The organism is Pseudomonas sp. ATCC PTA-122608 (assembly GCF_001952855.1).
In the GTDB taxonomy this organism is placed as follows: domain Bacteria; phylum Pseudomonadota; class Gammaproteobacteria; order Pseudomonadales; family Pseudomonadaceae; genus Aquipseudomonas.
In genome coordinates this window covers 229,395-287,065 of sequence record NZ_LPNO01000006.1, presented here as the reverse complement: position 1 = coordinate 287,065, position 57,671 = coordinate 229,395, and the positions used below count along the sequence as shown (strand labels likewise).

Annotated in this window: 36 protein-coding genes (2 of these 36 cut by a window edge); 15 read left to right on the top strand and 21 right to left on the bottom strand. The window is 62.2% G+C overall.

What is annotated here, in order from left to right:
* The 12 genes from AU074_RS08350 to AU074_RS08295 form a co-directional block, all read right to left on the bottom strand.
* Positions 1 to 350: the start of an O-antigen ligase gene (locus AU074_RS08350; protein ID WP_076014349.1), read on the bottom strand. It extends 1,078 nt beyond the left edge of the window; the window shows 350 of its 1,428 coding nt (coding positions 1-350); it begins with the start codon at positions 348 to 350; its stop codon lies beyond the left edge, outside the window.
* 2 nt (positions 351 to 352) lie between these two features.
* Positions 353 to 1,456, bottom strand: a complete 1,104-nt coding sequence (locus tag AU074_RS08345; protein WP_076014320.1) for a glycosyltransferase family 1 protein — start codon at positions 1,454 to 1,456, stop codon at positions 353 to 355.
* Positions 1,447 to 2,664, bottom strand: coding sequence for a glycosyltransferase family 4 protein (locus AU074_RS08340; RefSeq protein WP_076014319.1), 1,218 nt, complete (start codon positions 2,662 to 2,664; stop codon positions 1,447 to 1,449). The genes AU074_RS08345 and AU074_RS08340 overlap by 10 nt, the downstream gene beginning before the upstream one ends.
* Before the next feature lie 8 nt (positions 2,665 to 2,672).
* Positions 2,673 to 4,001 (bottom strand): cellulase family glycosylhydrolase, encoded by a 1,329-nt coding sequence (locus tag AU074_RS08335; protein WP_076014318.1) that lies wholly within the window; start codon positions 3,999 to 4,001, stop codon positions 2,673 to 2,675.
* On the bottom strand, positions 3,991 to 5,181 hold the full coding sequence (locus AU074_RS08330) for a glycosyltransferase (RefSeq protein ID WP_076014317.1): 1,191 nt from the start codon (positions 5,179 to 5,181) through the stop codon (positions 3,991 to 3,993). Before AU074_RS08330 ends, AU074_RS08335 begins: the two co-directional genes overlap by 11 nt.
* The gene (locus AU074_RS08325) at positions 5,181 to 7,172 is read right to left on the bottom strand and encodes an exopolysaccharide transport family protein (protein WP_076014316.1); all 1,992 of its coding nucleotides are present in this window, start codon (positions 7,170 to 7,172) and stop codon (positions 5,181 to 5,183) included. The genes AU074_RS08330 and AU074_RS08325 overlap by 1 nt, the downstream gene beginning before the upstream one ends.
* Positions 7,173 to 7,186: 14 nt before the next feature.
* Positions 7,187 to 7,951, bottom strand: a complete 765-nt coding sequence (locus tag AU074_RS08320; protein ID WP_076014315.1) for a polysaccharide biosynthesis/export family protein — start codon at positions 7,949 to 7,951, stop codon at positions 7,187 to 7,189.
* A gap of 29 nt (positions 7,952 to 7,980) precedes the next feature.
* Positions 7,981 to 8,892 carry a glycosyltransferase family 2 protein gene (locus tag AU074_RS08315; protein ID WP_076014314.1) on the bottom strand — a complete coding sequence of 304 codons (912 nt, stop codon included), beginning with the start codon at positions 8,890 to 8,892 and terminating at the stop codon, positions 7,981 to 7,983.
* On the bottom strand, positions 8,892 to 10,352 hold the full coding sequence (locus AU074_RS08310; protein WP_076014313.1) for a mannose-1-phosphate guanylyltransferase/mannose-6-phosphate isomerase: 1,461 nt from the start codon (positions 10,350 to 10,352) through the stop codon (positions 8,892 to 8,894). Before AU074_RS08310 ends, AU074_RS08315 begins: the two co-directional genes overlap by 1 nt.
* On the bottom strand, positions 10,352 to 11,791 hold the full coding sequence (locus AU074_RS08305; protein ID WP_076014312.1) for an undecaprenyl-phosphate glucose phosphotransferase: 1,440 nt from the start codon (positions 11,789 to 11,791) through the stop codon (positions 10,352 to 10,354). Before AU074_RS08305 ends, AU074_RS08310 begins: the two co-directional genes overlap by 1 nt.
* 487 nt (positions 11,792 to 12,278) lie before the next feature.
* The gene (locus AU074_RS08300) at positions 12,279 to 12,581 is read right to left on the bottom strand and encodes a DUF6124 family protein (protein ID WP_076014311.1); all 303 of its coding nucleotides are present in this window, start codon (positions 12,579 to 12,581) and stop codon (positions 12,279 to 12,281) included.
* Between the two features lie 303 nt (positions 12,582 to 12,884).
* On the bottom strand, positions 12,885 to 14,210 hold the full coding sequence (locus tag AU074_RS08295; RefSeq protein ID WP_076014310.1) for a PLP-dependent aminotransferase family protein: 1,326 nt from the start codon (positions 14,208 to 14,210) through the stop codon (positions 12,885 to 12,887).
* A gap of 94 nt (positions 14,211 to 14,304) precedes the next feature.
* On the opposite strand from AU074_RS08295, the gene AU074_RS08290 reads away from it, so the two are divergent.
* On the top strand, positions 14,305 to 14,934 hold the full coding sequence (locus tag AU074_RS08290) for a LysE family translocator (RefSeq protein ID WP_076014309.1): 630 nt from the start codon (positions 14,305 to 14,307) through the stop codon (positions 14,932 to 14,934).
* A gap of 27 nt (positions 14,935 to 14,961) precedes the next feature.
* Positions 14,962 to 15,303 carry an antibiotic biosynthesis monooxygenase gene (locus AU074_RS08285; RefSeq protein ID WP_076014308.1) on the top strand — a complete coding sequence of 114 codons (342 nt, stop codon included), beginning with the start codon at positions 14,962 to 14,964 and terminating at the stop codon, positions 15,301 to 15,303.
* On the opposite strand, the gene inhA is transcribed toward AU074_RS08285, so the two are convergent.
* Positions 15,300 to 15,980 carry an isonitrile hydratase gene (gene inhA, locus AU074_RS08280; protein ID WP_076014307.1) on the bottom strand — a complete coding sequence of 227 codons (681 nt, stop codon included), beginning with the start codon at positions 15,978 to 15,980 and terminating at the stop codon, positions 15,300 to 15,302. The genes AU074_RS08285 and inhA overlap by 4 nt on opposite strands.
* Before the next feature lie 90 nt (positions 15,981 to 16,070).
* Between inhA and AU074_RS08275 the strand changes: the two genes are divergently transcribed.
* The 3 genes from AU074_RS08275 to AU074_RS08265 all read left to right on the top strand — a co-directional run bounded on the left by AU074_RS08275 (position 16,071) and on the right by AU074_RS08265 (position 19,948).
* Entirely contained in the window at positions 16,071 to 17,039 is a 969-nt protein-coding gene (locus tag AU074_RS08275; protein WP_076014306.1) for a GlxA family transcriptional regulator, read from the top strand.
* A 129-nt stretch (positions 17,040 to 17,168) separates the two neighbouring features.
* The gene (locus tag AU074_RS08270; protein ID WP_076014305.1) at positions 17,169 to 17,756 is read left to right on the top strand and encodes a biliverdin-producing heme oxygenase; all 588 of its coding nucleotides are present in this window, start codon (positions 17,169 to 17,171) and stop codon (positions 17,754 to 17,756) included.
* Positions 17,753 to 19,948 carry an ATP-binding protein gene (locus AU074_RS08265; protein ID WP_076014304.1) on the top strand — a complete coding sequence of 732 codons (2,196 nt, stop codon included), beginning with the start codon at positions 17,753 to 17,755 and terminating at the stop codon, positions 19,946 to 19,948. Before AU074_RS08270 ends, AU074_RS08265 begins: the two co-directional genes overlap by 4 nt.
* Here AU074_RS08265 and AU074_RS08260 read toward each other — a convergent pair.
* From AU074_RS08260 to AU074_RS08240, 5 genes are all read right to left on the bottom strand, one after another.
* On the bottom strand, positions 19,926 to 20,834 hold the full coding sequence (locus AU074_RS08260; RefSeq protein WP_076014303.1) for an alpha/beta fold hydrolase: 909 nt from the start codon (positions 20,832 to 20,834) through the stop codon (positions 19,926 to 19,928). The two genes, AU074_RS08265 and AU074_RS08260, sit on opposite strands and share 23 nt — an antisense overlap.
* 82 nt (positions 20,835 to 20,916) lie before the next feature.
* Positions 20,917 to 21,105 carry a VOC family protein gene (locus AU074_RS34430; RefSeq protein ID WP_256576857.1) on the bottom strand — a complete coding sequence of 63 codons (189 nt, stop codon included), beginning with the start codon at positions 21,103 to 21,105 and terminating at the stop codon, positions 20,917 to 20,919.
* A 185-nt stretch (positions 21,106 to 21,290) separates the two neighbouring features.
* Positions 21,291 to 21,752: a cysteine hydrolase family protein gene (locus tag AU074_RS08250; protein ID WP_076014302.1), complete on the bottom strand. Its 462-nt coding sequence runs from the start codon at positions 21,750 to 21,752 to the stop codon at positions 21,291 to 21,293.
* 198 nt (positions 21,753 to 21,950) lie between these two features.
* Entirely contained in the window at positions 21,951 to 23,777 is a 1,827-nt protein-coding gene (locus tag AU074_RS08245) for a glycoside hydrolase family 15 protein (protein ID WP_076014301.1), read from the bottom strand.
* A complete protein-coding gene (locus AU074_RS08240) occupies positions 23,770 to 24,570 on the bottom strand; it encodes a glucose 1-dehydrogenase (RefSeq protein WP_010166680.1) in 801 nt (266 codons plus the stop codon). Before AU074_RS08240 ends, AU074_RS08245 begins: the two co-directional genes overlap by 8 nt.
* Positions 24,571 to 24,732: 162 nt before the next feature.
* Between AU074_RS08240 and AU074_RS08235 the strand changes: the two genes are divergently transcribed.
* From AU074_RS08235 to AU074_RS08210, 5 genes are all read left to right on the top strand, one after another.
* Positions 24,733 to 25,473 carry a helix-turn-helix domain-containing protein gene (locus tag AU074_RS08235; RefSeq protein WP_076014300.1) on the top strand — a complete coding sequence of 247 codons (741 nt, stop codon included), beginning with the start codon at positions 24,733 to 24,735 and terminating at the stop codon, positions 25,471 to 25,473.
* A gap of 246 nt (positions 25,474 to 25,719) precedes the next feature.
* Positions 25,720 to 26,961, top strand: a complete 1,242-nt coding sequence (locus AU074_RS08230) for a hypothetical protein (protein WP_076014299.1) — start codon at positions 25,720 to 25,722, stop codon at positions 26,959 to 26,961.
* 463 nt (positions 26,962 to 27,424) lie between these two features.
* Positions 27,425 to 28,873, top strand: a complete 1,449-nt coding sequence (locus AU074_RS08220) for an efflux transporter outer membrane subunit (RefSeq protein WP_083676646.1) — start codon at positions 27,425 to 27,427, stop codon at positions 28,871 to 28,873.
* Positions 28,870 to 30,000, top strand: a complete 1,131-nt coding sequence (locus tag AU074_RS08215; protein ID WP_076014297.1) for an HlyD family secretion protein — start codon at positions 28,870 to 28,872, stop codon at positions 29,998 to 30,000. Before AU074_RS08220 ends, AU074_RS08215 begins: the two co-directional genes overlap by 4 nt.
* On the top strand, positions 29,990 to 31,501 hold the full coding sequence (locus AU074_RS08210) for an MDR family MFS transporter (RefSeq protein ID WP_076014296.1): 1,512 nt from the start codon (positions 29,990 to 29,992) through the stop codon (positions 31,499 to 31,501). The genes AU074_RS08215 and AU074_RS08210 overlap by 11 nt, the downstream gene beginning before the upstream one ends.
* Positions 31,502 to 32,449: 948 nt before the next feature.
* Here the strand turns inward: AU074_RS08210 and AU074_RS08200 are convergent.
* Positions 32,450 to 33,034 (bottom strand): TetR/AcrR family transcriptional regulator, encoded by a 585-nt coding sequence (locus tag AU074_RS08200; protein ID WP_076014295.1) that lies wholly within the window; start codon positions 33,032 to 33,034, stop codon positions 32,450 to 32,452.
* Positions 33,035 to 33,167: 133 nt separating this feature from the next.
* Here AU074_RS08200 and AU074_RS08195 point away from each other — a divergent pair, with 133 nt between their 5' ends.
* The gene (locus tag AU074_RS08195; RefSeq protein WP_076014347.1) at positions 33,168 to 34,340 is read left to right on the top strand and encodes an MFS transporter; all 1,173 of its coding nucleotides are present in this window, start codon (positions 33,168 to 33,170) and stop codon (positions 34,338 to 34,340) included.
* Here the strand turns inward: AU074_RS08195 and AU074_RS08190 are convergent, their stop codons facing one another.
* Together AU074_RS08190 and AU074_RS08185 are read right to left on the bottom strand one after the other, a co-directional pair.
* On the bottom strand, positions 34,341 to 34,697 hold the full coding sequence (locus AU074_RS08190; RefSeq protein ID WP_076014294.1) for a type II toxin-antitoxin system HicB family antitoxin: 357 nt from the start codon (positions 34,695 to 34,697) through the stop codon (positions 34,341 to 34,343).
* Entirely contained in the window at positions 34,694 to 34,945 is a 252-nt protein-coding gene (locus AU074_RS08185) for a type II toxin-antitoxin system HicA family toxin (RefSeq protein WP_076014293.1), read from the bottom strand. The genes AU074_RS08190 and AU074_RS08185 overlap by 4 nt, the downstream gene beginning before the upstream one ends.
* A gap of 189 nt (positions 34,946 to 35,134) precedes the next feature.
* Between AU074_RS08185 and AU074_RS08180 the strand changes: the two genes are divergently transcribed.
* From AU074_RS08180 to AU074_RS08165, 4 genes are all read left to right on the top strand, one after another.
* Positions 35,135 to 36,118: a TauD/TfdA family dioxygenase gene (locus AU074_RS08180; RefSeq protein WP_076014292.1), complete on the top strand. Its 984-nt coding sequence runs from the start codon at positions 35,135 to 35,137 to the stop codon at positions 36,116 to 36,118.
* Between the two features lie 155 nt (positions 36,119 to 36,273).
* Positions 36,274 to 42,819 (top strand): non-ribosomal peptide synthetase, encoded by a 6,546-nt coding sequence (locus AU074_RS08175; protein WP_076014291.1) that lies wholly within the window; start codon positions 36,274 to 36,276, stop codon positions 42,817 to 42,819.
* A 2-nt stretch (positions 42,820 to 42,821) separates the two neighbouring features.
* Complete coding sequence (locus AU074_RS08170; RefSeq protein WP_076014290.1) at positions 42,822 to 50,738, top strand: non-ribosomal peptide synthetase; 7,917 nt, start codon at positions 42,822 to 42,824, stop codon at positions 50,736 to 50,738.
* A 129-nt stretch (positions 50,739 to 50,867) separates the two neighbouring features.
* On the top strand, positions 50,868 to 57,671 hold the 5' portion of the coding sequence (locus tag AU074_RS08165; protein WP_076014289.1) for a non-ribosomal peptide synthetase. 3,588 nt of this gene lie beyond the right edge of the window; 6,804 of the gene's 10,392 nt are visible here — the first part of the coding sequence; it begins with the start codon at positions 50,868 to 50,870; its stop codon lies beyond the right edge, outside the window.

Here is a 57,671-nt window from a genome sequence, read left to right as displayed (position 1 = left end):
GGCACCACTGTGAAGATCATCAGCCACATCAACATGCGGTCGGTAGGGCGCCGGGACAGCGGTGGCGCAGCCGGCAGGCGCGAGAGGAAGCCGTGCCAGATCACCGCGGCCCACGTCAGCGCAATCAACGCCTCACTGACCGTACTGCGAATCCCCAGGTTAAGCGTGGAGTAGGGCATGAACGTTGCCACCAGGGCGAACAGCAGCAGCCCCCAGAACGGGAACCGCAAAATCGTCACGGCAGCGGCCAGGCCGATCACTGCCAGCACGGCCTTGGCCGGGGAAAGGAACAGGATCAACCCACCAAACAGCAGGCCGAAGACGATGGCGACGAGGCTACCCAGTGAGATTCTCAATTCAATTCCTCGGTCAGTTCGGCCAGGCGCCGACGGTAGGCCTGGTGGTTGAAACGTTCGGCCCAGCTGCGTAACTGTTCAGGTGGTTGTTCGACGGGTTGGTCGGCCAGGTGCAGCATCAATTGCACCAGCGCCGCACCGTCGGTGGGTGAAAACCGTGGCGCCAAGGGCGGGGTTATTTCGTCCAGCGAGGTACCGCTGGCTACCGCGACCGGGGTGCCGACGCTCAGGGCTTCAATCACCGGCAAACCAAAGCCTTCGGCATAAGAAGGCTGCCACAGGCGCGACGCGTTGCGATAGAGCCCGTGCAGCTCGGCATCGGAGACGCCGCTCAACGCGCGTATCCCGGGGTAGTTGCGCTGTGCTTCGGGCAAATGCTCCAGGCTGCCCACCAGCACCAGTTCCGGCACGCTCGGCGATTGGCTGCGCGCCTGCTGCCAGGCGTCCACCAGGAATGGCACGTTCTTGCGCAATTCCCGGGTGCCCACCAGCAGCCAATAGCGCTCGGGCAGTTGCCGGGCCGAGAGGTCTGCCGGCAAGCCGACAAAACCGACCACCTGATTGGGCAACACACGAATCTTGCCGGCCGCCTTGGGAAACAGCCGCGCCGTTTCATCGGCACTGTACTGCGAAGGCGTCCACACCCGGTCTGCCGTGTGCACCGCATAGGTGATCGACAGGCGATCGCTGGCCTTGTAGATCATCGCCTTCAGGCGATTCGCGTGGTAGTTGTCCAGGGTGATCTGAAACAGGTCATGCAACAGCACCACGGTACGCAGGCCTTTGGGTTTGGGCGGCAGCGGCAGGCCCATATTGAAGGTGCTGATGTACACATCAATGCGCTCATCGCGCAGGGCCTTGGGCAAGAATCCCGCCTCGAAACGCAGGCGCTGATGGGGTTGATGCATGGCGGTCTTGGCGCAGCCCCAGTCCGGGCAATGCGCATTCAGGCGCAGTTCATCGCCCAGCGGCGCGACGGTAAAGCGTTCCAGCTCGATACCGGGCATGGCGCGCAGGGCATCTTCCAGGGCGTATACCTGGCGACTGATGCCTGATTGCGGCGAGGTGCCGACGGTACGGTAATCGAGACCTACGCGCATGCCGGCTCCTTTTGGTTCAGGGGCGACAGTTGGGCGTACACCTGCTCCAACTGGCTGGCAGCGACGCTCCAGTCATGGGCGCGGCGCACATAGGCGCGCCCGGCTTCGCCCATCGGCGCTGCGGTTTCAGGCTGTTGCAGCAGGCGCACCACGGCGTCGGCCAGGCTGTCGGCGGTCTGGCCGCCGAGGTAGTCCAGGCCTTCCACCACATCCAGCCCGGACACGCCCTGGTCGGTACTCACCAGCGGCAGGCCGGCGGCGAGGGCTTCGAGGACCTTTAGCTTGGAGCCTCCACCATGGCGCAACGGCGCCAAAAATACCGAGCAGCTCGATTGCAGGGCCAGCAGGTTGGGCACAAAACCTTGCCACTCGATGCGCCCGTCCTTCCAGCGTTCGCGCCAGCTTTCCGGCATGCCGAAGCCGCAGACACTCATGCGTGCGTCGGGGCAGCGGGCCCAGACCTTCGGCAGGATTTCATCCAGTGCCCACTCGATGGCATCCACGTTGGGTGCGTATTCGTAGTTGCCGAGAAACAGCACGCGGCGGGTCGCCGGGTCAGGGCGGGCGGCGGCGAAGTGCGCGCAATCCACACCGTTGACCACCACCGGCACCGGTTTGCCGGCAATCTGCGCCAGGGTTTGGGCATCGGCCTCAGTCACCGCGACCACTTGCGCGGCCTGGCGCATCACCCGACGTTCCCAGCGGCCGTAGCGCCATTGATCGTAGCGAATAAACGGCAGCGCCCAGCCGGGCAGGCGGTCGTAAGTCGCGGCGCCGAGGGACGATTCCACATTGTGTTCGGTCAGCACAAACGGCTGGGAGCGACGGGCCAACGCAGCTTCGTAAGGCTGGAAGGTGTAGGTGTGTTCGATCTGCACCACGTCCCAATGCTCGGTCAGCAATCGCTCGAAGGTGTCCTGCAGTTCACCCGACAAACCATTCACACTGGCCAGCAGCGGGTAGGGCGCAAACAGCCCGGCCAGCAAGGTCTTCAGGCTGCGCAGCGGGCGGCGCGGCAGGATGATCAGTTGTTCCAGAAAGGCTTCCAGCACCTGGCGATCCGTCAGCGATACCGCCTGTTTGTCATGCAACAGCAAGGTGATCCGGTGCCCGCGCGCAGCCAGGCTGCGCAGCAAATGAAACTGGCGCGTCTTGCCACCGCTGGTAGCGGGCCAAGGCGAGTAGGGCAGGATCCAGAGGATGCGCATGGGTGGCTTCAATCCCATAACAGAATTTGCAGGTTGGGCTTGACCGGTACATCCAGTCCATTGGTGCCACTCAACGGTGTTTCGGTGCTGCGCAATGGGTCGTACAAGGTGGCGGTGGTCATGCCCGGCAAGTGCGCGTTGCCGCCACGGGCCGACCAGAAGAACCAGACCTTGCGCCCATCGGCACGGGTCCAGCCGATGCTGAACAGACCGTCGGGCAATTGGTCGGCGGTGGGCGGATCGCCCGGGGTCAATTTGGGCCCGCTCACCTGCAGGAAATTCTTCAAGGCGGTATACGACGGCTTGGGATTGGTGTCGATGTCGAGCAAGCCATAACTCTGGTCGCGCACGCTGGCGCGCTGGTCCAGGTCACTCAGGGTGAACAGGAAAATCTTGTCAAAATCCAGCGCGCTCATCAGTGCGATGCGGCGCACGATGTAGTCGGCCTGGCCTTGAGGCGTGATGAAGTCCTGCAGCTCTTTCGGGCCTTTATAGGTCGACCAGCCCCACTCGGTGCTCCACAGGGTTTTGACCCCGGCGGCCCGCAGTTTCTGGTTGAACGCGCTGGTTTTGGCGACAAAGTCCAGGTTCGAGGGGTCGTTGCCTTCGGGCAATTGGGTGTAGGGGTGATAAGACACCACGGTGTTCAGGCTTGGCAGGCCCAGTTGCAGCAGCCCGTCGAGCATATTCTGGCCGTTGGGCATTTCGCTGAAGAACGCCATGCCGGCGGTCACCACCGGTTTGTTCGGGTTCACCACCCGCAGCGCGGCTGCGGTGACTTGCAAGAGGTTCGCATAGCCGGCCGGGTCGGCGACGGGGCGCCAGAAACCCAACAGGTTCGGCTCGTTCCACACCTGCCATGCGTCCACGCTGGGGTAACGCTGGGCCAGCAATGCCATGCGGTTGGCGAAGATGCCCGGGTCCTTGGGCGGGAACTGGTCCTGGTAGGGCGAAGAGGCCGGCGCGGTGGTGGCGAACTTCGCCGAGCCCACCAGGTAGAACACCGACTTGATCTGGTTCTGCTGCAGCTTGTTCACCAGCTCATCGAGGGTCGCGACGTTGTACTGGTTCTCGGCGGTTTCCAGCTGGTCCCAGTGCAGGTCCAGGCGCACCCATTCCAGGCCCAGGGCCTTGAGGCGGTCGATCTGCTTCTGATAACGCTCGGGGCTGAACCACAGGAACTGCGCGTTCACCCCCAGAAAATCTTTCCATACGATCTCTTTGCTGCCCTTGAGCACATGACTCTCGGCATCCGCCGGGCGGCCCCAGAGAAAGGCGGTCAGGCCCAGTGCGGCGACGATCGCGAGGGTCGCCAGGTAAGTCCGTTTACGTGCCATGGTTGCCTCCTGCAATGGCTTCACTAAACAGCTTCGCGAACTTCTGCGCGGTCAACGGCCACAGGCGTTCACGACCAATCGCGGCGGCGCGCTCGGCCCAGTCCCTGGCCATTTGCGGATTGCGTGCGAGCAGCAGCAGTTGCTCGCTCAAGGCGGCTACATCGCCTTGCGGATAGATGGCGCCATTGCCGCTGGCGACTTCTTCGGCAAACGCCCGGGCATCGGAGGTGATCGCGCCGCGCCCGCAGGCGGCAGCCCACGACAAGGCACCGCTGGTGCCGCGCTGGCGGCCCAACAGGCCGAGCTTTTTCGATTCGCGATACGGCAGCACCATCACATGGTGCGCCTGGATCGTCTGCGGGATGTCGCTGGCCGGCAAATTCAGCCGCCAGTCGATGGAGCCGGCCAGGCCGAGTTCGGCGATCTGGCTGTTCAACTGCTCCAGGTAATTGCCGCCCGCGCCAAACGCCATTTCGGCGGCAGTGCCACCGGCCAGGGTCAGGCGCACACGGTCACGCAATTCGGGGGCTTTTTCAAAGACGGCGGCCAGGGCCTGCAACAGGTCTTCGATGCCTTTGCCACGGTAGATAAAACCAAAATACAGCAGGTGCAGCGTGTCCAGTGGCGGCAAGGCCACGGGCGGGATATCCAGGTTGGCGTGGTTGATCACCGCCACCTTGCAGGCGGGCAATTGCATGCGCGCCGTCAGGCAGTCGGCGCCCAGGCGGGTGAGGGTCACCAGCCGGGTCAGGCCCTTGGCGACGTGGCGTTCTTCGCGCAGGGTCAAGGGATCGGCCAGCACCACCGCCGCTTGCGGCAATGGGCTGGGCAAGGATTCCAGCAGGTTCAGCGGAAAGGGCAATTGCTCGCGCCGCCAGACCATGCGTTCCGGGTCATGCACCGTGGCAGTCAGTGGCAGCGCAGGGTAGGCCTTGCGCAATTCGCGCAGGGCCAAAAACTCCCCCAGGCGCCCACCGCCCAGCTCGGCGTGGACCAGGTCAACACTCTGCCAATCGAAACCGGCAATCGCCTGTTTGATCGACGCCGTGCTGCTGACCACGCCCGTCAAGGGCGTAGCCACCTCGACGCCCAGTTGCTCCAGTGCCGTCTTGAAATGGTTCGCGTAGTCGGCGATCCCATTCTTTTCCGGCGGCAGGGGAGCGAGCAGGGCGATGCGCATCAGAACGAACCCCGGTATTTGGCGATGGTTTTCAGCACCTTGACCGGCACCTCGAACTTGCGGCGGTTGATGATGATGCCATCGACCTTGCCGAACGCCGTGGTGAGGATCGACAGTGCATGTTCCACCACCGGTACCGTGCTTTTTTGCGCTTCTACGACCAGCGCAATCAGGTCGGCACGGCGCAGGTTGATGAACGCGTCACGGTTGTCCAGCAGCGCCGAGGCATCCAGCAACACCACTTGGCCCGGAACCGCCGGCTCAATCCCGCCGACCCGTACCCGCACGTCATTCTCTTCCAGCAACTGGCGCAACTGCTCGACGATAAAACTCACCCCTTCACCGTGTCGCGCGGAGGTCAGCCCCAGGGTCAGGCCCTGCTCGGCAATACGCTCCAGCGGCAGCAAGCCATACAGGCGATAAATGCTCGCGTTGAAGGCGTTGGTGCTTTGCGCGGTGCTGGTGTCCAGCTCCGGCAGCGTGGTCCACAGCGGCAGGCCGAATTTGCCTTCCACCAGGCCGCCGTCGTGGATCCGTTGATCCAGCAGGTAGCACAGGTAGATCACCAGCAGCCCGACCACGATGGAGAACGGGATCGCCAGCAACAGCATCAACAGGGTTTTCGGGAAGACGCGCCCAGGGTTAAGGGTGGCTTCTTCGATCACCGCGATGTTACTGATTTGGCTCTTGTCCAGTTCACGGTCGATCCGCGATTTCTCCAGGCTGTCGACATACAGCGCGTAGTTTTTCTCGGTGCCGTTCAGCTCACGGGCCAGGCGCGCCAGTTCCGGCTCAATGGCCAGGGCGTCCTTGCGTTGGGCTTCCAGCTCTGTCAGTTGCTTTTGCTGTTGCGTCAGTTGTGTGCGCAGCGCCAGGTTGTTGCTGGTTTCATCCAGCAGCACCCGTTGCAAGTGGATTTCCAGGGTGTTTGGCGCACGGTTTTCCGAGCTTTGCACGGTGTCGCTTTCACCGGCGACCTGGGCCTGCATGGCACGGATCGAGGCATCCAGGGCTTTGACCGGTGGCGCGTTATCCGTGTAGGTACGCATCATGTCGGCTTTTTCCAGGAGCTTCTGGTTCAGCAGGCGACGCAAGTCTTGTTGCTGCGGGTTCAACGCGATCTGGCGAACCGTGGTCACCTCTTTGGGCTGGCCTTTGAGTTGATTACGGGTGCTTTCGATGGCGCTGTCAGACGAGGCAATCAGGCGGGTGGAGTTGAACACTTCGCCACGCAGCACGTTGATCCGCTCGGACAAGTCTTCCAGACGGTCAGTGATGCTCGATGCGCCGATCTCGTTCAAGTGCGTGAGGATCTGGTCCTTGTAGCTCTTGATCTGGGCAGCGCTTGAAGACACCTGGCCTTCATAGAACGCGTACAGGCTCTTGCGGCCCAACGCTTGGGTGCGCTCGTCGATGTACGTCTCGACCCAATCCTTGACCACCGCCTGGGCGATCTGCGGATCATCCCAACGGAAGCTGATGTCCATCACCGTAGAGCCGACGGCGTGGGTCACTTCGAAGTTTTTCTCCAGGCTTTTCGCCAGGCGTTCCACCGGGGTGGTTTCTTCGACGATGCCAACGGTTTCCAGCACCACTCGCACACCGTCAAACACGGCGCTGATGCCTTTTTTGACGTACCACTTGGTGCGTTTCCACACGCCTTCCGGCGGCTGCATCTTGTCCATCACCTCCAGGTAATGCTCGGCCACGGCACGTACGATGGGGCGCCCGGTCAGCAAGCGCTCTTCGTCGACAATCGGGTCGCGCTGAGTGCTCGGCATGACGATCGGCTGACGGTTGTTGACCTCGATCGGCATCGTCGAGTCACGGCCCGGTTTTACCAGCAACCGCGCGGTGGATTCATACTTGGCCGGCAGCAGGAACGCCCCCAGCAAAATGATCACCAGCGCGGCAATCGCCGCCAGTTTGAACTCGTGCTTGAAGATGAAGAACAGGCGCAGAAGATCACGAAAAGAACGGATCTCGATCATGGGATGTCGCTCCTTTAGTGGTTCGTGGTGTAGCTGTAGCCCACACCAATGGATTTGGTGAAGGGAATCAGCTGGTTCAGGTAAGTGTCCACGCCTTGGATCCGTTCGCCGACGTTGGACTTGGGTACAAACACCACGTCACCGCGTTGCAGCGCCACGGGCTTGCGGCCCAGTGCGCCGTTCTTCAGGTACTGGCTGAAATCCAGGAAGTAAGCGTGATAGATACCTTGGCCATCTTCACGCAGCAGGGCGACCATGCTCGCGTTGCCCACCGGGCTGACGCCGCCGGCACCGAGAATCGCCTGCTCCATGGTCGGGGCCGTGGCGATGGAGATCGCCGACGGGTTGAACACCGCGCCGCCGACGATCACCGTGTTACCCGGCGCCTGGTTGATATTCACCGTGACCCGAGGCTCGCGATACACCGGTGCGAGTTTCTGGCTCAGCTCGGCGGCGACTTCCGCCGGCGTGCGCCGCGCCACCTGGATCGGGCCCAGGAAGGGGTAGTTGATCTTGCCGTCGTTCTGCACGGTGTACAGCGTCAGCTCATAAATCGTGCTGACGTTGAACGCCGAGAGGGTCGGCATTTCCCCGGCATCGCGGACGATCCGCAGCTGGTCGCCGATGCGGATCCGCTCCACCGCCGGCGGCAACTGGGCCATGCGATCGAGGGCCTGCTTGCCCTCGTTCACGGTCTTGCCATCGGGCGCGACGATCCGCGCGGGCGTATTGCAGGCGGCCAATGCCATCATGGCCAGGACGAGCAAGGTTCGTTTCATCAAAAGGGTCTTCCTGTAGGTCATGATGCTCACCTCCAATAACCGGGGAACATGCTGATGCGCCGCTTGAGGGCGAGGGGGAGCTGGCGCTCCAGATGGCCCAGCCGGTAGCCGAGCAATTTGAACGCGCTGCGCACCAGTACTTCGGGTACGCGGTGCAATGCACCGGCTTCGCGTAATGCTCGAAGCTCAGCCAGTACATAGCGTTTACCTTCACCGCCGGCATCGCCAAAAGCCTGGCGGATCCACGGCTCACGGCCGTAGAAAACGCCAATGTCGAAGTAGCGGTGAAACTCATCCATGAGACGGTAATCGTGGGAGTGATAGACCAGCGCGGTGGCGGCGTAGCGCACCTTGTAGCCTTCCAGCAGCATGCGGGCGGCGACGTAGGCGTCCTCGCTGCCGATCACATCCGCGGGGAAGCCACCGACGGCTTGCAGGGCGCTGCGCCGGTACACCGAAAAAGAATCCGAACTGAAGCAGGTCTTGATCCCCAACTCCGGCGCATCTGCCAGGCTTTTGCTGCGGCTTTGCGGCGGGTAGTTGAAGTGACGTGACTGGGCGCCCAGCACACCGGCATCCGGGTGCGGCAGTTGGCGGCCATACGCAACGCCGTTGAGCGGGTCCAGTTGCAGCTCGCCCACCAGGTTGGCGAAGGTCTCGGGTTCGGCAGGGATCGCATCCTGAGTCATCACGATCAGCGCGTCGCCGTCGACTTGCTCGCTGGCCCAGCGGCGCGTGCCGCCATGGTTGAAATCCTTGGCATCGATCACTTCGACCCGTACGCCGAACTCGCGAAAACGCGCCACGGTGTCATCGCTGGAGGCGCTGTCCACCACCAGGGTTTCGTCCGGTTGCAGGGTTTGCATGCGCAGCGCCGGCAGCAGCCTGTCGAGGTGGCTGGCCGCGTTGCGGGTCGGGATGATCAGGGCGGTTCGCATCAGCTTTTCACTTCGGCCGGAGCCCGGCCGTAAATGTCGTCAAAGCGCACGATGTCGTCTTCCCCCAGGTACTCGCCGCTCTGCACTTCGATCATCACCAGGTCGATGATGCCGGGGTTGGTCAAACGGTGTTTGTGCCCGGCCGGAATGTAGGTGGACTCGTTGGCGTTGATCAGGAATTCACGGTCGCCGTTGGTAATCATCGCCGCGCCGCTGACCACTACCCAGTGTTCGCTGCGGTGATGGTGCATCTGCAACGACAGCGAGGCGCGTGGCTTGACCACGATGCGCTTGATCTTGAAGCGGCTGCTTTCTTCCAGCACGGTGTAGGTGCCCCACGGCCGGGTAACGGTGCGGTGCAGGCTGAAGGCCGGATGGTTCTGGCGCTTGAGCTCGGCGACGATGTAGCGCACGTCCTGGCTGCGGTTGGCGTCGGCAATCAGGATCGCGTCCGGGGTGTCGACGATGATCAGGTCACTCACGCCCACGGCGCCCAATACGCGCTTGGGCGAGTCGATGTAGCAGTTGTGCACGTCGTGCAGGATCGCTTCACCGTTGATTTGGTTGCCATTGGCGTCGCTCGGGGTGAGCTGGCGCACTGCGTCCCAGGAACCGATATCACTCCAGCCGATGTCGCAGGGCACCACGGCCACTTGCGCGGATTTTTCCATCAGCGCCACGTCGATCGAGATATCCGGCGCCGACCCGAAGCCTTCAGCGTTCAATTCGCGCTGGCGGCAGTTGTTGTTATTCAGGCTGTGGCTGTGGTCGAGGGCGGCTTTCGCGGCGTCCAGTACGGCAGGGGCGTGCAGCGCAAGCTCGTCGAGCAAGGTGCCCGCCTTGAAGCAGAACATCCCGGCATTCCACAGGTGCTTGCCGCCGTCCAGATAACCCTGGGCGGTGGCCAGGTCGGGCTTCTCGACGAAACGCTTGACCCGGAAACCCTGGCCCAGTGCATCGCCTTGTTCGATATAGCCGAAGCCGGTTTCAGGGTGGTCGGGCTGGATGCCGAAAGTCACCAGGTAGCCGGCCTCTGCCAGTTCGCGGGCCTGGGTGACGGCATCGGCGAAGGCGCTTTCATCAATAATCAGGTGGTCGGCGGGCATCACCAGCAACTGCGCCTCGCCGCCGAAATTCTCCTGCACGTGCAGGGCGGCCACGGCGATCGCAGCGGCGGTGTTGCGCCCGAATGGCTCCAGCAGCAGGTCGAGGGCCAGGTGGGTCTTGTTGACCACACGGTAGTCATCGAGGGTGCGAAACAGCATCTCGCGGTTGGTCACCGTCAGCACGCTTTCCACGCCCGGCAAGTGACTGGCCCGCAGGAAGGTCTTCTGCAACAGGCTCTGGTCGTCACGCATGCGCATGAAGGGCTTGGGCATGTTCTGTCGCGACACCGGCCACAGCCGGGTGCCCGAGCCACCGGAAATAATGCAGGGAATCAAGCCGTTGAGGGTGTTCATCAATAGACTTCCTTGGTCGAAAGGACGGCTGGGACCGTCATGAAAACGATGTACAAGTCGAACCACACCGACCACTTCGAGATGTATTCCAGGTCGTACTCAACGCGTTTCTGAATCTTGAACAGGGTGTCGGTTTCACCACGATAGCCGTTGATTTGCGCCCAGCCCGTGATGCCCGGTTTCACCCGGTGCCGCGAGCTGTACTCGCTGACGGCGACTTCGTAGGGCACGCCGGCGGCCTTGGTCGCGGTGGCGTGGGGGCGCGGGCCGACCATCGACATGTTGCCCAGCAGCACGTTGAACAACTGCGGCAGCTCATCGATGCTGGTCTTGCGAATGATCCGGCCCACGCGGGTGATGCGCGGGTCGCCGCGGGTGGTCTGGCGGTCGGCGTTGAAGTCGCTCATCTCGGCGTACATCGAGCGGAACTTGAACACCCGAATCACGTTGTCGTTGTAGCCAAAACGGTTCTGGCGAAACAGCACCGGGCCCTTGGAGTCGAGCTTGATGGCAATCGCCGTGATCAGCATGAGCGGCGACAACGCCACCAGGCCAAGGGTCGCCAGAATCAGGTCTTCGCAGCGTTTGATAAACGGCGACCAACCCCGCAGCGGCACATGGGAGGTGTTGAACATCAGGATGCCGCCGACATCGGTGATGCGGCTGTGGCCATAACGCAGGGCGGCCATGTCGGGCACCAGCATCACGTTGACCGACATCTGCCGCAGGCGCTTCACCAACCCGTTAATCCGCTGCTCGGCGGCCCAGGGCAGGGTGATCATCACTTGGTTGACCTGCTCGGAGCGGATCAGTTTTTCCAGGTCGCGGGTATTGCCCAGCAGCGGCAGGTTGCTCAATTCCTTGGGGATGCGCTCGGTGCGATCGTCGATAAAACCGATCAGGCCGGAGCGGATATCACCGTTGCGTTGCAAGTGGTCGGCCACGTGCACGGCGGTGTCGGTGAAGCCAAGGATCACCGTACGCTGCAAGTATTTGCCGTTGGCCATCAGGTTGCGGAACAGACGCAGCATCACGATCCGCTCCAGCCCGAACAACGCGAGGCTGGCGACAAACCAGAACGCCAGGTTGCGCGGGCTCAACTGCGGGAACATCAGCAGAATCTGGTACATGAACAGCAGGATGCAAAACGCCGAAGACCAGGCCACCAGCATGGTGCGAAACCGCAGGCGGTTGCTGAACAACTCCTCGGAGTAAACCCCCATGGCCTGGAACAGAATAATCGTCAGGATCGCGAAGAACAGCAGCAAGCCGAGAAAGTGCGCGCGCAACTCGGAGGCCATCGGTTCTGGATAAAACACGAGGATCAGCGCTGGCAAAACGGCGGTGAGACCGTGCATCAACTTTACGAAAACAACGAAAAACTCAATAAAACCGGCCCGGGTCAAAAACAGGCTGTCGACTGACGACTTCTCGCGCATAAAAACATCCCTCATTGCACACCAGGGCTTCCTTGTTTGGCTGCTCATCCATAAAGGCAGGGCTTGCTTTATAAGTGGCGCCAGACGAACGGCTTGCTTCGCTGGGTAATACGCAATTACCTATCTATTTGCAGGGAATTTGCGAGGTAATGGCTAAATGATGGTTCTCTTTTCCCTATTCGTCAAGGTTTTGACTTTTTTATAAGGGTATCGGTCTAGACACATTATCTACTCGTCGACGTGACAGATTGTTGACTGTCTTGGTCGAGCTCTCGGGTTTTTCGAGAACAAAATGCTGGCGTTTTGGAGTGTAGGAACAAATTTGGGAAATTTCCTGCCGGGGAGGAAAACCTTTTTTTGACGGAGGTAGGACGCGGGGTTTTTCGGGGACAAGCGACGAGTGGTGAGGACGTGAGTCCGTCACCACATGGGTGCGGTACTAAGCTTGAAGATCGCTTTTCAAAAATGTCGGTCAGTTCGGATGTTGCTAAGCCTTGCGCAAGTGCAAGCACTCAATCGACCGGTCGACGGTGGTCTTGGCTATTTCCAGCAAATGCCACACCGCCAATAACTTCGCCCGCTCGGGGCTTTGCAGCAGTTCGCCGCAGTCGAGGGCGGTGGCCGAGGCGCTGCTGAGCAGGCTGGCGGTGTAGAGCAGGGAGTCTTCGAAGCTCAGGTCTTCGTTCACCGTGTGGAAGCCCTGGGAGGGCAGGTAGTGTTCGAGTGCGCGATTGAACGCGGCGCGGTTTTTCAGCAGGTCGCTGGGTGGGTCGGGGACGGCTTTATTCATGGTGTAGCTCCTTTTCGGTTAAGGAGCCGGCCCTTCGCGACTAAACGTAGGGTGGCGGCTGTACGCAGGTTAGTCGACCGGCCGAAAAGGAAAAACCCGGCGCACCCGAAGGTGCCCTGCGCACAGCCACCATAAAACCTCATGATGGGACCATGCGCCTTTTCAGAACCGGGCGACTAAACCCGTTCACTGATGAGCAGTGAAGGGGCGAAGACTAGCCACCGGTTCCAACAGGCACAAGGCCGAAAGATTGTCTCGGAAACGTCCCGCAAATCAAAGGGATTTACCCTGCTGGCCCTTTATTCATATCCGAATTGCCTCGCGAATTTTCCCCAAGGCTAATCTCAACGTTGCCAAATCAATCGACCCCAACGCCACCCGCAACGCATGCGGCACATGGGCCGTACAGGCAAACGGCTCTGCGCTGGTGACGCGCACACCCTGGCCCTCCAGCGCAGCCACCACTGCATCCGCCCGCAGACCTTCCGGCAACACCAGCCACAGGTAATACGACGCCGGATGCGCAATCACCTCAAACCCTCGCAATACCTCCCGGGCCAGCGCCTGGCGCTGGCGCGCATCCTGACGCTTCTGTTCCTCCAGCGTATCCACCGCGCCGGACTCGATCCAACGGCAGGCCAGGTTCACCGTGAGCGTCGGTGTGCTCCAGGTCGAGACGCGAATCGCTTGCTCCAGCGCCGGTACCCACGCTTTGGGCGCCACGATAAACCCCACCCGCAACCCCGACGCTACGCTCTTCGACAGGCCGGACACGTACACCGTGCGCAACGGCGCATAGGTGAACAACGGCTTGGGCGCCGGCTCTGCGAGAAAGGCGTAGGCGCCGTCTTCGACCAGTAGAAAATCGTAGCGCTCAGCCAACACTGCAAGGCGTTGGCGGTCGGTTTCGCTCATTACCGTGCCCAGCGGATTGTGCAGGGTGGGCATGCAATAAAACGCCCGCACCGGGCGCCGTTTGCACAAGGCCTCCAGCGCATCCAGATCAGTATGGCCAGCGGGTTGCGGCAGAGGCTCCAGGTCTATGCGCTGGGATTGGGCCAGGGTTTTCAACCCGGGATACGTCAGCGCATCAACCGCCAACACATCCCCCGGTTGCAGCAACGCCATCAGGCTGATAGAGAGACCTTGCTGCGCCCCGTTGACGATCAGCACCTGCTCGCCACCCACGCGAATCTGCCGATTGCGCAGGTGCCGCGCCGCCGTCTGCCGCTCATGGGCGCGGCCACCCTGAGGGGCAGAATGCAGCAGGGCATCGAGGTCGCCCGAGGCGGCGATGGCGCGCAAACCGTCTCGCAGCATTTCGGCCTGGCCGGGCAGCGAAGGGTAGTTCAGGCTCAGGTCCACGGTGCCCGGTTGCAGCGGTTGTTGCACCAGGCCCATGCCTCGCAGCAGGGTGGTGTCGCGCACAAACGTGCCGCGCCCTGGCTCACCCACTACCAGACCACTGGCCTCCAGCTCGCTGTACACCCGCAACGCCGTCGCCAGAGCAATGCGATGGCTGTTCATCAGGCTGCGCACGGTCGGCAACTGGGTGCCCGGCGGCAATTTTCCGGCGCGAATCCGCGTGGCCAGTTCATCGACGATCAGTTTGTAGCGGACCTGAGCCATGGCGTGTTCCCGTGTAAAGCGTATCTAGATCAATTTTTTGTTTGTATCAGGTGAGCTGATTAATCTACAGGCTTTCCCGGTGGATGGCTTGAGCATGATCGACCTCGCAACGCTGGCTGTTTTCTCTGGTGCAGTTCTGCTGCTGTTGTTATCCCCGGGGCCGAACATGGCTTTCGTCATCAGCCACGGTGTGACCTATGGCTGGCGTGGCGGCGTGGCGTCCGGGTTGGGCATCAGTGTGGCGGACCTGCTGCTCACGGCACTGACCGCGACCGGCGTGACCGCACTGGTCGCCAGTTGGCCGCCGGCCTTTGACCTGATTCGCTACGCCGGGGTGTTGTACCTGCTGTGGCTGGTGTTCAAGACCCTGCAAAAAACGCCCGCCCTGGATACGTCCCACGTCACCCGCGTGCCGCTGGGCCGGGTGTTTGTGCGGGCGATGCTCAACAGTTTGCTCAACCCCAAGGCGTTGCTGTTTTTCATGGTGTTCCTGCCGCAATTCGTCAGCCCCGAGGCGGGGCCCATCGCGCTGCAACTGGTGGTGCTGGGGATCATCCTGACATTGATCAGCGGTGTCTTTCATGCCGTGCTGGGAATCTTCGGCGGGGCGCTCAGCCGGTTTTTTGCCGGCAAATCGGGCAGCGCAGGCTTACAGAAATGGGGCCTGGCGAGCGTGCTGATGGTGCTGGCCATACGGTTGGCATTGATGTCTCGCCCGACGTGAAATCCCACTTATAAAAGGACGTTACCCATGTACATCGCAGCCTTTATCTACAAGCCTGGTGAACGGGATGACGAGTTCCAGCGCCTCACGGATTTGATCGACGCACTGGCGGCAAGGCTGCCGGGATACGTGGGGGCCGAGTCGTGGCACTCGGCGGATGGGCGTTTGATCAACGCCAGTTATTACTGGCGTGATGAAGCGTCAATCCGCGCCTTTGCCAGCCACCCGACCCACCTGGAAGCCAAGCGTCTGTACCGCCGGTGGTACGGCGGTTATCACGTGGTGATTTCCAAAGTGGAGCGGGCCTACGGGGACGGAACGATCGGGCATCTGGTGCCCGCCGACCGCCACGGGCATGCGAATGCTTAACCCAGCCGTGCAGCCGCGCGTGCCACGATTTCACCCCTTGTCTTGCGCGACTCGGCGGTGCGTTTGCGGGCTTCCTCCAGCACATGCGGCGGCGCGGTTTCTGGCCGGCCTGCATTGAGTGGTGGTGCCGGGGCATATTCAATCTGCAACTGCACCAGTTGCGCCGCCGCTTCGTTGTACAGCTCGGCCGCCAGGGTCAGGGCAAAGTCGATCCCGGCGGTAATCCCGCCACCGGTCAACAGGTTGCCGTCACGCACCACGCGCTCCTGCACCGGGATCGCGCCCAGCGGGGCGAGCATATCGTGGTAGGCCCAGTGAGTGGTTGCCCGACGCCCGCGCAACAAGCCCGCTGCGCCCAGTACCAGGGAGCCGGTGCACACCGAGGTCACGTAACGTGCGGTCTGGGACTGCACCTTGAGAAACGCCAGGGTTTGCTCATCCTCCATCAACGCGCCGACCCCTGAGCCGCCGGGCACGCAGATCACATCCAGCGTTGGGCACTCCTCGTAGGTGGTGCTCGGGGTAAAGACCAATCCGGTGCTGGAGGTGACCGGCGCCAGGTCCTTCCACACCAGGTGCAGTTTCACGTCCGGCAGCGATCCCAGCACGTCGTAGGGGCCGGTGAGGTCCAGTTGCTGGATGCCAGGGAACAACAAAAAGCCGATCTGCAAGGTCATGGGAATACGCCTGATAAAGGGATGGACGGCTTCACTTTAGTCACCTAGGCTTTGGCGCATACGCCATTGAGCCCACGAATCACGCCAATCATGCCCAGAATCATCAACGTGCTCGCGTTCCCCAATGTGCAGGTGCTCGACGTCACCGGGCCCTTGCAAGTGTTTGCCTCGGCCAATGACCTGGCGCGCCAGCAAGGCTTGCCGTTGCCCTATGCGGTCAGTGTGATCGCCGCGCAAGCCGAGCCGGTGATGACCTCGGCGGGCCTGGCGCTGGTGGCCGAGCCGCTGCCGGCCGCCGACGCGCCGTGCGACACCCTGGTGATCGCCGGTGGCTGGGGCGTATACGGCGCCGCCGAAGACCCGGCGTTGGTGGACTGGGTTCGCCAAAAAGCCACCCAGTCAAGGCGCATGACCTCAGTGTGCACCGGCGCCTTTCTGCTGGCCGCCAGTGGTTTGCTCGACGGCCGCCGCGTGGTGACCCACTGGACCCGCTGCGAAGAACTCGCGCTCAAACACCCGGAACTGACCGTGGAGGCCAACCCGATTTTTATCCAGCAGGGCAACCTGTGGACCTCCGCCGGCGTGACTGCTGGCATCGATTTGTGCCTGGCGCTGGTGGAAGAGGACCTGGGCCGCGCCGTGGCCCTGGAAGTGGCGCGGCACCTGGTGGTATTTCTCAAGCGCCCCGGTGGGCAATCGCAGTTCAGCGTGACCTTGTCCCTGCAAAAGGGCGGCAGCCGTTTTGCAGAGTTGCACGCCTGGATCGCCGAACACCTGACCCTCGATTTGAACATCGCCACACTGGCCGCCCAGGCGGGCATGAGCGAGCGCAGTTTCGTGCGCCACTACCGCGCCGAAACCGGCCAGACGCCCGCGCGGGCGGTCGAGTTGATCCGCGTGGAGACCGCCCGCCGGCAACTGGCCGACAGCAGCGCGTCGATCAAACGTATTGCCGTGCACTGCGGCTTTGGCTGCGAAGAAACCATGCGCCGCAGCTTCCTGCGGGCGGTGTCGATCACGCCCCAGGCGTATCGCGAACGTTTTTCCTCACCCGGTTGAAGTTGAGCCTGTTTGAACGAATGGGTACGGTTTTGTACCAAGGTGCTATGTTACTCATAGTCCATTGCGCAGTGTCTTGATCCTAGGCCTCTACGTCGCGGTTTCGACCCTTCCGGCGTACGCACACCCATGAATTCACTACCTCCTGTCCTTGTCGAATTACGCGCGGCGACCGCTGCGCTGCATCGACGCCTCGATACCCGGCTGCCGTTTTCCCGCATGGACCTGGCGCTTTATCGCGAGCTGATGGGCGCCTACTATGGTTTCTATCAACCGCTGGAGCGAGCCCTGGCGCCGTGGGGTGAAATCATCCCTGACCTGGAATGGGGGCGGCGCAGCAAAACCCCGTACTTGCAGGCTGATTTGCGGGCGCTGGGCCTGGAAAACCCGCAGATCGACGCCTTGCCGATATGCCCTGAACTGCCCGCCATCACCAACGTGGCCCAGGCCTTGGGCGCCCTCTACGTGCTGGAAGGCGCAACCCTCGGCGGCCAAGTGTTGCGGGACCTGATCGAGATCAAGATTGGCGTGGGCTCCACCAATGGCGGCGCGTTCATGAATGTGTACGGAGCGCAAACCAGCGCTCTGTGGCAGCGCTTCCTTGATTGTCTTTACCCGTTGCAAACCCCGGTCGACCGTTTGGAGGCGGTGAAGGTCGCCGAGTCGACCTTCCTGTGTTTCGAGCAGTGGCTTGCCCACTGTGGGGTATTGCGATGAGCACGGTCGATACGCTGATCGACGATTGCGCCAGCGAACCCATCCATATTCCGGGCTCGATCCAGCCTCACGGGTTGTTGTTGACGCTGAGCGAGCCGGCGCTTGAGGTACTGCAAGCCAGCAGCAACCTCGCCGTCGCCTTGGGCCTGGGTGCGGAAAGCGCGTCGGGCCAGGCGCTGGCCAATGTGCTTGGCAGCGAGGCGGCGGCGCAGGTGAGCCGTGCCCTGGCGGACCTGGACGCCGATGAAGATGAGATGCACCAACTGACGCTTGATGGCTATGCCTACGACATCCTTCTGCATCGTCATCAGGGCCTGCTGTTCCTCGAGCTGGAGCGGGCGATGACCCTTGAGCACCGCGCCGTCGGACAACTCGCCCGCACGCTGCGTCGCTTGCAGTCGACCAAGACGCTCGAGGGTTTGTACCAGACCTGCGTCACCGAGATTCGCAGCCTCACCGGCTATGACCGGGTCACCTTGTACCGCTTCGAGCAGGAAGGCCACGGCAAGGTCATCGGCGAGGCGCTAAGCGAAGGCATGCAGCCGTACCTGGGCCTGTGTTTTCCCGCCTCGGACATCCCGCCCCAGGCTCGCGAGTTGTACCGGCTGAACTGGATCCGCGCGATTCCCGACGCCGAGTACCAGCCGGTGCCTATCCTGCCGGCCCTGCGCCCCGACAACGGCCAGCCCCTGGACCTCAGCTTCGCCGTATTGCGCAGCGTGTCGCCGGTGCACTGCCACTATCTGAAGAACATGGGTGTGCGTTCCTCCATGAGCATTTCGCTGCTCAAGGACGACCAGCTCTGGGGCCTGATCACCTGTGGTCATCGTGAGCCGTTGCGCGTGCCCCATGAACTGCGCACGGCCTGTACCAGCATCGGCCAGCTGTTGTCGATGCAGATCACCTTGCTCCAGGAGCAGCAGGAGCGGCGCCAGCAGCAAGAGAACGCGGCGATGATCGAAGCGTTGGTCGCCGCCATGACTGCGGACCAGTGCGATGTGATGGAAAGCCTGTTGCCGTATGCGCAAACGCTGCTGGACCTGACCGCCGCCGGTGGCCTGGCGATACTGGTGGAGGAGCGCCTGCATGTCTTCGGTGTTTGCCCCACACGTGTTGAGATCCACGGGTTGTACCAATGGGTACGCGGGCAGGGCAAAGGCGTGGTGCACAGCCATCAATTGTCTGTGGATTTCCTGCCGGCGGCGGCTTATCAGGCCCACGCCAGCGGCCTGTTGGCATTTTGTCTGCCCAAGCCGGTGGACAACGCGGTGATGTGGTTTCGTCCGGAGGTCAAGTCCACGGTGGAGTGGAGCGGCCAGCCGGTCAAACATCGGGAACCGGGCGCCACGACCTTGAGCCCGCGCCTGTCGTTTGAACTGTGGAAGCAGCAGGTCGACGGCAAGGCGCTGTATTGGTCGCTCTCGGAGTTGAAAGCGGTGGAGAGCCTGCGGCGCAATGCCCTGGAACACGACCTCGCACGCCAGGTTCAGCGCGAACATAAAGCTGTACAGGCGCGTGATGAACTGGTGGCGGTGGTCTCCCATGACCTGCGCAGCCCGCTGACGATCCTGCTGATGCAATGCGGCATGATGCGCAGCATGGTGCCCGCCGATGACAGCAAGGCTAACCGGCGCCTCTCCTCCGCGATTGAAACCATGCAAAACGCTACTTCCCGCATGAACACGCTGTTGGAAGACTTGATCGATATCTCGCGCATCGAGGCCGGGCGCTACAGCGTGTCACTGCAACAGCTCGATGTGGCGGCGACCCAGGAACAAATCTGCTCAATGTGGCAGCCACTGGCAGCCGCCAAGGGTGTGGACCTGACCTGGCGATCTGCTGCGGGGCTGTGTGTGCAGGCCGACCCGGAGCGTTTGTTCCAGGTGTTTTCCAACCTGCTGGGCAACGCCCTGAAGTTCACGCCGGTGGGCGGCGTGATCGAGGTGATTGCCGAGGCGGCGGGGGACGAGGTGTTGTTTCGGGTGTGTGACAACGGCATCGGCATCCAGCCGGCGCAACTGCCGTATATCTTCGATCGCTACTGGACCTCCCGCGAGGGCAACCCCACCGGCAGTGGGCTGGGGTTGTATATTTCCCACGGCATCATCGAGGCCCACGGCGGCACTTTGTGGGCTGAAAGCGTGCTGGGGCAGGGCAGCGTGTTCAGCTTCAGAATCTCTGCTGGGGGTTGAGGTCCAGCAATTCGAAGATCGCCTTGAGGGTCGCTTGGGGCGCTTCCTGGGGAATATTGTGGCCCACGCCGGCCAACACCTCGCGCCGATAAAACCCGCTGAAATTTTCCAGGTCGTCATCTTCAACCGGGGCCGGGCCTACGCCGTCATCGGCGCCGCACAGCGAGATGCTCGGCACCGAAATCGGCGGCGGCTGCACCAGCGCCTGCTCGATGCTTTCCAGCGCCGGATCACCCGGCGCGTACATGAAGCGATGACGGTAAGAGTGGACCACCACCTCGACAAAATCCGGGTTATCAAACGAAGGTGCCGTCTTGCCATACAGGCTTGGTCCCTCGGCCCACGACGGCGACCAGAGCGCCCACAGCAACTGGCAGAACTCACGCCGGTTGGCGGTCAACCCGTCCACGCCGCGTTGGGTGTGAAGGTAAAACTGATACCACAGCCGATGCTCTGTTTCCGGCGCCCGAGGCTTGGTCGACGCAGCAATATCCTGGATGTTGTAGCCATCGCCCGTCACCAGGCCCTGCACCCGTTCAGGCCATAGCGCCGCAACGATACACGCCGCGCGTCCGCCCCAGTCATAGCCCACCAGCGTGGCTTTTTCGATGGACAGGGCATCCATGAAATCCAGCAAATCCTTGGCCAGCGCCGCTTGTTGGCCGGAGCGCATCACCTGATCGTTGATAAAACGCGTCGGGCCATAACCCCGCAGGTACGGCACCAAAACCCGGCAGCCACGTGCGGCGACCACCGGGGCGATCTCGTCGTAGCCGCGAGGATCATAGGGAAAACCGTGCAGCAGAATCACCACCTCACCGCCTTCCGGGCCATGGGCTTCGTAGGCGATATCGAGCATGTGCGTGCGGATGTGAAGGGTGGGCATGGAGGCTCCGAGGGTGGAGGGGAAGTGTGGGAACTGTAGACCAAACCGGTTACCGAACGTGGTTCGAAAGGCTGCAATTGCTTTACTTGTCTAGACCGGCCTGGCGCAAGCCGATGCAGTTGCCCCACGGGTCGCGCACCTGGCACATCCACTCGCCGCCTTCGATTTTCATCGGGCCGCGATACAACGTGGCGCCTAACGTGACTGATGTTTCCGTCGGCGACCAGGCCGGCAGTGACGCCGAATAATGCGTCGGCAGAGCGCCGATCAATACGCGCCTTGTGGTAACGATAATGTTTGCCCAATAACCTGTGGCGAGGGAGCTTGCTCCCGTTGGGCTGCGCAGCAGCCCCAGGTTTTGTTGACAGTGTTCTTTGAGTTGGATGGCGATGAGCTTTTTGGGGCCGCTTCGCGACCCAGCGGGAGCAAGCTCCCTCGCCACAGTGAGGGGCTGACTTAAATCTCTGCGTGGGTGATGACGTGTTTGAAATGATGCCGCCACAAGTCCGCGCCCAGTTTCCCTGACCGATCCAGCGACGAACCGACGGTCAAATCGCTGATCAGCGTTGGCTGCAAGCCAGCGTCAAACAACGCAAACCCGGCCGCCAGCACACAGGTATCAGTCTGGATGCCACACACCAGCACCCTGTCCGGCGCGAGGCTTTTCAGGTGGCTGATGGTCTCGGGCGTGGGGGCGTAGCCGTGTTTGATGAAGACATGGTCGGCAGCGATCAGGCTGTTGTCGTCGGGCGCCGGCTGCCAGCCCAGTTGGCGGGCGAACGGGGTGATGCTTTCGTCGTGGCGCTCTACGGTGGCCACTGAGGGCATGCGGCCCAGCAGGGCGTTGATGCCGCCCACCAGCCAATCGGGCGGGGCGAAGGAGGGTTGTACGTCGATGATCAGCAGAACCTGGTGCATTGGAATCCTGGCAGGGATCGAAGGACCACGCATTGTGCACCGGGTACACCTCGTCTCCAAGTCTGGCGCGCTCTATGTGGGAGCTGGCTTGCCTGCGATGGCGGTGGATCTGCTCATACATCAATGACTGAGACACCGCTTTCGCAGGCAAGCCAGCTCCTACAGGTTTACTCATTTGCCTTCAGATTGTGCTCGGGTTCAAGGTTGCCAAACCGTCTTCACCCCACTCAACTTCCGGTCCAGAAACGTCGCTGCGCTGATCAGCGCCAAATGGCTCAACGCCTGCGGCGTATTGCCCAAATGCCGTGCCTGGTTATCAAACTCTTCGGCATACAACCCCAGCGGGTTCGCGTAGCGCAGTAACTGTTCAAACTCCAGATGCGCCTTCTCCACTTGCCCGGCCCGGGCCAGGCATTCCACGTACCAGAACGAGCACGCCGCAAACGCGCCTTCGGTGCCTTGCAAGCCGTCAATCTGGCTGTCGTCGTTGCGGTAGCGATAAACCATCCCATCGCGCACCAGGCTTTTCTGGATCGCTTCCAGTGTCGATAACCAGCGCGGGTCCGTCGCCGCAACGAAGCGCACCAGCGGCATCAACAGCATTGAGCCGTCCAGTGCCGTGCTGCCGATATGCTGCACAAAGTGCCCGCGCTCTTCGTTCCAGAAGTTGCTCCAGATATCCGCGTAAATCGCCTGGCGGGTCTGGTCCCAGCGGGCAAACGGCGCCGGCAGCGAGCGTTTGGACGCCAGGCGAATCGCCCGGTCCAGGGCCACCCAGCACATTAGCCGCGAATGCAGGAAGTGATGCTGCTCGCCGCGCATTTCCCAGATGCCGACGTCTTTGTGGTTCCAGGTTTCGCAGACCTGGTCGGCCACTTCCACCGTGTGTTTCCAGCCCTCGTGGGAGATGGCTTCGCCGTATTTGTTGACCAGGTATACGGCGTCCATCAGCTCACCGTAGATGTCCAGTTGCACCTGGTCGTAGGCCTCGTTGCCGATGCGCACCGGTTGCGCACCGCCGTGGCCGCTGAGGTGGCTCAGCTCGGTTTCCGGCAGTTCCTGGCGGCCGTCGATGCCATACAGAATGTTGATCTTCATCGGCTGATCGCAGCAGTCACCCACACGGCCTTTCAACCAGCGCATGTAGCCGTTGGCTTCCTCGATAAACCCCAGGCGCATAAACGCGTAGACGGTAAATGAGGCATCGCGGATCCAGGTGTAGCGGTAGTCCCAGTTGCGCTCGCCGCCGGGTGTTTCCGGCAGGCCGAAAGTCGCGGCGGCGAGGATTGCACCGTGTTTGCGCGAGGTCAAAAGCTTCAAGGCCAGGGCCGAACGATTGACCATTTCGCGCCAGCGCCCACGGTAGTTGGATTGGGAAATCCAGCCGCGCCAGAACTTCAGGGTGCGATCCAGGCACAGGTCGGTACAGTCGTTTTTAACGCGGGGATCTTCCAGCCCACCGAGGACAAATTCGGCGCCTTCTTCCTGGCTCAGTTCAAAGGACGCTATGGCCGCGTCGCCGTCCAGCTGCAGGGCATGGCTGCTGGTCAGGCGCAGGCCGGGTTGGTCTGCGGCCTCAAACAACACGTCGCCGTCAGCTTGAGTGGCCCGGGTCTGGGCGCGGGCGTAGTCATGACGCACCGCGCAGCGCATATGGATGCACGCTTTACCGCTGACCACCCGCACCCGGCGAATCAGGATCGGCAGGTCGTCGACTTCTTCACTGACGGTCAAGAAGTCGGTGATTTCCACCACCGCCTCATTGCTCAACCAGCGGGTTTGCAGCACGTTGGTGTCTGGCAGGTAGATCTGCTCGCGGCGGGCCTCGGGCAGGTCGGGCGTGAGCTGGAAGATCCCGGCGGCGGGGGAGTCCAGCAACGAGCAAAAGATGGACGGGCTGTCGAACTCCGGCCAGCAGAAAAAATCGATGCTGCCCTTGTCATTCACCAGCGCTGCACTGCGCATGTCGCCGATGATGCCGTGGGCATCGATGGCACTTTGTGGTTCGTTTTTCAGATCAACCATTGCCACGAAACTCCGGATAAAGGCTCATGCCGCCATCAATAAACAAGGTGCTGCCCACTACGTAATCGGAGGCATCACTGGCCAGCCACACCACCGCATTGGCGACATCTTCGACGTCACCCACACGGCCATAGGGAATCAACTTGAGTAGCTCCACCTCGGCCGCGCCTTCGGTGGCGGCGCGGTTGATGGCCGTGCGAATCGCCCCCGGCGCAACGCCGTTGATGCGGATGCGCTGCTGGCTGACTTCTTGAGCCAGGGTGCGCATCAGCATTTCCACACCGCCCTTGGACGCGGCGTAATTCACGTGACCGGCCCAGGGAATCACTTGGTGCACCGAGCTCATGTGGATAATCTTCCCGGCGGCCCGGGAAACGCCTTCGCGGATGCCCTGGCGATTGAAGATGCGCAAGGCGGCGCGGGCGCAGAGGAACTGGCCGGTGAGGTTAACGCCGATCACCGCGTTCCAGTCGTCGAGGGTCATGTCGACGGCAGCGGCGTCTTTCTGCATGCCCGAGTTGGCCACCAGAATGTCCAGGTGCCCAAACGCCTCAAGGGTTTGCGCAAACAGGCGCTCGACATCCGCCTCTTTCGACACATCGGCGCCAATTGCAATCGCCCGACCGCCGTTGGCATTGATCTGCGCCGCCAGTGCTTCAGCCGGCGCCGCCTGGGCGTTGTAGTTCAGCACCACGGCAGCTCCAGCCTCCGCCAGGGCCTTGGCGGCCCCCGCGCCGATCCCGGAACTCGCGCCGGTTACCAGCGCCACTTGTTGCTCCAACGAAATGCGCATTGCCCCACCCAACCTTTTTCAGAGTGCCCAATTAGCTGACTGATGGCGTGGGCCACAAGTTCACCGGCTGTCTGGAATGCGACGATGGCTGTCTATATCTATCGTTTTTGCCACAGGGCTTTTCGCTAGAATCAACGCCTGATTGATGCGAGACCTGAGCCGATGAACCGCCCACCCCGCCCCTGGCTTGAAGCCTATGCCGACAATTACCGCAACGACGACGTGGTGCACCCCCATTGCCATGCCCAGGCGCAGCTGATCCATGGCGTGTCCGGGGTGATGGTGGTCAGCACCGCTCAGGGCAGTTGGCTGGTGCCGTCCGGGCATGCGCTGTGGGTGCCGGCCGGAACCCCGCACGAGATCCGCATGGCCGGCGAAGTGCATATGCGCACGCTGTTCCTGATGCCCGAGGCCGAGCCGGGGCTGGGGCGCACCTGTCAGGTGATCGAAGTGTCGGCGTTGCTGCGGGAGCTGATCGTCGCCGCCACGCAGATTGCCGGGCACCACAGCCCGCGTCTGCAGGCCATGATCGAGTTGATCCGCATGGAACTGCTCGCCGCGCCGGTGGTGGCGATGCACGTGCCGGTGCCCGGCGAAGTACGGCTAGCCAGGCTGTGCACGCATTTCATCCGCAACCCCTCTGACGACAGCAGCCTGGAATCCTGGGCCGACAGCCTGAACATGAGCGCCCGTACCCTGAGCCGGGTGTTCCAGCGCGAGTTGGGCATGAGCTTCGGTGAATGGCGCAAGCGCGCGCGGTTGGCCCTGAGCTTGAAACTGCTGGCCCAGGGCGTGTCGATTTTAGAGGTGGCGCTGGAGCATGGTTATCAGAGCCCGAGTGCGTTCAGCGCGATGTTTCGCAAGTCGTTGGGCTATCCGCCGAGTCATTTTCGGCCGGTTTGATAACCAATGCGCTGGTTGCCGTTAGTCGCTTTTTTGAGTTCGTTGGGCTAGTGCAGAGCAATCAGCGGGATGCCGGAGGGGCCGATCCAGAGTGGTTAATCGGGAAAGAGGGGCCAGAAAATCACGGTTTAACTCGTTTAGTACCTGTTAGAAATGACAGTAGTAAATATCTCGTTTGTGCGGCATTAGTAAACGCAGCGGCAAGCAGGATGAGTCCTAAAAGTTATTTTCAGGGAAGGATCGAAGATGAATCATCTACATGGATTTTTACTGGTCGGCGGTCTCTCGATTGTGGGTTTGGGGGGCGCCCAGGCCGCGACATGGGTTGCGTTTTCATCGTCGGCAGGTGCCCAGTGCACGCCGGCGAGTATCAATAACAGTGGTATGACCGTCGGCAACTGTACGCCCGCCAGCACCACCGCCAATAATGTACCTTGGGTCGGAGATGGCGCTGCCCACGGTGCTCAATCACCCTTGGCGACGCTGGTCAGTGGGCAGCCTTGCTCGGTATGGGGGCTTGCGCATTCGGGGCAAGCAGTGGGGGATTGCTCGGATGCCAACAATGCCTCCTTTGCAGTCGTGTGGGGCTCGGTGTCTCCAACCACCACACCGCTCAAGCTGGATTCTTTGCCTGCCACACTTCTGATTCCCCTGCTTCGCCCCAAGGACGTTGACACCACAGGCACTGCTATCAACGGCCAAGGCGATGTTGTCGGGTCAAGTTTTAACGCGAGCCGCCAAGGCACTGTGGTGTTTTACCCAGCAGGTACAGGTGCGCCGCAGCGTGTATCGGATTGGGGAGACGGCTGTGCCGCCGTCGATGTAAATCTGCCGGCATCAGGCAATCTCATGATCGCGCTCAACTGTCCCAATAGTGCCGGGAATTCTACTGCGAAAGTCGCTGAAAAGACCGGGGCGGCTTTCAGCGTGACCTCGCTGGCGCTGCCAACGGGGGCCAGTTACTGCACTGTTTCCCAAACGAATAACGCATCGCAGTTCATCGGTACGTGTATTTATCCCAACTCGGCGACCAACGTCGCTAAAAGTGCCTATTGGAGCAGCAACACAGCGGCGCCTTTGGTGCTGACGCTATCAACGGGGTCAAGGAACACCGCCGTCGGCATTAATCAGGCTGGGTTGGCTCTGGTTGTTCAAACGACAATCGAGGGGCGTAGACAGTACATTGCCTGGCAGCCGTCGACCTTGCCGTTGCCGATTGTCCAGTTCATCCCGCTACCCACTGGAAGTGTATGGGGAGACGCAGGGGCAATAGCCGGTGGAAGCCGGGTCACGTTGAACGCTGTCACTCCCAGTCAATACATCACGGGTTGCACGTGGGCACCGTCGGCTGGAAGCGTTTGTGTGCCCACTATAGGCGGAGGGAGCAACAGCCAAGTGGCTGTCATCTCTGAAAATGGCAGCTATATGGCGGGTATGGTGCTGGACGCTGCGCAAACTGTGATCAGCGTCACGACCACATTACCTTGAGCAAAAGAATAAGGAGGATTGGGCAATGAACATCAGGAAAATGATCATGTGCATGGTGTGTGCTTCGATAGCGGTCGGGGCCGTGCCGAGCAGCGTAGCAATATCAAAACTATCCAATCACGCTAATTTTGAAAAGTTTGCACAGAGTTCGGGTTGGACATTGCTTAGCGCCGTTTTCCGTCCCGGGATTTACACGGATGCCCCAATTCCCTACGCCACAGGGGTTACCGAGAAGAATGCCCCCTCCGTCGATTCCTGTCGCGGGGGAATTGTTTTTGTGAAGGATCCGCGCTCTGGGGTCGTCAGCAAAGAGTACTGCTAAGAGGTAGGCCGCTCCGCCCGTACGCTGTGTTGCGTCATGTAACGCTGTTGTCCGTTTAGCGACGATACATGGCCCTGACGCGGGCGAATCGGACAGGCCATCTGCCTAGTCTGCAAGGCTCCTTCTTGAGCGAGCCTTGCGATGCACAGCCCTTCTTTTCATCCATGGATGCCCATCGCCCTGTTGAGTGTGCTGGCCGGGTGCAGTGGCGTGTCCGGCCAGCCGTCGACCGTCACCGCGCAGCCCTCGCCGCGGCTATCCGTCGAGTCGGCCGAGCCATTGCCCGCCCGCTGGTGGCAGCTGTACCGCGACCCGCAGCTGGACGCCCTGGTGGCGGGGGCCTTGCGCCAGAACAAAGACCTTGAAGCCGCTGCCGCCCACGTCGACGCATTGCTGGCGCGGCTGGAACAGGTCGACGGCGAGCGCCTGCCGTCCACCTCTCTGGATTATGGCCTGGCCTACGGTCGCAGCCGGGATGACCAGACCCTGGCCCAGGCCACCAACCGTCATGCCGGTGCCGAATGGAGCCACGCGCCTGAGTTTTCCCTGAGCTACACCCTCGACCTGTGGGGCGAGGTGCGTTATCGCATTGCCGCGGCACGGGCCGATGCCCAGGTGGCGCGAGCGCTGGAAGACGAGTTGCGGGTGACGGTGGCCGCGCAGACGGCCCGCGCTTATGCCCAGGCCTGTGTTTATGGATTGCAGGAGCAGGTGCAGGCCCATTCGGTGCAGTTGCTGGAGCAGAGCGTTGCGGTTACGCAAAAGCTGCAAAAGGCCGGTGCGGCGACGGACCTGGACCTGACTCGCCTGCAAGGCCTGCTGGAAGAAACCCGCGCGCCCTTGCCGATGTTCACGGCTCGGCGCAGCAGCGCGTTGTATGAGTTGGCCGTGCTCAGCGGGTTGCCGCCCGAGCAGGTCACACCACGCAACTGTGCCCACAGCCCGCAATTGCAGGCGGCGTTGCCGGTGGGCGAGGGGTGGGCGCTGGTGCAACGGCGGCCGGATATCCGCCGTGCCGAGGGGCAACTGCGCTCGGCGACCTCGACGGTGGGCCTGTCCCGGGCCGAGCTTTACCCGCGAATTACCTTTGGCGCGATGCTCGGTTCATCCGCCAGCAGCCTGGGCAAACTCGGTGACCGCTACGCAACGGTGTATTCCGTCGGGCCGCTGGTGTCCTGGCGCTTTCCCAATCGGCAGATTGCCCAGGCGCGGGTCAAGCAGAGCCAGGCCGAAGCGCGCCAGGCCCTGGCGCGGTTCGACGGCACGGTGCTCAACGCGTTGAAGCAGGTCGAGCAGGCCATGGCCTTGTACCAGGGCGAACAACAGCGGCGCGAGGCCCTGGCCGCCGCGCTGGACAACAACCGCCGCGCCTTCGACCTGGCCTCCCGGGCCTACCACGCCGGCGCGCTGGACGCCCTGCAACTGCTGGACAGCGAGCGCAGCCTGGTGGGCCTTGAGGCCCGCGTGGCCGAGTCCGACCTGCGCCTGATCAATCGCCAGATCGACCTGTTCCAGGCCCTCGGTGGCGGCTGGCAGCGTGATGATACAACCGACCCCTTATCTGTCGCTGTCAATGGAGCCACACCATGAACCAGGCTGTTGAACCGATTCGCCTGACCGTTATGCAACGCCATCGTCGCGCCCTGGTGACCACTGCATCGCTCGCCACGCTGTTGGGGCTTGCAGCCTTTGCCGGGTATTGGTGGCAATGGGGGCGTTTTCTGGAAGAAACCGATGATGCCTATGTACGCGCTGACTGGGTCGCCATCAGCCCACGGATCGCCGGGTATGTGGCCCAGGTGCTGGTGGAAGACAACCAGCCGGTCAAGGCCGGCGATGTGCTGGTGCGTATCGACGACCGGGATTTCACCGAGCGCCTGAACAGCGCCCAGGCGCAACTGCAACAGGCGCAGGCGGCAGCGACGGCGCAACAGGCCTCGCTGCAAACCCTCGACGCGCAAATGGGCGAGCAGCAGCAACGCATTGCCCAGGCAAAGGCGGCGTTGAGCAGCGGCGAGGCCGAGGCCCGGCGCGCGCGGCTCGATTATCAGCGTTATCGTGAGTTGGTCGCCCAACAGGTGGCCAGCGCCCAGCACCTCGAAACCGTCAGTGCTAGCCAGGCCAAAGCCCAGGCGGCCCTGGCACAAGCCCGCGCCCAAGTTGCGCGGCAGCAAGCGCAGTTGCAGGTGTTGCAGGCGCGCCGGCAACAGGCGCAGGCGCAAATTGTCGAGCACCAGGCGCGCATCGGCGAGGCCCAGGCCAATCTCGCCCTGGCCGGCAATGCGTTGAAGGACACCGAGATTCGCGCGCCTTTCGACGGCGTGGTGGGCCAGCGCAAGGTTCGTCGCCAGCAGTATGTGATGCCCGGCCTGCCACTGCTGGCGGTGGTGCCGGTGGAACAGGCCTATGTGATTGCCAACTACAAGGAAACCCAGTTGCAGCACATGGCGCCCGGGCAGTCGGTGGAGATCGCGGTGGACAGTTTTGCCGGTGCGCATTGGCACGGCCAAGTGGAAAGCATCGCCCCCGGCTCCGGTGCCGTGTTCGCGCTGTTGCCGCCAGACAACGCCACCGGCAACTTCACCAAGATCGTCCAGCGGTTTCCGGTGAAGATCCGCCTGGAGCCCGGCGAATCGCGGGTTCTGCCGGGCATGTCGGTCATCGCCACGGTCAACACCCGTCCCGCCGTGAGCCAGGAGCACGTTCATGGAGGCTGAAGGGCGTGTGCCGTTTCGCGCCTGGGTAGCGGTGATCGGCGGGCTGTTCGGCTGCTTCATGGCCGGGATGAACGTGCACGTCACCAGCGCCGCGCTGCCGGAAATCGAAGGCGCACTGGGCGCGACTTTTGAGGAAGGCTCGTGGATTTCCACTGCTTACCTGGTGGCGGAAATCATCATGATTCCCCTCACCGCGTGGCTGGTGCAGGTGTTTTCCCTGCGCCGGGTGATGCTGTGGGGCTCGGGGATATTCCTGGTGGCGTCGGTGGCGTGTTCGCTGTCGCCCAACCTGCAAGTGATGATTCTGATCCGGGTGGTGCAGGGCGCGGCCGGGGCAGTGCTGATTCCCTTGTCATTCCAGCTGATCATCACTGAGCTGCCGGCCAGCAAGATCCCGCTGGGCATGGCCTTGTTCAGCCTGGCCAACAGTGTGGCCCAGGCCGCCGGGCCGTCGATTGGTGGCTGGCTGACCGACGCGTATTCCTGGCGCTGGATCTTCTACCTGCAACTGTTCCCGGGGATTGCGTTGCTGGCGGCGGTGGCCTGGTCCATCGACCGCCAGCCGATGAAACTCGGCCTGTTGCGGCAGGGCGATTGGCTGGGCATCGGCTGCATGGTGCTGGGCCTGGGCGCGTTGCAGATCGTGCTGGAGGAGGGCGGGCGCAAGGACTGGTTCGGCTCGCCCTTTATCGTGTGGATGACGCTGTTGGCGGTGGTGGGATTGATCGGCTTCGTGGCCCGTCAGTTGTGGGGCAAGCATGCCTTTATCAACCTGCGGCTGTTGGGGCACTACAACTTTGGCGTGGCCAGCGTGGCGATGTTTATCTTTGGCGCGAGCACCTACGGGTTGGTGTTTCTGGTGCCCAATTACCTGTCGCAATTGCAGCACTACAACGCCAGCGAAATTGGCGTGAGCTTGATTGCGTATGGGCTGGTGCAATTGATCATGGCGCCGTTTCTGCCGCGCTTGATGAAGTGGGTCAGTGCAAAAATGCTGGTGGCCTCGGGGTTTGCGATCATGGCCTTGGGCTGCTGGATGGGCGCGCACCTGTCGGCGGACAGCGCCGGCAATGTGATCGTGCCCTCGATCGTGGTGCGCGGGATTGGTCAGCCGTTGATCATGGTCGCGTTGTCGGTGCTCGCCGTGCATGGGCTGGCCAAGGCGCAGGCGGGGTCGGCGTCGGCGGTGTTCTCGATGCTGCGCAACCTGGGGGGCGCGGTCGGTACGGCGCTGCTGGCGCAATTGGTGGTGGTGCGCGAGCGGGTGCATTCGGCGCGGATCGGTGAGTCGGTGACGCTGTTTGACCCGGTGCTGCAACAGCGCTTGCCTGGGGGCGGGGTGCTGCAGGAGCAGTTGCCGGAGCATCAGGTGGTGTTGGACCTGCTGGACCAGAGTGTGCGCCATCAGGCGTTTTTGATGGCCTACAGTGATGCGTTCTTTCTGGCGTGTGTGGCGTTGGCCGCGTGTGCGGTGGCGGCGTTGATGTTGCGGCGTATCTAGGGTCAATGTTGTGGTTCGCTCAGGTGAGCGCAATGTTTCGGGTGGGTTTTTATGGTTTGGGGGGCTGGGTACATATCCGTTATTTGGGTGATGGCTGGTATTGGTTCCGCTCTTACAGCGGCTCACTTTTGAAAAGCGCAAAAGTAAGCAAAACGCTCTTGCCCCACCACTCGGCACCTCGCTTGGGCTCGGTGTGCCCGCACTCCGGCAGCACGAAGCGGGCCGCCGCGACGGGGCGTCCCTGCACCGTCGCGGCTAAACCGGCGTCCTGCCGGTTTACCCGCTCCGTACTGCCTGCGTTCGGCCAGCGTGGTTTAACGGGGCGCCTAAGATCAAGATCAAAAGCAGATCAAGGGCACAGCGGCCTACAGGCCGGCTTGAGTGTGGTGGAGCAACAGCAACAGCAAAATCAGAAGCTAAAGCGGGCACGGTTCAAATGTGGGAGCGGGCTTGCTCGCGAAGGTCGTTAACGATGACGCTGGCATTCTGGATGAACGCGGCGGTCTCAGGTTTTTCGCGAGCAAGCCCGCTCCCACAGAAAAGCAGATCTGCATTCGCTCTGGCTTTTGATCTGGCTTCTAACACTCAAGCCGGCCTGTAGGCCGCTGTGCCCTTGATCTGCTTTTGATCTTGATCTGCGGGCCCCGTCAACCACGATGGCCGCAAGTAGGCACGGTGGAGCGGGTAAATCGGCAGGGAAGCCGATTTAGCCGCGCCGGGCCATGGATGGCCCGTCGCGGCGGCCCGCGGAATCGGGCCGGAGTGCGGGCATGCCGAGCCTAGGCGAGGCACCGAGTGGTGGGGCAAAGACCTTTTGGTTACTTTTGGCTGGGCCGGCATTCCGGGCGTTTGCCAAAAGTGACCCGCTGTAAGAGCGGAACCATAGGCGGCCGTTACCTAAATAACGGATATGCCCCCCTGGATCCTGACAACCCCCGCCGCACTCGTTCAGCGAACGACATGGAGCTTCAACCCGCGCAACAACAACTCCAACCCATGCAAGGCTTCTTCCAGCCGCGCCCCCGGGTCTCCATCCTGAGCGATCCACAGCGATGCGCTTACCAGGCTGCCATTGATCAGCCTCGCCAGCGCCTGGCTGCACGCCTGCTCGACGAGGCCCGCCTGCATCAGGTCATCGAGCAAACGGCGCAGCGAGTCCACGCATTGCTGCTGGTCAGTTGCGCCCAGCACCGCCGGGGCATCCTGCAATACGATGCGCTGGACCTCGGGATCCTGAGCCATGCGCAAATAAACTCGGCAGCGCTCGCAAAACCCTTCCCAAGGATTAACGGCCTGTTCCGAGATACGCTGCAGGCTCGCGTCCATTTCACCGTCGAGCTGCGCAACCACCGCCGCCAGCAAGCCTTTCTTGTCGCCAAAATGATGGTACAACGCTCCCCGGGTCAGGCCGGCGCGCGCGGTGAAATCGTCCATCGACGTTTGGGCGTAACCTTGCGTGGCGAAGGCCTGGCGGGCGCTGGCGATCAGGCGGGCGCGGGTGTCTTCGATCATGTCGGCACGGGCTCGGCTCATGGGTAAGGCTCGCAATAGGTGATTGACATACGGTGCGTATGTTACGCATGATTTATCACATACGCACCGTATGTATTTTGCCCTGAAAACCTCGAATAGCAAGTTTCAGGGCGCTCAGGAAGAGGTTACACACATGGCAAACCCCTACGCCGAGCTGTTCCAGGCGCCAGGTTCCAGGGCTTTTGTATTGGCGGGCATGCTCGCCCGCATGCCGATCTCCATGACCGGCATCGGCTTGATCACCATGCTGTCGCAAGTGCACGGCGGTTACGGTTTGGCCGGTGCGGTGACGGCCACCTTCGCCCTGGCCACCGCGTTTTGCGCGCCCCAGGTCTCACGGCTGGTGGACCGTTACGGCCAGGGCCGGGTGTTGCCGGTGGCCGCTTCCATCGGCGGCGGCGCGCTGTTGCTGCTATTGCTCTGCACCCGCTTGCAGGCGCCGACGTGGACGCTGTTCATCTTCGCCGCCCTGGCCGGTTGCATGCCCAACATGTCGGCCATGGTGCGGGCGCGCTGGACCGAGTTGTATCGCGGTCAGCCCAAGTTGCAAACCGCGTTTGCCCTGGAGTCGGTGCTGGATGAGGTGGTGTTCATTGTCGGCCCGCCGGTTTCGGTGGGCCTGTGTGTGCTGCTGTTTCCCGAAGCGGGGCCGTTGATTGCGGCACTGTTCCTGGCGGTGGGTGTGACGGCATTCGTGATGCAGCGCCGCACTGAGCCACCGGTGCATGAACACCACGCCGAACACGGCCGTTGGCTGATCGCCTCGCCCTCGGTGTTGATCCTGATGGTGCTGTTGATGGCCATGGGCGTTATCGTCGGCGTGGTGGATGTGGTCAGCGTCGCCTTCGCCCAGCATCAAGGCCAGCCAGCCGCCGCGAGCATTGTGCTGTCGGTGTACGCCATCGGTTCGTGTCTGGCCGGGCTGGCGTTTGGCGCGCTCAAGTTGAAAGCACCGCTGCCGCGCCAGTTCCTGTACTGCGGCGTGGCCACGGCGATCACCACGTTGCCGTTGCTGCTGGTGACGAACATTCCCGGGTTGGCGGCGGCGATCTTCATCTCCGGGCTGTTCTTCGCCCCGACGCTGATCGTGTCCATGGCCTTGGTGGAGCAAATTGTCCCGCCGAGCCGCCTGACCGAAGGCATGACCTGGCTGATCACCGGCCTGAGCATCGGCGTGGCCATTGGCGCCGCCAGCTCCGGCTGGATGATCGACAACTTCGGCGCCCCCAGTGGGTTCTGGGTGGCGCTGGCGGCGGGGGCGGTGGTGCTTGGGGCGGCGGTGTTGGGGTATCGGCGGTTGGGCTGATTACCCTGCAACGAGTGCGCCGCGATGTTGCAGGAATTCGTTCAACGCTTGCCGTGTGAGGTCGTTCAGCGTGACTTTTTGCCGGGTCGCCGCGAGGGCGGCGGCTAAATGGAGGTCGTGGCCGACACGGACGTTGAACGAGCCCTTGCAGGGCTTTTCCGGTGTTTGCCCAAGGCCTTCGCAGGTCGCGATATAGTCGTCTACCGCGTTGCAAAAGGCCGCGTCCAGTTCGGCGACGGTTTTACCCTCATAGCTGACCAGTGCCTTGATGAAAAGCAGCTTTCCGAACAGGCAATTGTCTTCGATGCTGGCTTCGATGGAGCCGATGTAGCCTTTGTGTTTCAGCTGATTGTTCACTGAATCAGTTCTCCTGATTTCAATTGTTCGATGATTTGGCGCCGAATGTAGTGTTTCAGTTCGTTGCCGGGGTGAGGCTTGTGCAGGGTGATCATTGCACAGGGGTCGCCCTTGTCGAACCTGACCCGGCTACCCGCCCCTTCGATTTGCGTGTAGCCCAGGCGCCCCAGCAGCGTGACGAGTTCGGGCCAGGTAAACGCTGATTGCTCATTGAGCAGTTTGGCCAGCAGCTTTTCATTTTTCGACACGGCGATCCTTGCCTGTAACTAAATGTAGTTGCAATTGATGGGTTGAGTCAATGATAGGACAGCCTCGCCGAGCCACTCGGTGTTTGATGTAACCCTTGATGACACTGCTGCCTGCGCAACAAATCCCCCGCTAATTTTTCCCCTCCGGATTCGTTTTATAGGGACGACGTGCCTTTGGAGCCGAGCCACATGAACGTACTGCTGGAATTCAATGCCTTCCCTTTGTTGAGTGAGCGGGGCAGCTTGCCATTGTTGATTGAGGCCCCGGAGCCTGGTCTCGGATTGATGGATGTGTTCAATGAGCTTCAACCGCTGGTTGAACAGCATCTGCCGCAGGCGGGTGGCATCCTGTTTCGCGGCTTTGAGGTGGGCGGTGTGGACGCGTTTCGCCAGTTTGCTCAGGCATTTGGTCATCCGTTGCTCAATTACGAGTTTGGCTCCACACCGCGCAGCAATGTCACCCAAGGCGTCTACACCTCGACCGAATACCCTGCGCATCAGAGCATTCCGTTGCACAACGAGCAGGCCTACACCCTCGAGTGGCCAATGAAAATCTGGTTCTACAGCGTGATTGCCGCGCAGACCGGCGGTGATACGCCGATTGCCGATAGTCGGGAGGTGTACCGCCGAATGCCGGAGTATGTTCGCCAGCGTTTTATCGAGAAGGGCCTGATGTATGTGCGCAATTATGGCAATGGCCTGGATGTGGGATGGGAGCAGGTATTCAACACCGAAGATCGGGGTGTGGTAGAGGCCTATTGCCAAGCGCACGCCATCGAGTGGGAGTGGAAAGACGATGGCGAGCTGCGCACGCGCCAGACCTGCCAGGCGGTGGCCCGGCACCCGTCGACCGGCGATTGGGTGTGGTTCAATCAGGCGCACTTGTTCCATGTCTCCAACCTGCCGGACGAGGTGCGGGAAACCTTGCTGGACATCGTCGATGAAGAGGACCTGCCCCGTAACGTTTATTACGGGGACGGCTCGCCCATCGAGGCCGAGGTGCTGGACGAGGTGCGTCGGGTACTGGACGAGTGCGCTATCCGTTTTCCCTGGCAGGCGGGGGATGTGCTGATGCTCGACAACATGCTCGCCGCTCATGCGCGTTCGCCCTTTACCGGGCCCCGGAAGGTGGTCGTGGCGATGGCACAAGGTTATAGCGAGCAACCTCGCTGAACCCTTACTTGGCGAGCCCAGGCGCAGCGCCCAACGGCGTTGCGTGCAGGTGATCGGCCTGCGGCTTTCCTGGCTAAATTAGCCTCTCCCTTGCTCGTTCTACTGGAAACGCCTTGGCCCGCAGGCCAGGCCGCAGATCAGTAAGGACGGAATGCATGAACGCTCAAGATTCACTTAGACTCGCTCGTCGTTTTATAGAGTTGCCTGCGCCGAAGCGGCATTTGTTTCTTGAAGCCTTGAAAGCGGAGAACGTCGACTTTTCGCTTTTTCCCATTGCGTCCGATGTGCAGGTGGCGGGGCGGGACGCCTTGTCCTATGCGCAACAGCGTATGTGGTTTGCCTGGCAGTTGGACCCGCGTGGCAGTGCCTACAATCTGCCCATGGCCGTGACGTTGCTGGGTGAGGTGGATCGGCAAGCGTTGCAGCAGGCTGTCGATAGTCTGCTGGGCCGTCACGAAACCTTGCGTACGGTGTTTCGCGAGCAGGATGACCAGGTGCTTCAGCACGTCCTTGATGCCGGGGAGGTCAGGGTCGAATTCATCGACTTTTCAGCGCTCGAAGACGCTGAGCGCGACGGGCGGATCGACACGGTCACCCGTGCCGAAGCCCTTGCCCCGTTCGATCTGATTCAAGGGCCTTTGCTGCGTATCAAGTTGCTGAAGAAAAACCATGACGAACACCTGTTGCTGGTGACGTTGCACCACATCGTCGCCGACGGTTGGTCGATGGGGGTTCTGATCGATGAACTGGTGCGGCTCTACGATGCTGCCAGTTCGGGTGAAACGGCAACCTTGCCGGCCTTGCCCATTCAGTACCGCGATTACGCACTGTGGCAGCGCAGTTGGCTGGAAGCGGGTGAGCAGGCGCGGCAACTGACGTATTGGCTGGACAAGCTCGGTGACGAGCATCCGGTCCTCGAATTACCGGCCGACCGTCCACGGCCTGCGGTGCCGGGGCATCGTGGCGAGCAGTACGCCGTGGATATCGATCCGCAATTGGCAGCCCAACTGAGGGGTGTCGCCAGAAAACACAATGTCACCCTGTTTATGCTGATGCTGGCTTCCTTCAGTGTGTTGTTGTACCGCTACAGCGGGCAAAACATTCAGCGCGTCGGGGTGCCGGTTGCCAATCGGCAGCGTACTGAGGTCGAGGGGTTGATCGGGTGTTTTATCAATACCCAAGTGCTGCACACCCACATTGACCCATTGATCGATACGGCTGAGCTGTTGCGCCGGGTCAAGGCCAGCGCGCTGGAGGCACAGTCCTTTCAGGACCTGCCGTTCGAGAAACTGGTGGAGGTGCTCAACCTTGACCGCAGCACCGCCCACAGTCCTTTGTTCCAAGTGTTGTTCAACCACCAGGCGAACGTGACGGACGTCCAGACCATCAAGACCCGCTCCGGGCTGGTGCTGGAAAAATCCCCTCAGCCCAAGACCACGGCGCGCTTCGACCTGGCCCTCGATACCGTTGAAAGTGACGGGCAGTTGCAGGCGGCGTTTACCTTTGCTGTCGACCTGTTTGACCGGGCGACCATTGCCCGTCTGGCTGAGCATTGGGTGCAGGTGCTGCGGGGCCTGGCGCAGGAAACCGTACTGCCCATCGGTGAATGGCCCTTGGGTGATCAATTGCGGCCTCAGGACGGGCTTACCGTCGAGCCGGACACCTGCGTGCACAGCCTGATTGAACAGGTTGCCCGGGATTTTCCCGAGCGTGTGGCAGCGGTCCATGAGGGCCACACCATCAGCTACGGCGAGCTGAACCGCCAGGCCGGGCAGTTGCAGCAGCAGTTGCAGGCGGCAGGGGTTGTGCCTGAGCAGGCAGTGGGTGTGGTGGCCGACCGGTCACCGGGCATGCTGGTGGGCATGCTGGCGATCCTCAAGTGCGGTGCAGCCTATGTGCCCCTTGAGCCTGACCAGCCGGCCCAGCGCCTGGCCTTTATGCTTGAAGATGCGGGCATTGTTCACGTCCTCGCCCCCTCGAATTGGGCGCAAACGTTGCCGGTGGGCATACAGTCGATCGCCTTCGACCGCATCGCGGATCTGCCGGGTACGGCACCTTGCGTTGAGGTTGCGCCGGGTAATCTGGCTTACATCATCTACACCTCCGGCACCACTGGCACGCCCAAGGGGGTCGCGGTCTCCCATGGTGCGCTGGTCAACTACGTGCAGGCTGTTTCACGGCGCTTGCCGATGGCCGACATCCAGAACCTGGCGATGACTTCCACCCCGGCTGCGGACCTTGGGCACACGGTGTTTTACGGTGCGCTGTGCAATGGCAAGACTGTGCACCTGTTGAGCAAGGAACGGGTGCTGGATGCGGATGCATTTGCGACCTACATGACCGAACACCGGATCGATGCGCTGAAGATCGTACCGTCGCACCTGGACGCCATGCTTTCGGCCAGTGGCAGCGGTGCAGTGTTGCCCCGCGAGTGCCTGGTTCTCGGTGGCGAAGCCTGCTCCGAGGCTTTGCTGTCGCGGATTGCCGGGTTTTCTCCAGCGCTTGCGGTCATCAATCACTACGGGCCGACCGAAGGTACGGTGGGGGCGCTGACGGCGCCGCTGGTCGCCGGGCAACCGCTTCATTTGGGTGACCCGCTGGACAGCGTGCGGGTACAGGTACTGGACGCGAGCCTGCTGCCAACACTCGGCGGCGCCAAGGGTGAATTGCACATCGCGGGCGTTGGTCTCGCGCGCGGTTACATTGCTCGTCCGGGGCTGACGGCCGAGCGCTTCGTGCCGGACCCGCACGGCCCTGCCGGCTCGCGGATGTATCGTACCGGCGACTTTGTGCGGCGTGACCCGACTGGCGCTTTGCGGTTTATCGGGCGCATGGACCATCAGGTGAAAATTCGCGGTTATCGGGTGGAGCCGGGCGAAGTCGAGCAGCGCCTGCAAGACCTGCCGGGCGTCAGGAAGGCGCTGGTCCGGGTCACCGGTGTGCCCGATGCGCTGCAACTGGTTGCGTACGTGGTTGCCAGCCAGGCGCCACAGGATGAGGCGGCCCTGAACGCTTCAGGCGTCGAGCTGCAAAAGGCTCTCAGGGGCTTTATGCCCGAGCACATGATCCCTGGGCAGATCGTGTTTCTTGATGAAATGCCCCTCACTGCCAATGGTAAGGTCGACGCCAGCCGTTTGCCGGCCCCAGGCGCTACGAGTGATGAGCGGCAGTACGAGGCTCCCGTCACCGACCATGAAAAACTCATGGCCAGCATCTGGGCAGAGGTGCTAGGGGTCGAGCGTGTGGGGTTGGGCGACAACTTCTTTGCACTGGGCGGTCACTCGTTGCTGGCCACGCAAATCGTCTCCCGGGCGCGCCGTCAATTGGGGCTGGATATCCCGTTGCGATTGCTGTTCGACACCCAGGACTTGCGCAGTTTCTGCGCCGAGATCACCGGCCAGGCCGGCGCGGATGACGCGCCGTTTCGAATCCTTGATCGCCAGCAGAACCTTGCGGTGTCTCATGCCCAGCACCGGCAATGGTTGTTCTGGAAAATTCACCCGCAGAGCTCGGCCTACAACACGCCAATGGCCGTGCGAGTCAGCGGTTCCCTGGACAAGCTGGCGCTGCGCGCGGCATTCGATGCGCTGGTGGCACGCCATGAAAGCCTGCGCACGGTGTTTGTCGAAGAGCAGGGCGTGCCCTGTCTGAAAGTCCTGCCGAGCCTTTCGGTGCCCCTCGCCGAGGAATGCATCGGTGCGTTGCAGGGCCAGGCTTTGGAGCTCAAGTTGCAGGAGGAGATCCAGCGCCCCTTTGACCTGGCGAACGGCCCGTTGCTGCGTATCAAACTGCTGCAAGTCGGGGCCGAGGAGCATTTGCTGTTGCTGACGCTGCACCACATCGTTTCCGATGGCTGGTCCATGAGTGTGATGGTGCGTGAGTGCATCGCCAGCTACAACGCCCGGGTTTCGGGGCAGGCACCTGTCGCGCTTGCGCCGCTGGCTGTGCAATACGCGGACTATGCCACGTGGCAGCGCGAGCGCCTCAACGACGGGCAGATGCAGGCCCAACTGGGCTACTGGAAAGCCCGCCTGGAAGATGACTTCAGCGTGCTGGAGCTGCCCGCCGACCGCGTTCGGCCGCAGGTCCAGAGCTACCGCGGCGGGCGCATCGACGTGCGCCTGCCCGCTGAGCTGGCGGCCGGTTTGCGCCGCTTGGCGGTGAGCGCCAATGCCACCTTGTTCCACATTTTCCTGGCTTCTTTCGGCTTGCTGCTGGCGCGTTACAGTGCCACTGAAAAGATCAACGTCGGTGTGCCGGTGACCAACCGCAACCGCCTGGAACTGGAAGGCCTGATTGGCTTTTTCGTCAACACCCTGGTGGTGCGGGTCGGGGTGGATTTTACCGCGACCTTCAATCAGCTACTGGCCCAGGTCAAGGAAACCAGCCTGCAGGCCCAGGCCAACAAAGACATCCCCTTCGACGTGCTGGTGGAGGAGTTGGCGCCGGAGCGTGGCCTTGGCCATAACCCGTTGTTCCAGGTGATGTACAACCACATGCGTGACCTGGGCGAACAGGTCACCGGGCAGAGCCTGATCGGTGCGGATGTGCAGGAACTCGACTTGATCGAAGGCACCTCGCAGTTTGATTTGTCGCTCGATACCGTGGAGCGTTCGGATGGTGTACTGGCGACGTTTGTGTACGCCAGCGACCTGTTTGACCACGCCCGCATCGAACGCATGGCCGAACATTGGTTGAACCTGTTGCACGCCCTGGCTGCACAACCCCAAGTGAGCGTCGACCGGTTACCGTTGTTCTCGCCGCAGGAGCAGGTACGCCTTGAGCGCGACTGGTGCCAGGGTGCACAGACCACCCACTTGGCCGATACCGCCGTGGCGCGCCTGTTCGAAGCGCGTGTGCACGAGCAGCCCCAGGCACCGGCGCTGCTGATGGGTGATGAGCAACTGAGCTACGCCGAGCTGAATCGCCAGGCCAACCGCCTGGCCCATAAGCTGCGTGAACTGGGTGTGGGGCCGGAAGTGTTGGTTGGGGTTGCCGTTGAGCGCAGCCTGGACATGGTGATCGGCCTGCTGGCCATCCTCAAGGCCGGCGGCGCCTACGTACCGCTGGACCCGGACTATCCCCGTGAGCGCCTGGCCTACATGATGGAAGACAGCGCGATTGTCCTGCTGCTGACCCAGACGGCCCTGCAGTCCCGGCTGCCGATTCCGCCGGGGCTGCCCAGCCTGTGCCTCGACCAGCCGGACGACTGGCTCGCCGCCTACAGCGCCGACAACCTGGCCGTGCCTGTTGACCCGCAGTCCCTGGCGTATGTGATGTACACCTCGGGTTCCACCGGGCGGCCCAAGGGCGTGGCGATTAATCAGGGCTCCCTGAGCCTGCACGCCCAGGTATCGCTGGGGTTCTTCAACCTGTCGGCGAGCGACCGGATCCTGCAATTCGCCACCTTCAACTTCGATGGGTTTGTCGAGCAGTTGTACCCCGCACTCACGTGCGGCGCCTCGGTGGTGATACGCGGGCCGGCGTTGTGGGACAGCGGAACGTTCTACCGTGAATTGATCGACAAGGACATCAGCGTGGTCGACCTGACCACTGCCTACTGGTTCATGTTGGCCAAGGACTTCGCCGCCAAGGGGCCGCGCGATTACGGGCGCCTGCACCAGTTGCACGCAGGTGGCGAAGCCATGCCGCCGGAGGGTGTCGTGGCGTGGAAACAGGCAGGCCTGGGCCATGTACGGTTGCTCAATACCTATGGGCCGACCGAAGCCACCGTTACTGTCACCGCTCATGACTGCACGGCGTTCGCGGCGCCAGACAGTTCGGCACCGCCGGCGTTGATGCCTATCGGCAAGGCCTTGGGCGGGCGCTCGATTTACCTGTTGGATAACGGTGCGGCCCTGACCGCTCCCGGCGCTATTGGTGAGCTGCAGATCGGCGGCGGCCTGTTGGCGCGCGGCTACCACCATCGCCCTGCGCTGACGGCGGAACGTTTTATCCCCGACCCGTTCAGCGAACATCCTGGAGGTCGCCTGTACCGCACGGGCGACCTGGCACGCTACGTTGAAGACGGCGTAATCGAATACGTCGGCCGCATTGATCATCAGGTGAAGATTCGTGGCTTTCGCATCGAACTCGGGGAAATCAGTGCGCGGCTGTTGGAGCACCCGGCGCTGGGCGACGCCTTGGTCATCGATATCGATGGCGTGCTCGGCAAGCAACTGGTGGGCTACCTGGTGCCGACCGATGCGGCCATCCTGCATGCCGACGCCGAGGTCCAGGCCGCGTTGCTGGGGCGCATTCGCGAGGACTTGAGAAGCAGCCTGCCGGACTACATGGTGCCCGCGCACCTGATGTGGATGGCCGAGCTGCCCCTGACCCCCAACGGCAAGCTCGACCGCAAGGCCTTGCCGGCCCCGGATGCCCGTCAGATGCAGGCCCATTACGTGGCCCCGGCCACGGAGCTTGAGCAACAACTGTGTGACATCTGGGCCACGGTGCTGCGCATCGAGCGGGTCGGCATGCACGACAACTTCTTTGAGCTGGGCGGCCACTCCTTGCTGGCGGCCCAGGCGATTTCCCGAATCAACACCCAACTGGGCATCGATATGCCAATTCGCCAGATCTTCGAGACACCTGTCTTGAGTGAGTTTTCACGAACCCTGGAAAGTGCCGGCCAATCGCTGACTGAAGCGGGCTTGTCCGATATCGAGCAACTGATGAACGAAATGACGGAGGCTTGAACATGGATAAGACTACAGCTGAACGGATTGCCAAGCGCTTCGTTGGCCTGCCACTGGAGCAGCGCCGCCAGATCCTGGAAAAAATGCAGGCCACCGGCCAGAGCTTCAAGCTGTTGCCGATTGCGGCTACCCGTCATGACGTGGCACGCATCCCGCTGTCGTATGCGCAACAGCGCATGATGTTCCTGTGGCAACTGGAACCCGACAGCTCCTTCTACAACATCCCGATGGCCGTGAGCCTCAAGGGCGAGCTGAGCCTCGACGCGTTGAACCAGGCGTTAAGCCAACTGGTGCAGCGCCACGAAACCCTGCGGACGCGCCTGGTCTCTCAGGACGGCGAGTTTTACCAGGAGATCCTCGAACACCCAAGCGTTGTCCTGGAACACGAAGCTGTGGACGACCGTGCAACGCTCGACAGCCTGGTCAAGCAGGAGCTGAGCCGTCCGTTCGACCTGCTCAACGACCCGCTGCTGCGGGTCAAACTGTTCCGCCTGGAGGCGCACGAGCATGTGTTGACGGTGTGCATGCACCATATCGTCAGTGACGGCTGGTCCAGCGAACTGATGGTCGAGACCTTCGTGCAGTGCTATGACAGCCTGGTGACCGGGCAGGCGATAAACCTGCCGCCGTTGCCGATCCAATACGCCGACTACGCCATCTGGCAGCGCGCCTGGCTGGAAGCGGGCGAGGGCGAGCGTCAGTTGCAGTATTGGCAACAGCAACTGGGCAGTGAGCAACCGGTGCTTGAGTTGCCTCTGGACCATCCGCGTCCAGCCCAGGCCAGCTACAAGGGCGCGGTGCTGCGGGCGGATATTGCGCCGGCCTTGTCGGCAAGCCTCAAGGCGCTGGCGCAGAAAAACGGCCAGACCCTGTTCATGCTGATGCTCTCGGCATTGGCCGTGGTGCTGTCGCGTTACAGCGGGCAGTCAGATATCCGCATCGGCGTGCCGAACGCCGGGCGCAATCGCAAGGACCTGGAGGGGCTGATCGGCTTCTTCATCAACACCCAGGTCATGCGGGTTCAGGTCGATGAATACACCACCTTCCAGGCGCTGCTTGAGCAGGTAAAACACGTGGTGGGGGGCGCACAATCCCATCAGGAATTGCCATTCGAGCAACTGGTGGATGCCCTGGCGCCGGAGCGCAACCTGAGCCACAACCCGCTGTTCCAGTTCAAGCTCAACCAAAACGTCGCGGGCGAAGCCAGCAGCGCAGGCGCGCGCAAGACGCTGAGCGGGTTGAGCGTCGAAGAGTTCCCCTTGAGCGGTGCTGACGCACGTTTTGACCTGGCGTTTGACTTCAGCGATAGCCCGAACGGTATCGAAGCCTGGTTCACTTACGCCACAGACCTGTTCGAAGCGCCGACCATTGCGCGTATCGCCCAGTCATTGCAGCAGTTGCTGCAGCAATTGGCACGGGCCCCGGACAGTCGCTTGCTCGACCATCCACACGCCGCCCCGGCTTCCCTGGAAGGTGACGTGCTCGCGTTTGCGCACACCGATTTTCTCAGCCTGTGGCAGCAATCGCTGGAAATGGCGGGTGACACGCCAGCGGTGCGGTGTGGCAAGCAAATGCTCACTTACCCTCAGCTGGAGCGCCAGTCGAACCAGTTGGCGGCTTACCTGCGTCAGCAGCAGATCGGCGCCGGCAGCCTGATTGCCTTGTGCCAGGAGCGCTCTGTTGAGTGGGTCATCAGCATTCTTGCGGTGCTGAAAACCGGGGCGGCCTTTTTGCCGCTGGACGGCGCCCAGCCAACCGAACGCCTGCAAACGCTATTGGTCGACAGCGCTGCGGCCTTGCTGATTCGTCCTTCTGGCGATGAGCTGTTGGGGCAACTGGACGCCTGCCCGGTACTGGCCTTTGAACCGGCTATCTGGAGTCACTGCGATGACGCGGCCGTGAGCAGCGACGTATTGCCCCAGCATACCGCCTATGTGATCTACACCTCGGGCTCCACCGGCCAACCCAAGGGCGTGGTACTCAGCCACCAAATGCTGGCCAACTATGTGCAAGGTGTCCTGGAGCGCTTGCAGGTACCGGCGGGGGCGAGCATGGCCATGGCATCGACCGTGGCGGCGGATTTGGGTCACACCATGCTGTTTGGCGCATTGGCCAGCGGCCGGTTGTTGCACCTGCTGACCAAGGACCATGCTTTCGACCCGGACAGTTTTGCCAGCTACATGAACGAGCATCAGGTGGATGTGCTGAAAATTGTGCCCAGTCACTTGCAGGGGCTGCTGCAGGCCGCCGACGCGGGCGCTGTGCTGCCTCGGCGCCTGCTGATTGTCGGTGGCGAGGCGTGCCCTTGGTCATTGGTCGACAAGGTGCGTCAACTGCATCCGGATTGCCGCGTGGTCAACCATTACGGGCCAACGGAAACCACCGTGGGGATACTCAGTCATGAAGTGCTGGAAAACCTCGAGGGTTATCGCACCGTGCCGGTGGGCCGGCCGCTGGCCAACAGCCGGGTGCGGGTGCTGGATAGCGGGTTGAACCCCGTGCCTGAACGGGTGGCGGGTGAGTTGTACCTGGGCGGGCAGGGCGTTGCCCAGGGTTACCTGGGCCGCGCGGCACTGACCGCCGAGCGTTTTGTACCAGACCCGCAGGCGCGTCACGGCGAGCGCCTGTATCGGGCAGGCGACCGGGCACGGGTCGAACAGGGCCGGGTGGAGTTTTTGGGCCGTGCCGATGAGCAAGTCAAAATTCGCGGTTACCGGGTTGAGCCTGGGGAAATTGCCGAGCTGTTACGCACCCTCGAGGGTGTGCAGGATGCGGTGGTCCTGGCGCAAGCCCTGGAAAGTGATCCGAGCCGTCTGCAACTGGTGGCTTACTGCGTGGCGGCCCCCGACATCAATGCTGCAACACTGGCCCCGCAGTTGCAGGCACGCTTGCCGGACTACATGGTCCCGGCCCATATCCTGCTGCTCGAGCGCTTGCCGCTGACCCTCAATGGCAAGCTCGACAAGCGTGCCTTGCCCCAGCCTGAAGTGGTCAGTCGCGAGTACGTGGCACCGGTGGGCGAGATTGAAGAGAAGCTCGCGAGTGTGTGGGCCGATGTGCTCAAGCTTGAGCAGGTGGGCACCACGGATAACTTCTTCGCGTTGGGCGGCGATTCAATCCTCAGCTTGCAAATCATTGCCCGGGCCAAACGCCAGGGCATCAAGATCACCCCTAAGCAACTGTTCGAAAAGCAGACCGTTGGTCTGTTGGCGCAAGTGGCCAAACGGGTTGAGGAAAAACCTCGCACCACGGCACCACAGCCGGTGCAGGAAGCAAATGGCAGGGTCCCGTTGTTGCCGATTCAGGCGCGGTTTTTCCAGACGCCTGTCGATCAGCGGCAGCGCTGGAACCAGTCAGTGCTGTTGACCCTCGCCGAACGCATGGCCCCGGCTGCCCTGGAAGCCGCATTGCAAGCGCTGGTGCAGGCCCATGATGCGTTGCGCATGAGTTTCAGCGAGCAGCAAGGCCAATGGCGTGCGGAACTCCGGGCCCGTGCGCCTCAGCCCATCCTTTGGCAAAACACCCTGGATGACCTTGCGCACCTGCCCAATGCAGCCGATGAAGCCCAAGGCAGCCTCGACCTGAACGAGGGCCAGTTGGTGCGTGCGGTGCTGTTCGATCTGCCGGACGGCCAGCAACGTGTGCTGCTGGTGATTCACCATCTGGTGGTGGACGGTGTTTCCTGGCGCGTGCTGCTGGAGGACCTGCAAACCGCCTATCGACAGGCTGACCAGGGCGTCGCCATCACCCTGGACGCCAAGACCAGTTCACTCAAACTGTGGGCCGCGAATCTGCAGCGCTATGCCGGCGATGAAGCCCTGGCGGCTGAACGTGATTATTGGCTCAACGCGCTGGATCAGGGGAGCGCGGCGTTGCCGTGTGACTTCGTCGACGGTGCGCTGACCAATCGTCAGGCCGCCAACGTCTCTTCACGCCTGGACAAGGACCTGACCCACAAACTCCTCAAGTTGGCGCCCGTGGCGTATCGCACCCAGGTCAACGACTTGTTGTTGACTGCCCTGGCCCGCGTGCTGTGCCAGTGGAGCGGGCAGCCGGCGGTGAGCATTGCCCTGGAAGGTCATGGTCGCGAAGACCTGTTCGACGACATCGACCTGAGCCGCACCGTCGGTTGGTTCACCAGTTTGTTCCCGGTCAAGCTCACACCCCAGGCCTCGGTTGGCGAGAGCATCAAACACATCAAGCAGCAACTGTGGCAGGTGCCCAACAAGGGGATCGGCTACGGCGTGCTGCGTTACCTCGGTGCCGAGGCGTTTGCCGCTCAACTGCGTGCGCTGCCCGAAGCCCGGGTGACGTTCAATTACCTCGGGCAGTTCGACGGCAGTTTCGCCCGGGACCAGGGCGCTCTGTTCGTACCGGCCAGCGAAGGCACCGGCAAGCGTCAGAGCGACGATGCGCCGCTGGGTAACTGGCTGAGCATCAACGGCCAGGTGTATGACGGCGAGCTGACCCTGGATTGGACCTTCAGCCGCGAGATGTTCCGCGAGGACACGGTGCAGCGCCTGGCCAGTGCCTACGAGCAGGCACTCAAGGAGGTGATCGAACACTGTCTTGACGAGACCAGCCAAGGTGTCACGCCGGGGGACTTCCCGTTGGCCGGCCTGACCCAGCAGCAACTGGACCGCCTGCCGGTGGCTGCGCGGGACATCGAGGACATTTACCCGCTGTCGCCGATGCAGGAAGGTCTGTTATTGCACACCTTGCTGGAGCCCGGTTCGGGCATTTACATGATGCAGTACTGCTACCTGGTGGAGCACGGCATTGACGTGCCGGCCTTTATGCAGGCCTGGAAGCTCGTCGTCGGACGCCACGAAGTACTGCGTACCTCATTCTGCTGGGATGTCAGCGAGCGCATGGTGCAGATCGTTCACAGGCGACCGGAGCCGGCCATTCGTTTCTACGATTGGCAGCACGTCGACAGTGCCGATTACGAAAGCAAACTGGCTGCCGAGCTGGCGGATGAGTTGCACCAGGGCTTCGATCTGGCCAGGGAAGTACCGTTCCGCCTGCGCCTGATCCAGCTGGCGCCGGAGCGCTTTGGTTTTGTCTTCAGCAACCACCACGTGCTGTTGGACGCCTGGTGCCGAATGGGCATTGTGGATGAGTTCTTCAAAATCTATGACGGTTTGCTTAAGGGCGTGCCGGTGCAACTGCCGGTGCCTTCGCGCTACCGTGATTTTATTGCCTTGCTCGAAGGATGGGATCAGGGTGCCTCCAAGCAATTCTGGACGGACAACCTGCGTGGTTTCGAGCGGCCGACGCCGTTGCCGTTCGACCACACCGTCAACCGTGAACAAGGCGAGGCGACGGTGGACGACCGGATCGTCTACTTCAGCCGCGAGCAGAGTGCCGCATTGGCTCAGAAGGCGCAGAGCGCGCAATTGACGGTCAATACTTTGGTGCAAGGTGCCTGGGCGATGCTGTTGCAACGTTACAGCGGCGAACGGGACGTACTGTTTGGCATCACCGTGGCGGGGCGGCCCATCGAGTTCCCGGAAATGCAGGCGACAGTAGGGCTGTTCATCAACAGTATTCCACTGCGCGTAGCCGTGCCGGGAGCGGAGTCCACGCAGAGTGCCAGGGCGTGGTTGCAGTCACTGTTCGAGCATAACCTGGGGTTGCGCGAGCATGAGCACCTGCCGTTGGTGACTGTCCAGGGTTGCAGTGAAGTCGGCGCCGGGCAACCCCTGTTCGACAGCCTGTTCGTGTTCGAAAACGCGCCGGTGGAATCCAGCGTGGGGGTGCAGGCGGCGAGCATGAAAGTCCAGGCCGGGACCTCTCGCACCCACACTAACTACCCGATCACGGTGGTGGTGTACCCGGGTGAAGTGCTGGGCCTGCATTTGTCCTATGACCAGCGTCTGTTCGACGCGGCGACCATCGAAACCTTGCTGGCTGATTTCCAGGCCACGTTGCTGGCGCTGGCCGAAGGTCTGGATCAACCGTTCCATCAACTGCCGGGCCTGAGCCACAGCGTGTCCGAAGTCGATCAACTGCCAGCGTCACTCAACGAGGGCTATGCCCGGTTGTTCGGCGCAACCGTTGCGGACAACCGCCAGCGTATCGCCGCCAGTTGCCAGGGCCGTAGCTGGACCTATGACCAACTGGACGTGCAGTCCACCCAATTGGCCCGGGTCCTGCAATCGGCAGGCGTCGAGGCCGATGGCCTGGTCGCCGTGCTGGGTGAACGCGACCTGCCGTTGCTGGGCATGGTGATTGGTACCTTCAAGGCGGGTGCGGGCTACTTGTCCCTGGACCCGAACCTGCCGCTGAAACGCCTGACGGATGTACTGGGCCTGAGCCGTGCGTCGGTGCTGGTGTGCGACAGTGCGTGCCACACCCTTGCCCGGCAATTACTCGAGGGACTTGAGCAGCCACCGGCCTTGCTCGTATGGGAGCAGGTGCAGGCGCAACCGCCGCTGACCAACCCCTTGCGCGCACTGCCGATGGATGCCGGGCGCCTGCTGGCGTACGTGATCTTCACCTCAGGCTCCACCGGTGTGCCCAAGGGCGTGATGGTGGAACAGGCCGGTATGCTCAATAACCAATTGAGCAAAATTCCTTACCTGGGCTTGAGTGCGGCGGATGTGATTGCCCAGACGGCGTCCCAGAGTTTCGACATCAGTGTGTGGCAATTGCTCACCGCCACCTTGTGCGGTGCCAGGGTGCAAATCATCCCGGATGCCATTGCCCAGGATCCGCAACAGTTGCTGGAGCATGCGCGCACCACGGGCGTGAGCGTACTGGAGTGCGTCCCCGCGATGATTCAGGCGGTATTGGAGCTGCCCGCAGTAGCGTTGCCCGCCTTGCGTTACCTGCTGACCACGGGGGAGGCCATGCCGCCCGCACTCGCTGCACGCTGGCTGGAACGCTACCCGCAGATCGAGTTGATCAACGCCTATGGTCCTGCGGAATGCTCCGACGACGTGGCCCTGTACCGCGTCCGGGAGCCCGCTGGGCAAACGCACTTGCCGATTGGCACGCGCACCGATCACAACCGTTTGTATGTGCTGAATGATTTGCTCGAGCCGATGCCGGCACGGGCCACGGGTGAGCTGCACATTGCCGGTGTGGGAGTAGGGCGCGGCTACCTGGGTGACCCGGTGCGCACCGCCCTGAGTTTCGTTCCTGACCCGTTCAGCATCCATCCCGGCGGGCGCTTGTACCGCAGCGGCGACCTGGCCCGGCAACAGCCCGGCAGTGAGGTGCTGGAGTACATTGGCCGAGCCGATTTCCAGGTGAAGATTCGCGGTTATCGCATTGAACTCGGAGAGATCGAGGCACGCCTGCAGGCTCACGAGGCGCTGCTGGGCGTGGTGGTTGTGGATGTCGAAGGTGTCGGTGGCAAGCAATTGGTTGCGTACTGCGTGCCTCGCGACCCGGCGCTGATCGAGGCCGGCCCGCAGGTGCTGGGCGAGCTGCGTACCGCGCTGGCGGAGCATGTACGTGCCAGCCTGCCGGGCTACATGGTGCCAGCGCAGTGGGTGATGCTGCCTGCCTTGCCGTTGACCGCCAACGGCAAGCTGGACCGCAAGGCACTGCCGCAGCCCTCTGTCAGCCAGTTGCAGGCGGACTATATAGCGCCGGTGACTGAGCTGGAGCAACAGATGGCCGCAATCTGGGCTGATGTGTTGAAAGTGCCGCAGGCAGGCCTGGGTGACAACTTCTTCGAACTGGGTGGCCACTCGCTGCTGGTGGTGCAAGTGGTGGTGCGTGTGCGCGAGCAGTTATCGATCGAGGTCAGCCTGCGCGAACTGTTCGAACATCCGACCCTGGCCGCGTTCAGCAAGGTGGCTGCCGGCAAGCAGGACCAGAGTCAGACGATTCACAGCGAATTGGCTAAATCTTTGGAGGCCCTCAAACGTCTTACTACAGAGGAAATTGATGAGCTGACTTCGTAGGAGGGAGAGGGACACCTGACTCCCACATTTCAGCATTCAAGGAGCCGGACATTGTCCGGCTCTTTCATGTGTTCAACACCCCCGCGTGCCCCCGGGCGTTGAGCCGGTATTGGTGTAGGAGAGGTTCAAGTGCAAGCATTGCTCGATTCCGTAGAGTCACTGTCACCCAAGGAACGCAAGGCGCTGGCCACCTTGCTCAAGCGACAGGGCGTCAACCTCTATGGGCTCACCCCGATATTCAAAAGGGCCAGTGCCGAGCTTCCTTTGCTTTCCTACGCGCAGCAGCGCCAATGGTTTCTCTGGCAACTGGCACCGGACAGCAGCGCCTACAACATTTGTGCCGCGCTGCGCCTTGAAGGTGTGCTGGATGTGGATGCCCTGCGCGCCAGTTGCCAGGCATTGGTGGAGCGCCATGAAGTGCTGCGCACCACCTTTCGTCAGGAAGACGACCAGACCGTGCAGGTGGTGCATCCGACGGGAGGCTTCACCTTGCAGGTCGATCCGTTGGCGGGCGCCGACCTCGACTGGCAGATCAAGGCGTACGTGCAGGCACAGACCGCCCAGCCGTTCGACCTGGAGCAAGGCCCGCTGCTGCGCATGAACTTGCTGCGGGTGAGTGAGCAGGACCATGTGCTGGTATTGACGGTGCATCACATTGTTGCTGACGGCTGGTCGATGCCGATTCTGGTCAACGACCTGGTGCAGTTTTACGCCGGCCACTGCCAGGGCCAGGCGGTGACGCTGCCTGAGTTGCCGATCCAGTACGCCGACTATGCCCTGTGGCAGCGCAACTGGATGGAAGCCGGCGAGCGTGAGCGTCAATTGGCGTATTGGCTGGAGAAGCTGGGGGGCGAGCAGCCGGTGCTGGAACTGCCCGCCGACCGCATGCGCCCGACGGTGCCCAGCGGCGCCGGTGCGCGCGTGGCGATGGATCTGGACGTGGCGTTGCTTGGATCGCTCAAGGGCTTGGCGCAGCAACACGGCGTGACCTTGTTCATGGTGCTGCTGGCGTCCTTCCAGGCGCTGTTGCATCGCTATTCCGGGCAGCGCGAAATCAGGGTCGGCGTACCCATTGCCAACCGTGCCCGCAGTGAAACCGAAAGCCTGATCGGCTTCTTCGTCAACACCCAGGTGTTGAAGGCCGAATTCGATCCGCAGCTGCGATTCAGTGACTTGCTGCAACAGGTCCGGCAAACCGCGTTGGATGCCCAGTCCCATCAGGACCTGCCCTTCGAACAACTGGTGGAGGCGCTGCAACCCGAGCGCAGCATGAGCCACAGCCCGTTGTTCCAGGTGATGTTCAACCACCAGACCCAGGTTGCCAACACCAGCCGTAACTTGCCGGGCCTGACGGTCAGTGGGCTGGACTGGCAAAGTCATACCACCCAGTTCGACCTGACCCTCGACACCACCGAGCACGCTGCCGGCCTGTCGGCCTCCCTGACCTACGCCGTCGACCTGTTCGATGCCCGTACCATCGAGCAGCTCGGTCGGCACTGGCACAACCTGCTGATTGCCATTGGCCAACAGCCTGCACAGCGGATCAACGAGTTGCCGCTGCTCTGCGCCGACGAGCGCCAGCGCATCGTTGAGGACTGGAACCGCACTGCGGCGTTCTATCCCCGCGAACACTGTGTGCCGCAACTGTTTGAAGCGCAGGTTCAAGCCACTCCGGATGCCTGTGCACTCACCTTTGCCGGGCAGTCGCTGACCTACCGACAGCTCAATCGACAGGCCAACCAACTGGCGCACAAGCTGCGCGACCTGGGTGTCGGCCCGGAGGTGCTGGTGGGCGTGGCACTGGAGCGCGGGCTGGAGATGATTGTCGGCCTGTTGGCGATCTTCAAGGCCGGCGGTGCGTATGTGCCCCTGGACCCGAACTACCCTCGTGAACGCCTGGCGCACATGATGAGCGACAGCGGCCTGAAACTGCTGTTGACCCAAGGCAGCCTGGTGGAACAACTGGCGGTGCCGGCCACGGTCAGCAGTCTGTGCCTGGACCAGGCTCCCGGCTGGTTGGGTGACTGCAGCGAAGAAAACCTGCCGGTGCTGGCTTTGCCGGCGAACCTGGCCTATGTGATCTACACCTCCGGCTCCACGGGTTTGCCCAAGGGCGTGACGATTCGCCACGATGCCTTGGTCAATTTCCTCTGGACCATGGCTGAACGTCCGGGCGTCGACGCCGGCGACCGTGTGCTGTCCCTGACCTCGTTATCCTTCGACATCGCAGGCCTTGAGCTGTACCTGCCGCTGCTGCGGGGGGCCTGTGTGGTGCTGCTGCAAGACCAGCAGAACCAGGACCCCCACGCGCTGCTCAAGGTGATCGACGAGCAAGCCGTCAGCGTGATCCAGGCCACCCCCTCCACCTGGCGCATGCTGCTGGATGCCGCTCCCCCGCAGGCACTGGCTGGCAAGAAAGTCCTCAGCGGCGGCGAAGCCCTGACTGCCGAGTTGGCCGAACGCCTGATCGCCCAGGCGGGCCATGTGTGGAACCTGTATGGCCCGACGGAAACCACCATCTGGTCGGGCGTGCACTATGTGCAGCGCAGCAGCGACGTCTGGCTGGGACGCCCTGTCGGCAACACCACGTTCCATGTGCTGGATGGCAACTTCGATGCTGTCCCGGTGGGCGTCAGTGGTGAGCTGTACATCGGTGGAGAGGGCTTGGCCCGCGGGTATCTGCAACGTCCCGGGCTGACCGCCGAGCGCTTTGTGCCGGACCCGTTCGGTAACGGCCGTCTTTATCGCACGGGTGACCTGGTGCGCTACCGCCAGGAGGGCGTGCTTGAGTACATCGGCCGTCTCGACCACCAGTTGAAGATTCGCGGGTTTCGTATCGAGCTCGGCGAAATCGAATCGCGCCTGCAGGCTCATGAATACGTGCGCGAAGCGGTGGTCATCGACATCGACGGGCCGTTGGGCAAGCAGTTGGTGGCTTATCTGGTCAGCCACGACCCAAGCGCCCACCAGGCCGATGACGACACCCAGAATGCCTGGCGACAAACCCTGAAAACCTGCCTGAAACAGCAGTTGCCGGACTACATGGTGCCGACCTACCTGGCCTTTGTAGAAAAGATGCCGCTGACACCCAATGGCAAACTGGACCGCAAGGCCTTGCCGCGGCTGGACGCCAACAGTGCCCCGCAAGCGAGTTATGTGGCGCCGCACACCCCGCTGCAAGTGGCGCTGGCTGAGATCTGGGCGCAGGTGCTGAAGGTCGAGCAAGTTGGCCTGAGTGATAACTTTTTTGAGCGGGGTGGCCATTCCCTTTTGGCAACGCAGATGATCGGCCGTATCCGTCAGCGCCTGGGCCTGGAAGTGCCGCTGCGTCGGCTGTTCGAGGCCCAGGACCTGGCCGGCTTTGCCGAACTGGCGGGGCGGGCAGCGAGTGCTGCCAGCGTGCAGGCGATTACCCCGGTCGACCGCAGCCAACCCATTGCGGTGTCTTATGCACAGCAACGGCAGTGGGTTCTTTGGCAACTGGAACCCACCAGCGCCGCCTACAACATCAGCGCGGCCTTGCGCCTGAGCGGGCCTCTGGACAGCGAAGCGCTGCGTCGTGCGTTCGAAGCATTGATCGGCCGCCACGAAACCCTGCGTACCACGTTTACCCAGGACGGCAATACGCCGTTGCAGGTCATCCATCCGGCCGGCGAGTTTGTGCTGCCAAAGGAGGCCTTGGCCGGGCAGGCGCAGTTGGCCGCGCGGGTTCAGGCCCTGGTGCAGCAGCCGTTCGACCTGGAGCACGGGCCGTTGCTGCGGGCACGCTTGCTGCACTTGAGCGACGAGGAGCAGGTGCTGGTATTGACCCTGCACCACATCGTGACTGACGGTTGGTCGACACCGATCCTGGTGGACGAACTGGTGCAACTCTACGCCGGCTTCAGCCAGGGCCAGGCGGTGGACCTGGCCCCGTTGCCGATCCAGTATGCCGACTACGCCGCCTGGCAACGCCAATGGATGGAGGCCGGCGAACGCGACCGGCAGCTGGCGTACTGGACGCAAAAACTTGGCGGCGAGCAGCCTGTGCTGGAGTTGCCCACCGACCGTGCGCGCCCGGCATCGCCCAGTCGTGCCGGCGCCCAAGTGGCCGTCACCCTCGAACCTGCGTTGATCAATGACCTGAAGGCCCTGGCCCAGCGCCAGGGTGTCACGCTGTTCATGCTGTTGCTGGCCTCGTTCCAGACCTTGCTGCACCGCTACTCGGGGCAGGCCGAGGTGCGTGTCGGCGTGCCGGTGGCCAACCGTACACGGGGGGATATCGAGCGATTGATCGGTTTTTTCGTCAACACCCAGGTGCTCAAGGCCGAATTCGAACCGTTGGTGAGCTTTGCCCAGGTATTGCAACAGGTCAAACAGACAGCGCTGGAGGCCCAGGCCCATCAGGACTTGCCATTCGAGCAATTGGTCGATGTGTTGCAGCCCAAGCGCAGCCTGAACCACAGCCCGTTGTTCCAAGTGATGTTCAACCACCAGACCGATGCCAAAAGCAGCCGTCAGCCATTGCCGGGGCTTACCGTCGAAGGGCTCGACTGGCAGGCCCACAGCACGCAGTTCGACCTGACGCTGGACACCGTCGAGCATCAGGATGGCCTGTCGGCAGCGTTCACCTACGCCAGCGAACTGTTCGACGCCGGCACCATCGAGCAGTTGGGGCAGCATTGGCGCAATGTGTTACTGGCGGTCATCGAGCAACCCTCGCAACGGGTCGAAGACCTGCCGCTGTTGGACGATGCACAGCGCCGCAAAATTGTTCGAACCTGGAACCGCACCGAAGCCGTCTACCCCGGTGAGCGCTATGTCCATCGTCTGTTTGAGCATCAGGCACGCCAGCAGCCTCATGCCACGGCATTGCTGTTTGCGGAGCAAACGCTGAGCTACGCGCAACTCAACCACCGTGCCAACCGCCTGGCGCACAAACTGCAGGCGCTGGGCGTCGGCCCGGAAGTGTTGGTGGGTGTGGCCCTGGAGCGTAGCCTGGGGATGGTGATCGGCTTGCTGGCGGTTCTCAAGGCGGGGGGCGCCTACGTGCCCCTCGACCCGGATTACCCGTCCGACCGCCTGGCCTATATGTTGGCCGACAGCGGGGTGGGCTTGCTGTTGACCCAGAGCGCGTTACTGCAACAACTACCGGTCCCCGAGTCGGTGCAAACCGTCTGCCTGGATCAGGACGGAGACTGGCTGGAGGGCTACAGCGACCGTAACCCTGAGCCGTCGCTGGCACCGGGCAACCTGGCCTATGTGATCTACACCTCGGGCTCTACGGGCCGGCCAAAGGGAGCAGGCAATACCCATGAGGCGTTGCTGAATCGGCTCAACTGGATGCAGAAGGCCTACGCCTTGCACGCCGATGACACGGTGCTGCAAAAAACCCCTTTCAGCTTCGACGTCTCGGTGTGGGAGTTCTTCTGGCCGCTGATGGCCGGCGCGCGACTGGCTATTGCCCAGCCAGGAGAACACCGCGACCCGGAACGCCTGCGCGATGCAATCTTGCGTTACGAGGTCAGCACCCTGCATTTCGTGCCTTCGATGTTGCAGGCCTTCATGGCGTGTGAAGGGGTGGAAGCCTGTCGTGGCATCCGCCGCGTAATCTGCAGCGGCGAGGCGCTGTCCAAGGCTCTGTCGGAGCAGACCCGTGCCCGTCTGCCTGGCGCAGGCTTGTACAACCTCTATGGTCCGACCGAAGCAGCCATCGACGTCACCCACTGGACCTGCGGCGAAGAGCACGGGGTCAGCGTGCCGATTGGCAGGCCGATCGATAACCTCAAGACCCATATTCTTGAGTCGAGCCTGAACCCGGCGGCACGCGGTGTCAGCGGTGAGCTGTACCTGGGGGGTATTGGCCTTGCCCGGGGCTACCACCAACGTGCGGCCCTGACCGCCGAGCGCTTTGTACCCGACCCTTTCGACCCGGTGGGAGGTGGCCGCTTGTACCGCACCGGCGATCTGGCGCGTTACCGGCAGGAGGGCGTCATTGACTACGTCGGGCGAATTGACCACCAGGTGAAAATCCGTGGCCTGCGCATTGAATTGGGTGAGATCGAGGCGCGGTTGATGGAGCATCCGCAGGTTCGCGAAGCGGTGGTGCTGGCGGTAGGCGGGCCTTTGGGCACGCAACTGGTTGGCTATTTTGTACCGGTGAACAGTGCCTCAGCCCAGGCTGGCGATGCGTTGCGCAGCGAGCTGGCAAGCTTCCTCGGCCAGGGGCTGCCGGACTATATGGTGCCTGCGCACCTGATCAGCCTTGATGGCATGCCCGTCACGGCCAACGGCAAGCTCGCCCGCAACCTGTTGCCTGCGCCGGATGTCAGCCAGGCGTTGGTTGACTACGTTGCCCCGCGTTCGGCGATTGAGCGCCAATTGGCGGATATCTGGCAAGACGTGCTGAACCTGCCCCGGGTAGGGATTACCGATAACTTCTTCGCCTTGGGCGGGGATTCCATCATCTCGATCCAGGTGGTCAGTCAGGCCCGGCAGTCGGGTTTGCAGATGGCGCCCAAGGATCTGTTCCTGCAACAGACCATCGAGAAACTGGCCGCCAACGTGGCCCCGGTTCGTGCCCAGGTCAATACGCAACCGGTCACCCTGCATGGGTTGAGCGAACAGCAGGTGCAGGCCTTGCCCATTCCCCATGGGCAGGTCGAGGCCGTGTACAGCCTTTCACCGATGCAGCAGGGCATGTTGTTCCTGGGGCTGAACAGCAATCCTGAAGACGAGCTGTACATCAATCAGCTCAACGTTTCGGTCGACGGCTTGCATGTAGAGCGCTTGCGCCAGGCCTGGGCCGACGTGGCGCAAAGGCACGACGTGTTGCGCACCGGGTTCCTCTGGCAAGACCTGGACGAGCCGCTGCAATTCGTCCTGCGCGACGTTGCCCTGCCGATGACTGAACTCGACTGGCGCCATGAGGCGGCCACGGACGGATTGATCAAG

Coding starts and splice junctions, on each gene's coding strand:
- AU074_RS08345 (WP_076014320.1), bottom strand. CDS start 1,456: ATGCGCGTAGGTCTCGATTACCGTACCGTCGGCACCTCGCCGCAATCA.
- AU074_RS08340 (WP_076014319.1), bottom strand. CDS start 2,664: ATGCGCATCCTCTGGATCCTGCCCTACTCGCCTTGGCCCGCTACCAGC.
- AU074_RS08335 (WP_076014318.1), bottom strand. CDS start 4,001: ATGGCACGTAAACGGACTTACCTGGCGACCCTCGCGATCGTCGCCGCA.
- AU074_RS08330 (WP_076014317.1), bottom strand. CDS start 5,181: ATGCGCATCGCCCTGCTCGCTCCCCTGCCGCCGGAAAAGAATGGGATC.
- AU074_RS08325 (WP_076014316.1), bottom strand. CDS start 7,172: ATGATCGAGATCCGTTCTTTTCGTGATCTTCTGCGCCTGTTCTTCATC.
- AU074_RS08320 (WP_076014315.1), bottom strand. CDS start 7,951: ATGAAACGAACCTTGCTCGTCCTGGCCATGATGGCATTGGCCGCCTGC.
- AU074_RS08315 (WP_076014314.1), bottom strand. CDS start 8,892: ATGCGAACCGCCCTGATCATCCCGACCCGCAACGCGGCCAGCCACCTC.
- AU074_RS08310 (WP_076014313.1), bottom strand. CDS start 10,352: ATGAACACCCTCAACGGCTTGATTCCCTGCATTATTTCCGGTGGCTCG.
- AU074_RS08305 (WP_076014312.1), bottom strand. CDS start 11,791: ATGCGCGAGAAGTCGTCAGTCGACAGCCTGTTTTTGACCCGGGCCGGT.
- AU074_RS08300 (WP_076014311.1), bottom strand. CDS start 12,581: ATGAATAAAGCCGTCCCCGACCCACCCAGCGACCTGCTGAAAAACCGC.
- AU074_RS08295 (WP_076014310.1), bottom strand. CDS start 14,210: ATGGCTCAGGTCCGCTACAAACTGATCGTCGATGAACTGGCCACGCGG.
- AU074_RS08290 (WP_076014309.1), top strand. CDS start 14,305: ATGATCGACCTCGCAACGCTGGCTGTTTTCTCTGGTGCAGTTCTGCTG.
- AU074_RS08285 (WP_076014308.1), top strand. CDS start 14,962: ATGTACATCGCAGCCTTTATCTACAAGCCTGGTGAACGGGATGACGAG.
- inhA (WP_076014307.1), bottom strand. CDS start 15,980: ATGACCTTGCAGATCGGCTTTTTGTTGTTCCCTGGCATCCAGCAACTG.
- AU074_RS08275 (WP_076014306.1), top strand. CDS start 16,071: ATGCCCAGAATCATCAACGTGCTCGCGTTCCCCAATGTGCAGGTGCTC.
- AU074_RS08270 (WP_076014305.1), top strand. CDS start 17,169: ATGAATTCACTACCTCCTGTCCTTGTCGAATTACGCGCGGCGACCGCT.
- AU074_RS08265 (WP_076014304.1), top strand. CDS start 17,753: ATGAGCACGGTCGATACGCTGATCGACGATTGCGCCAGCGAACCCATC.
- AU074_RS08260 (WP_076014303.1), bottom strand. CDS start 20,834: ATGCCCACCCTTCACATCCGCACGCACATGCTCGATATCGCCTACGAA.
- AU074_RS08250 (WP_076014302.1), bottom strand. CDS start 21,752: ATGCACCAGGTTCTGCTGATCATCGACGTACAACCCTCCTTCGCCCCG.
- AU074_RS08245 (WP_076014301.1), bottom strand. CDS start 23,777: ATGGTTGATCTGAAAAACGAACCACAAAGTGCCATCGATGCCCACGGC.
- AU074_RS08240 (WP_010166680.1), bottom strand. CDS start 24,570: ATGCGCATTTCGTTGGAGCAACAAGTGGCGCTGGTAACCGGCGCGAGT.
- AU074_RS08235 (WP_076014300.1), top strand. CDS start 24,733: ATGAACCGCCCACCCCGCCCCTGGCTTGAAGCCTATGCCGACAATTAC.
- AU074_RS08230 (WP_076014299.1), top strand. CDS start 25,720: ATGAATCATCTACATGGATTTTTACTGGTCGGCGGTCTCTCGATTGTG.
- AU074_RS08220 (WP_083676646.1), top strand. CDS start 27,425: ATGCACAGCCCTTCTTTTCATCCATGGATGCCCATCGCCCTGTTGAGT.
- AU074_RS08215 (WP_076014297.1), top strand. CDS start 28,870: ATGAACCAGGCTGTTGAACCGATTCGCCTGACCGTTATGCAACGCCAT.
- AU074_RS08210 (WP_076014296.1), top strand. CDS start 29,990: ATGGAGGCTGAAGGGCGTGTGCCGTTTCGCGCCTGGGTAGCGGTGATC.
- AU074_RS08200 (WP_076014295.1), bottom strand. CDS start 33,034: ATGAGCCGAGCCCGTGCCGACATGATCGAAGACACCCGCGCCCGCCTG.
- AU074_RS08195 (WP_076014347.1), top strand. CDS start 33,168: ATGGCAAACCCCTACGCCGAGCTGTTCCAGGCGCCAGGTTCCAGGGCT.
- AU074_RS08180 (WP_076014292.1), top strand. CDS start 35,135: ATGAACGTACTGCTGGAATTCAATGCCTTCCCTTTGTTGAGTGAGCGG.
- AU074_RS08175 (WP_076014291.1), top strand. CDS start 36,274: ATGAACGCTCAAGATTCACTTAGACTCGCTCGTCGTTTTATAGAGTTG.
- AU074_RS08170 (WP_076014290.1), top strand. CDS start 42,822: ATGGATAAGACTACAGCTGAACGGATTGCCAAGCGCTTCGTTGGCCTG.